At 60.6% G+C, this 57671-nt stretch carries 53 protein-coding genes, 2 tRNA genes, 1 other RNA gene and 1 pseudogene (1 of these 57 running past the window's edge); 33 read left to right on the plus strand and 24 right to left on the minus strand.

Annotated elements, in window-relative coordinates; genetic code table 11:
* Positions 1–169: 169 nt before the first annotated feature.
* Positions 170–799: a DMT family transporter gene (locus tag AB1E34_RS21865; RefSeq protein WP_372574433.1), complete on the minus strand. Its 630-nt coding sequence runs from the start codon at positions 797–799 to the stop codon at positions 170–172.
* 175 nt (positions 800–974) lie between these two features.
* Here AB1E34_RS21865 and AB1E34_RS21870 point away from each other — a divergent pair, with 175 nt between their 5' ends.
* The 10 genes from AB1E34_RS21870 (at position 975) to AB1E34_RS21915 (ending at position 9948) form a co-directional block, all read left to right on the plus strand.
* On the plus strand, positions 975–1268 hold the full coding sequence (locus AB1E34_RS21870; RefSeq protein ID WP_372574434.1) for a hypothetical protein: 294 nt from the start codon (positions 975–977) through the stop codon (positions 1266–1268).
* Between the two features lie 123 nt (positions 1269–1391).
* Positions 1392–1466 (plus strand) — tRNA-Asn (locus AB1E34_RS21875).
* 198 nt (positions 1467–1664) lie between these two features.
* On the plus strand, positions 1665–2162 hold the full coding sequence (locus AB1E34_RS21880) for a hypothetical protein (protein ID WP_372574435.1): 498 nt from the start codon (positions 1665–1667) through the stop codon (positions 2160–2162).
* A gap of 130 nt (positions 2163–2292) precedes the next feature.
* Entirely contained in the window at positions 2293–3324 is a 1032-nt protein-coding gene (locus tag AB1E34_RS21885) for an alcohol dehydrogenase catalytic domain-containing protein (RefSeq protein WP_372574436.1), read from the plus strand.
* A 46-nt stretch (positions 3325–3370) separates the two neighbouring features.
* Complete coding sequence (locus AB1E34_RS21890) at positions 3371–4246, plus strand: branched-chain amino acid ABC transporter permease (RefSeq protein WP_372574437.1); 876 nt, start codon at positions 3371–3373, stop codon at positions 4244–4246.
* Positions 4247–4251: 5 nt separating this feature from the next.
* Complete coding sequence (locus AB1E34_RS21895) at positions 4252–5349, plus strand: branched-chain amino acid ABC transporter permease (RefSeq protein WP_372574438.1); 1098 nt, start codon at positions 4252–4254, stop codon at positions 5347–5349.
* Positions 5346–6110, plus strand: a complete 765-nt coding sequence (locus AB1E34_RS21900; protein WP_372574439.1) for an ABC transporter ATP-binding protein — start codon at positions 5346–5348, stop codon at positions 6108–6110. The genes AB1E34_RS21895 and AB1E34_RS21900 overlap by 4 nt, the downstream gene beginning before the upstream one ends.
* Positions 6107–6880 (plus strand): ABC transporter ATP-binding protein, encoded by a 774-nt coding sequence (locus AB1E34_RS21905; RefSeq protein ID WP_372574440.1) that lies wholly within the window; start codon positions 6107–6109, stop codon positions 6878–6880. Before AB1E34_RS21900 ends, AB1E34_RS21905 begins: the two co-directional genes overlap by 4 nt.
* 5 nt (positions 6881–6885) lie before the next feature.
* Positions 6886–8772, plus strand: a complete 1887-nt coding sequence (locus AB1E34_RS21910; protein ID WP_372574441.1) for an AMP-dependent synthetase/ligase — start codon at positions 6886–6888, stop codon at positions 8770–8772.
* A gap of 21 nt (positions 8773–8793) precedes the next feature.
* Positions 8794–9948 (plus strand): ABC transporter substrate-binding protein, encoded by a 1155-nt coding sequence (locus tag AB1E34_RS21915; protein WP_372574442.1) that lies wholly within the window; start codon positions 8794–8796, stop codon positions 9946–9948.
* A gap of 55 nt (positions 9949–10003) precedes the next feature.
* Here the strand turns inward: AB1E34_RS21915 and pbfA are convergent, their stop codons facing one another.
* Positions 10004–11380, minus strand: coding sequence for a (R)-1-hydroxy-2-aminoethylphosphonate ammonia-lyase (gene pbfA, locus AB1E34_RS21920; protein WP_372574443.1), 1377 nt, complete (start codon positions 11378–11380; stop codon positions 10004–10006).
* A 721-nt stretch (positions 11381–12101) separates the two neighbouring features.
* On the opposite strand from pbfA, the gene AB1E34_RS21925 reads away from it, so the two are divergent.
* The 8 genes from AB1E34_RS21925 (at position 12102) to AB1E34_RS21960 (ending at position 23594) form a co-directional block, all read left to right on the plus strand.
* Complete coding sequence (locus AB1E34_RS21925; protein ID WP_372574444.1) at positions 12102–14138, plus strand: ABC transporter substrate-binding protein; 2037 nt, start codon at positions 12102–12104, stop codon at positions 14136–14138.
* Between the two features lie 117 nt (positions 14139–14255).
* Positions 14256–15260, plus strand: coding sequence for an ABC transporter permease (locus tag AB1E34_RS21930; protein ID WP_372574445.1), 1005 nt, complete (start codon positions 14256–14258; stop codon positions 15258–15260).
* Between the two features lie 5 nt (positions 15261–15265).
* Entirely contained in the window at positions 15266–16414 is a 1149-nt protein-coding gene (locus AB1E34_RS21935; protein ID WP_372574446.1) for an ABC transporter permease, read from the plus strand.
* Positions 16411–17412 carry an ABC transporter ATP-binding protein gene (locus AB1E34_RS21940; RefSeq protein ID WP_372574447.1) on the plus strand — a complete coding sequence of 334 codons (1002 nt, stop codon included), beginning with the start codon at positions 16411–16413 and terminating at the stop codon, positions 17410–17412. Before AB1E34_RS21935 ends, AB1E34_RS21940 begins: the two co-directional genes overlap by 4 nt.
* Complete coding sequence (locus tag AB1E34_RS21945; RefSeq protein WP_372574448.1) at positions 17409–18413, plus strand: ABC transporter ATP-binding protein; 1005 nt, start codon at positions 17409–17411, stop codon at positions 18411–18413. The genes AB1E34_RS21940 and AB1E34_RS21945 overlap by 4 nt, the downstream gene beginning before the upstream one ends.
* A gap of 138 nt (positions 18414–18551) precedes the next feature.
* Positions 18552–20444, plus strand: coding sequence for a PhoX family protein (locus AB1E34_RS21950; protein WP_372574449.1), 1893 nt, complete (start codon positions 18552–18554; stop codon positions 20442–20444).
* A 207-nt stretch (positions 20445–20651) separates the two neighbouring features.
* A complete protein-coding gene (gene mprF, locus AB1E34_RS21955) occupies positions 20652–23261 on the plus strand; it encodes a bifunctional lysylphosphatidylglycerol flippase/synthetase MprF (protein WP_372574450.1) in 2610 nt (869 codons plus the stop codon).
* Positions 23262–23273: 12 nt separating this feature from the next.
* Complete coding sequence (locus AB1E34_RS21960; protein WP_372574451.1) at positions 23274–23594, plus strand: DUF202 domain-containing protein; 321 nt, start codon at positions 23274–23276, stop codon at positions 23592–23594.
* Positions 23595–23750: 156 nt separating this feature from the next.
* Here AB1E34_RS21960 and AB1E34_RS21965 read toward each other — a convergent pair whose 3' ends face one another.
* Complete coding sequence (locus AB1E34_RS21965) at positions 23751–24080, minus strand: NHLP leader peptide family RiPP precursor (protein ID WP_372574452.1); 330 nt, start codon at positions 24078–24080, stop codon at positions 23751–23753.
* 403 nt (positions 24081–24483) lie between these two features.
* Between AB1E34_RS21965 and AB1E34_RS21970 the strand changes: the two genes are divergently transcribed.
* Positions 24484–24825 carry a hypothetical protein gene (locus tag AB1E34_RS21970; protein ID WP_372574453.1) on the plus strand — a complete coding sequence of 114 codons (342 nt, stop codon included), beginning with the start codon at positions 24484–24486 and terminating at the stop codon, positions 24823–24825.
* A gap of 297 nt (positions 24826–25122) precedes the next feature.
* On the plus strand, positions 25123–25452 hold the full coding sequence (locus AB1E34_RS21975; RefSeq protein ID WP_372574454.1) for a GYD domain-containing protein: 330 nt from the start codon (positions 25123–25125) through the stop codon (positions 25450–25452).
* A gap of 173 nt (positions 25453–25625) precedes the next feature.
* On the opposite strand, the gene AB1E34_RS21980 is transcribed toward AB1E34_RS21975, so the two are convergent.
* From AB1E34_RS21980 to AB1E34_RS22000, 5 genes are all read right to left on the minus strand, one after another.
* The gene (locus AB1E34_RS21980) at positions 25626–26705 is read right to left on the minus strand and encodes a class I SAM-dependent methyltransferase (RefSeq protein WP_372574455.1); all 1080 of its coding nucleotides are present in this window, start codon (positions 26703–26705) and stop codon (positions 25626–25628) included.
* Positions 26706–26719: 14 nt separating this feature from the next.
* The gene (locus AB1E34_RS21985; RefSeq protein ID WP_372574456.1) at positions 26720–28252 is read right to left on the minus strand and encodes an efflux transporter outer membrane subunit; all 1533 of its coding nucleotides are present in this window, start codon (positions 28250–28252) and stop codon (positions 26720–26722) included.
* Positions 28253–28315: 63 nt separating this feature from the next.
* Positions 28316–29461, minus strand: coding sequence for an HlyD family secretion protein (locus tag AB1E34_RS21990; protein ID WP_372574457.1), 1146 nt, complete (start codon positions 29459–29461; stop codon positions 28316–28318).
* A gap of 16 nt (positions 29462–29477) precedes the next feature.
* Positions 29478–29852 (minus strand): DUF3302 domain-containing protein, encoded by a 375-nt coding sequence (locus tag AB1E34_RS21995; protein WP_372574458.1) that lies wholly within the window; start codon positions 29850–29852, stop codon positions 29478–29480.
* Between the two features lie 256 nt (positions 29853–30108).
* Entirely contained in the window at positions 30109–31470 is a 1362-nt protein-coding gene (locus AB1E34_RS22000) for an MFS transporter (protein WP_372574459.1), read from the minus strand.
* 129 nt (positions 31471–31599) lie between these two features.
* Here AB1E34_RS22000 and AB1E34_RS22005 point away from each other — a divergent pair, with 129 nt between their 5' ends.
* From AB1E34_RS22005 to AB1E34_RS22025, 5 genes and pseudogenes are all read left to right on the plus strand, one after another.
* Positions 31600–32439, plus strand: coding sequence for a metalloregulator ArsR/SmtB family transcription factor (locus tag AB1E34_RS22005; RefSeq protein ID WP_372574460.1), 840 nt, complete (start codon positions 31600–31602; stop codon positions 32437–32439).
* Positions 32436–33434 carry an ArsJ-associated glyceraldehyde-3-phosphate dehydrogenase gene (locus tag AB1E34_RS22010; RefSeq protein ID WP_372574461.1) on the plus strand — a complete coding sequence of 333 codons (999 nt, stop codon included), beginning with the start codon at positions 32436–32438 and terminating at the stop codon, positions 33432–33434. The genes AB1E34_RS22005 and AB1E34_RS22010 overlap by 4 nt, the downstream gene beginning before the upstream one ends.
* Positions 33431–34705 (plus strand): organoarsenical effux MFS transporter ArsJ, encoded by a 1275-nt coding sequence (arsJ, locus tag AB1E34_RS22015; protein ID WP_372574462.1) that lies wholly within the window; start codon positions 33431–33433, stop codon positions 34703–34705. The genes AB1E34_RS22010 and arsJ overlap by 4 nt, the downstream gene beginning before the upstream one ends.
* Before the next feature lie 362 nt (positions 34706–35067).
* A pseudogene (locus AB1E34_RS22020) lies at positions 35068–35202 on the plus strand (SH3 domain-containing protein); the annotation flags it as partial.
* 277 nt (positions 35203–35479) lie between these two features.
* On the plus strand, positions 35480–35770 hold the full coding sequence (locus tag AB1E34_RS22025) for a hypothetical protein (protein WP_372574504.1): 291 nt from the start codon (positions 35480–35482) through the stop codon (positions 35768–35770).
* A gap of 234 nt (positions 35771–36004) precedes the next feature.
* On the opposite strand, the gene AB1E34_RS22030 is transcribed toward AB1E34_RS22025, so the two are convergent.
* From AB1E34_RS22030 to AB1E34_RS22075, 10 genes are all read right to left on the minus strand, one after another.
* Positions 36005–36094 (minus strand) — tRNA-Ser (locus AB1E34_RS22030).
* A 46-nt stretch (positions 36095–36140) separates the two neighbouring features.
* The gene (locus AB1E34_RS22035; RefSeq protein WP_372574463.1) at positions 36141–36968 is read right to left on the minus strand and encodes an endonuclease/exonuclease/phosphatase family protein; all 828 of its coding nucleotides are present in this window, start codon (positions 36966–36968) and stop codon (positions 36141–36143) included.
* Positions 36969–37056: 88 nt separating this feature from the next.
* Positions 37057–39480 (minus strand): DUF3772 domain-containing protein, encoded by a 2424-nt coding sequence (locus AB1E34_RS22040; RefSeq protein WP_372574464.1) that lies wholly within the window; start codon positions 39478–39480, stop codon positions 37057–37059.
* A gap of 1 nt (position 39481) precedes the next feature.
* A complete protein-coding gene (locus tag AB1E34_RS22045; RefSeq protein WP_372574465.1) occupies positions 39482–40516 on the minus strand; it encodes a cysteine synthase A in 1035 nt (344 codons plus the stop codon).
* A 294-nt stretch (positions 40517–40810) separates the two neighbouring features.
* Positions 40811–41515, minus strand: a complete 705-nt coding sequence (locus tag AB1E34_RS22050; RefSeq protein WP_372574466.1) for a class I SAM-dependent methyltransferase — start codon at positions 41513–41515, stop codon at positions 40811–40813.
* Between the two features lie 212 nt (positions 41516–41727).
* The gene (locus AB1E34_RS22055) at positions 41728–42837 is read right to left on the minus strand and encodes an NUDIX domain-containing protein (protein WP_372574467.1); all 1110 of its coding nucleotides are present in this window, start codon (positions 42835–42837) and stop codon (positions 41728–41730) included.
* 25 nt (positions 42838–42862) lie between these two features.
* Positions 42863–43303: a TrgA family protein gene (locus AB1E34_RS22060; protein WP_372574468.1), complete on the minus strand. Its 441-nt coding sequence runs from the start codon at positions 43301–43303 to the stop codon at positions 42863–42865.
* Between the two features lie 17 nt (positions 43304–43320).
* Entirely contained in the window at positions 43321–44529 is a 1209-nt protein-coding gene (locus tag AB1E34_RS22065; protein WP_372574469.1) for a class I SAM-dependent methyltransferase, read from the minus strand.
* A gap of 74 nt (positions 44530–44603) precedes the next feature.
* The gene (locus tag AB1E34_RS22070; RefSeq protein ID WP_372574470.1) at positions 44604–46028 is read right to left on the minus strand and encodes a cryptochrome/photolyase family protein; all 1425 of its coding nucleotides are present in this window, start codon (positions 46026–46028) and stop codon (positions 44604–44606) included.
* 49 nt (positions 46029–46077) lie between these two features.
* A complete protein-coding gene (locus AB1E34_RS22075; RefSeq protein ID WP_372574471.1) occupies positions 46078–47301 on the minus strand; it encodes an aminotransferase class V-fold PLP-dependent enzyme in 1224 nt (407 codons plus the stop codon).
* A gap of 131 nt (positions 47302–47432) precedes the next feature.
* Here AB1E34_RS22075 and AB1E34_RS22080 point away from each other — a divergent pair, with 131 nt between their 5' ends.
* The gene (locus AB1E34_RS22080) at positions 47433–47816 is read left to right on the plus strand and encodes a VOC family protein (protein WP_372574472.1); all 384 of its coding nucleotides are present in this window, start codon (positions 47433–47435) and stop codon (positions 47814–47816) included.
* Positions 47817–47829: 13 nt separating this feature from the next.
* Here the strand turns inward: AB1E34_RS22080 and acuI are convergent, their stop codons facing one another.
* The 5 genes from acuI to AB1E34_RS22105 form a co-directional block, all read right to left on the minus strand.
* Positions 47830–48825 (minus strand): acryloyl-CoA reductase, encoded by a 996-nt coding sequence (acuI, locus tag AB1E34_RS22085; RefSeq protein ID WP_372574473.1) that lies wholly within the window; start codon positions 48823–48825, stop codon positions 47830–47832.
* Positions 48826–48927: 102 nt separating this feature from the next.
* Complete coding sequence (locus AB1E34_RS22090) at positions 48928–50031, minus strand: dimethylsulfoniopropionate demethylase (RefSeq protein ID WP_372574474.1); 1104 nt, start codon at positions 50029–50031, stop codon at positions 48928–48930.
* Position 50032: 1 nt separating this feature from the next.
* On the minus strand, positions 50033–50539 hold the full coding sequence (locus AB1E34_RS22095) for a DinB family protein (RefSeq protein WP_372574475.1): 507 nt from the start codon (positions 50537–50539) through the stop codon (positions 50033–50035).
* Positions 50539–51243 carry a DUF1326 domain-containing protein gene (locus AB1E34_RS22100; RefSeq protein ID WP_372574476.1) on the minus strand — a complete coding sequence of 235 codons (705 nt, stop codon included), beginning with the start codon at positions 51241–51243 and terminating at the stop codon, positions 50539–50541. Before AB1E34_RS22100 ends, AB1E34_RS22095 begins: the two co-directional genes overlap by 1 nt.
* A gap of 4 nt (positions 51244–51247) precedes the next feature.
* Positions 51248–52039, minus strand: coding sequence for a DUF2182 domain-containing protein (locus AB1E34_RS22105; RefSeq protein WP_372574477.1), 792 nt, complete (start codon positions 52037–52039; stop codon positions 51248–51250).
* A gap of 79 nt (positions 52040–52118) precedes the next feature.
* On the opposite strand from AB1E34_RS22105, the gene AB1E34_RS22110 reads away from it, so the two are divergent.
* The 7 genes from AB1E34_RS22110 to AB1E34_RS22140 all read left to right on the plus strand — a co-directional run bounded on the left by AB1E34_RS22110 (position 52119) and on the right by AB1E34_RS22140 (position 57605).
* A complete protein-coding gene (locus tag AB1E34_RS22110) occupies positions 52119–52856 on the plus strand; it encodes a FadR/GntR family transcriptional regulator (RefSeq protein WP_372574478.1) in 738 nt (245 codons plus the stop codon).
* Between the two features lie 58 nt (positions 52857–52914).
* A complete protein-coding gene (locus AB1E34_RS22115) occupies positions 52915–53553 on the plus strand; it encodes a TenA family protein (protein ID WP_372574479.1) in 639 nt (212 codons plus the stop codon).
* A 422-nt stretch (positions 53554–53975) separates the two neighbouring features.
* Positions 53976–54324, plus strand: a transfer-messenger RNA (tmRNA) gene (ssrA, locus tag AB1E34_RS22120).
* Between the two features lie 97 nt (positions 54325–54421).
* Positions 54422–54853 carry an ester cyclase gene (locus AB1E34_RS22125; protein ID WP_372574480.1) on the plus strand — a complete coding sequence of 144 codons (432 nt, stop codon included), beginning with the start codon at positions 54422–54424 and terminating at the stop codon, positions 54851–54853.
* 132 nt (positions 54854–54985) lie between these two features.
* Positions 54986–55801 carry a chromate resistance protein ChrB domain-containing protein gene (locus tag AB1E34_RS22130; protein ID WP_372574481.1) on the plus strand — a complete coding sequence of 272 codons (816 nt, stop codon included), beginning with the start codon at positions 54986–54988 and terminating at the stop codon, positions 55799–55801.
* The gene (gene chrA, locus AB1E34_RS22135) at positions 55798–57048 is read left to right on the plus strand and encodes a chromate efflux transporter (protein ID WP_372574482.1); all 1251 of its coding nucleotides are present in this window, start codon (positions 55798–55800) and stop codon (positions 57046–57048) included. The genes AB1E34_RS22130 and chrA overlap by 4 nt, the downstream gene beginning before the upstream one ends.
* 77 nt (positions 57049–57125) lie before the next feature.
* Entirely contained in the window at positions 57126–57605 is a 480-nt protein-coding gene (locus tag AB1E34_RS22140) for an SspB family protein (protein ID WP_372574483.1), read from the plus strand.
* A gap of 12 nt (positions 57606–57617) precedes the next feature.
* On the opposite strand, the gene AB1E34_RS22145 is transcribed toward AB1E34_RS22140, so the two are convergent.
* Positions 57618–57671: the end of a hypothetical protein gene (locus tag AB1E34_RS22145; RefSeq protein ID WP_372574484.1), read on the minus strand. 501 nt of this gene lie beyond the right edge of the window; only the last 54 of its 555 coding nucleotides appear in the window; the start codon falls outside the window, past its right edge — the gene reads right to left on this strand; it ends in the stop codon at positions 57618–57620.

The following is a 57671-nucleotide window of genomic DNA, read 5'->3' on the forward strand; positions in this document are numbered from 1 at the left end:
GGGAAAACCCTCTGTCAATCGAGGCAAAATCACCTCGATCAACAGGAAACTCCCAACTCAACAAACCGCGAAACATATCCCGCGTAAGCACAACTCACGCCAAACAGAGCCCATATCGCGGAGCGATTTAGTGCTTGAGCCCAAGAGTCCACTGAAACGAACAATGGTTCTAGCGGATTTCCCGCCATGCAACAAAGAGCCCGGCACTGAGGATCATGACGATTCCGATCCATGAGATCGCATCCGGCAAGTCGCTCCAAAACAGAAAGCCCCAGATGACCGCCAGGGGAATGGCCACGTATTCGAAGGGCGCAGCGACGCTGGCTTCAGACAGGCGGTAGCCCTGCGAGATCAGATAACCGCCAAAAGCGTTCAAGACGCCGATAATGACGATGAGCATAAAGTCGAAGTTGCTCGGCCATACCCATGCGCGCAATAGAAACTCTCGGGACTTGTTGTCGCTTCCGGCAAACCGCCCATCCCCTGCGACAAAGAAGATTGCCAGGCTGGAGACGATGAACATCACTTGCAGATAGAACGCCATGACAGACGCTTTGTCTTGTGTCCCTAGCTTGCGGGTCATGATCGTCATCGAGGCATAGGCAAACGCGGCGATCAGCGGCAAGACCGCTGCGCCCTGAAAGGTTTCGCCGCCCGGGCGCATGACGATGATCGCGCCCAACAGTCCGCAGGAAACGGCCAGCAACCGCAAGAGCCCGACGCGTTCGCCGAGCAGCGGGATCGACAGCAGCGTAATGATCAGAGGAGCGGTAAAAAAAGATTGCGACGCCTTCAGCAATCTGGAGCGACGCCAGCCCGGCAAAGAAGGTCATATTGCCGATGACGAGCGCCAGACCTCTCAGCAAGTGTAGCGGAATGCGTTTGCTGATCAAAGTGCGATAGCTCCCTTCCAAAGGAATGAGTATCGCAAGAACAACAGCAATCGCGACCACGCCACGAATAAAGACGATCTGATGAAGCGGGTAGCGGTCACTCATCCACTTGAAGGTCAAATCCTGAAGGGAGAAAATGGTAACCGCACCGACCACGCAGGCAATCCCGACAAGCCTTCTATGTCGGGACCTGTCAACATCACTCGTCATTTGTTCGCCTTCTGCGGTCGGGCATTCGACCAATATTCACCACTCCCGAACAGAAAGCGAGTTTTGCGTCTGGCAGCATCGGTATTCACTCCTATGCGTCAAATCCTCACGGAAGCAGGCATTCAGCGAAAGGATGGCAACGTTGGCCAGGTCCCGTTTCGTTGACATCGGGCCACAGATGCGCACCGTCATACCGACCAGCGATACACTGCGCGCAAGCTGGGCGCAGTTTTTTTGGTTTTCTCCTCTGGACGGCCTGAATCGGGATTGCTATATGGCGCGAACCGTTCCGGCGTAGCTCAGCGGTAGAGCAGTTGACTGTTAATCAATTGGTCGTAGGTTCGATCCCTACCGCCGGAGCCAAAAGTTTCCCAAAAAAGACCTCGTGCGGTTGCATGGGGTCTTTTTTATTGCGCTGACCGGCATGTCCTTGCCTGCCTGCCCCCGCCGGTTTCGCAAGAACCAGCCAACCCCGCAACATATTGAAAACTCTGTCGTCATCCCGACATCTTGCGCTGATACTCGCCTTGCGACTCCACTTGGTTTTGAAAGGTGATCCACATGTCTAGATTGATTAGCGTTGTCGTACTGCTCGCCGCGCTGGCTGCGGTATACTATTTTGTTGTCTATCAGGAGCCGACCGCGACCGACCAGTTGGATAGCGCTGCGCAAGACGCGGGCGATGCGGTTCAGGATGCGGCCTCCGGCCTGGGTGAGGCGGTTTCCGAGTCGGCCCAGCCAGCGGCGGAACAGGGCGGGCAAGCGGTCGAAGACACAACCGGCGCCGTGACCGACGCGATCGACGACTCCACCACGGCCCTGAGCGATGGCGCGGCCAGCCTCCAGGAGCAGGGTCAGGCCTTGATCCAGCAATTGCAGGATGAGGGGCTGCTTAGCGAGGCGGGGTTCGACTACGACAAGGTCGTCAGTCAGGTCGAAGCCAGTCCGCTGGCGCAGGTGGTCAAGGAACAGGTCATTGTCATCCTTGGCGAAATCCGCGACACGCCGGCGCAATTCGATGCCGGAGTGGACAAGCTAAAGGCGCTCTTTGCCGGGTGAATGTCGCGCTCTGATTGACAGTCCCGGCACTGCATGTTGTCCTGATCTTCAAGCAACAATCTGCCGCAGCCCCGCCTCGCCACCAGGCTGCGGCGGTCGCCCTGAACGGGTGACTTTAAAGGAGAACAGGATGAGCGAACTTCCAAACACGATGCAGGCCGCGCTGCTGACCCATGATGGGTTTGCGCAGGAAGCCACTGGACTGGCCATCGACGATGCGGCGGACTGGCTGGAGGACGCAGAGATACCGGTGCCGCAACCCGACGCGGGTCAGGTTCTGATCCGCATGCGCGCCTCATCGGTCAACCCGTCGGATTTGCATTTCATCAAGGGCGAATACGGCCAGCCCCGCATCAAGGGCAGCCCCGCCGGTTTCGAAGGCTGCGGCGACGTGGTCGCGACCGGTGCCGGGGCTGAACACCTGGCCGGTCAGCGGGTGGCCTTTGTCGCCGCTGGTTCAGGCGCATGGGCTGAATATGCGCTGACACCGGCCATGATGTGCATACCGCTGCGCCCGGATATCTCGGATTTCGACGGGGCCGCACAGATCGTTAACCCGCTGACCGCGATGGCCATGGTCGATATCGCGAAACAGGCGGGCGATGCATTCATCATCTCTGCCGCGACCAGCCAGTTGGGCAAGCTTATGTGTGCCCTCGGTCGCGATCTTGGCCTGTCGCCCATCGCGCTTGTGCGTCGCGCGGATGCGGTGGAATTCCTGAAAGAGATCGGGGCTGCGGAGGTTCTGGTTACCGGCGAGGCCGATTTCGCCGACAGGCTGACCGATGTGATCAAGACACTGAAGCCGCGTGTTTTTCTGGATGCCGTCGCTGACCAGCAATGCGAAACTGTCTTTACCGCCATGCCCAACGGCGCGCGCTGGATCATCTATGGCAAGCTCAGCACTGAACCGCCTGCATTGACCCAGACCGGTCAGTTTATCTTCATGAGCAAGCAGATCGAGGGATTCTGGCTGAGCAAATGGATGAGCAGCACCCCGCCCGAAGACCAGATGCGCGTGGTGGGTGAGGTTCAGGCCCGCTTCGCCGATGGCCGCTGGAGCACGGATGTCGCGGCGACGATCCCGCTGCGCGATCTGGTCGGCACGCTTGCCGAGACGCTGAAGACCACTAAAGGCAAGATCATGATCGTTTCCGAGTGATCGCCGAACAAAACGAAAGACGTCACGGCAGCCTGGGGAGGAGCGCTTGGACAATCTGCAATTGGTGATCAGCGGGCTCGCAAATGGCTGTGTCTATGGCCTAATCGCGTTGGGTTTCGTTCTGATCTACAAGGCGACCGAGGCGGTCAATTTCGCCCAGGGCGACATGATGATGCTGGGTGCCTTCGTCACCATCGGGTTGACCAATGCCAACTATATGGGGCTGCCATTCTGGGTGGCGGTCCCGATCTCGCTGGGCTTGATGGCGGGGTTTGGTGTTCTGCTCGACCGGCTGCTGATCCGGCGGATGTTCGGGGAAAGCCAGACCTCGGTGGTGATCCTGACCATCGCTCTGGGCTTTGTGATCCGCTTTGTCGCCGGTCTGATATGGGGGCATGAGCCGCAAACGCTGCAGAACCCTTTGGCGGGCAAGGATATCCGCCTTGGCGGCCTCGTGCTGGGGCTGGAGGATGTGGCGGTGATCGTTGTCACCGTTTTGCTGACGCTTTCACTCTATCTGTTCTTTGCCCGCACCAAGCTGGGTCTGGCGATGCAGGCCGCCTCACAAAACCAGTTGGCGGCCTACTATATGGGCATCCCGGTCAAACGGGTGCAGGGGCTGATCTGGGGGCTGGCGGGCATGGTCGCCTGCGTGGCGGGTATCCTTTTTGCCGCCAAGGGCGCGGTTGATCCCAATTCCGGCCTGCTCGGGATCAAGGCCTTTGCGGCGGCGGTGATCGGCGGCTTCGGCAGCCTGCCCGGCGCGTTGGCGGGCGGGTTGATCGTGGGCGTGATCGAGCCCTTTGCCAGCCGCTATATCGCTGCAGGCTACAGTCAGATCGCGCCTTACGCGCTGGTGCTGCTGGTGCTGATCGTGCGGCCACACGGGCTGTTCTCGCAAATCCGCCTCAAGAAGGTCTGACGCCCATGCGGATTGTATTCAAAACCAACTATCTGCAGGATATCCGCCCCTGGAAGGATGGCTATCAGCTCTCGCTCTATCTGATCCTGTTGGCTTTCGCGCTGGCAGCACCGCTGCTGCTGGACGATTTCTATCTGGGCGAGCTGACCAATGTGCTGATCTGGGCCATCGCAGGCATGGGGCTGATGCTGCTGACGGGTCATACCGGTCAGGCCAGCCTGGGCCATGCCGCGTTTCTGGCGCTGGGCTGTTACGCCAATATCATCCTGCTGGAACAGGGCCTGCCCTTTCTGCTGGCCTTTCCGCTGGCCGGGCTGATCACCGGTGTTCTGGGCGTGATCATCGCCATCCCGGCCCTGCGCATGCATGGCATCTATCTGGCCATCGCCACGCTGGCGCTATCGGTGCTGATGGATGACATCATCGTCCTGAGCGAACCGCTGACCGGCGGGGTCGCTGGCAAGTTCGCCCCGCCGGTCAACGTCTTTGGCGTCGAGATCGATCGCTGGGGCACGCCGCGCGCCTTTTACTGGCTGGTGCTCGCGGTCGTGGTGATCGTGACGCTGGGCTATATCAACCTGCTGCGCGCGCCGCTGGGCCGCAGCTTCATCGCCGTGCGCGACAGCGAGGTTTCGGCCCAGGCGATGGGCGTGCATATCGCGCGGACCAAGGCGATGTCGTTTTTCCTGTCCTGCGCGGTGACGGGGCTCGCCGGGGCGCTGATGGGGCTGTTCGCAGGCGCGTTCAACAACGAGACGTTCAGCGTCGTGATATCGATCCTGCTTCTGATGATGATCGTGATCGGCGGGCTCGGCTCGATCCATGGCGCGTTTCTGGGGGCCATCGTCATTGGTTTCCTGCCGCAGTTCCTGTCGATCAGCAAGGAGTGGGTCGGCGCGCTCATCGGGGGGAACACGGTCGCAATTCCGGGTTTGGAAACAGGTGTTTTCGGCCTGATCCTCATCTTTTTCGTACTGTTCGAGCCGATGGGCATCTATGGCCGCTGGCTGAAAATCCGCACCTGGTTCGAGCTGTTCCCCTTCTATCGCCGCGACATGTTCAAACGTCAGAAATCCTACCTCAAGACGGAGCGTCTGCGATGAGCCTGTTGACGCTGGACAATGTCACGCTGCGCTTTGGTGGCCTGACGGCGGTGGATGCCCTGTCATTCTCGGTCGAACCGGGCGAGGTCTTTGCCATTGTCGGCCCCAACGGCGCAGGGAAATCCACCGTTTTCAACCTGATATCTCGGTTTTACAATCCGGCCTCCGGGTCGATCCGGCTGGAGAACGAAGATCTTCTGGCGCATAAATCCAGCGATATCGCCAATCTGGGCATCGCGCGGACCTTCCAGAATATCGAGCTGTTCGAACATGCCACTGTCTTGCAGAACCTGCTGGTTGGGCGGCACCGCCACCGCCGCAGTACCATGCTGTCGGAGCTGTTCTTCCTGCCCTCGGTCCGACGCGCCGAGATCGAGAACCGAAAGAAAGTCGAAGAGATCATCGATTTCCTCGACCTGCAGCCCTATCGCGACAAGATGATCGCCGGGCTGCCCTATGGCGTGCGCAAGGTGGTCGAGGTGGCCCGCGCGCTGGCCACCGACCCGCGCCTGCTGTTGCTGGACGAACCGGCCTCGGGCCTTTCGGTGGAGGAAACCAGCGACATGCGCTGGTGGATCAAGGATATCCGCCGCCAGATGGGGATCACTGTGCTGATGGTGGAACATGACATGGGGCTGGTCTCGGGCGTGTCCGACCGGGTGCTGGCCATGGCCGATGGCGCGAGGCTGGCGCTGGGAACACCATCCGAGGTGCAGGCGCACCCGGCGGTGATCGAGGCCTATTTGGGCCGCGCCTCATGAGCGCGCCAATCCTCTCGGTCCGCAATGTGGAAAGCTACTATGGCCCGATCATGGCGATACGGGGCGTGTCGATTGACGTCGCCCAAGGCCGGATCGTCACCATTCTGGGGGCCAATGGCGCAGGCAAGACTACCCTGATGAAGACGATCTCGGGCGTGATGGACCCCGAAAAGGGCGCGATCACCTTCGAGGGCGATGAAATCCAGGGCCGCGAGCCGCACAAGATCGTCGAGCGTGGCATCGTGCACGTGCCGGAAGGGCGCGAGGTCTTTCCCCTGCTCACGGTCGAGGAAAACCTGACCCTTGGCGCTTATACCCGCCACGACAAGGCACAGATCGATCGCGACCGCGATCTGGTCTTCTCCTATTTCCCCATTCTGGCGGAACGCCGCCAGGCAGAGGCAGGCACGCTGTCGGGCGGGCAACAGCAGATGCTGGCCATTGGCCGGGGCCTGATGGCCGGACCGCGCCTGATGCTGCTGGACGAACCCTCGCTCGGCCTCTCGCCCCGGCTGGTGCAGGAGATCTTCGACATCCTTGCGCGGCTGAACCGCGAGCAGGATATGACCATCGTTCTGGTCGAGCAGAACGCCGCCGCCGCGCTGGATCTGGCCGATGACGGCTATGTCATGGAAGTCGGCCGCATCGTGATGAGCGGCAGCGCGCAGGCGCTCGCCGCCTCGGATGATATCCAGAACTTCTATCTTGGCGTGCAGGAAGAAGGCGCGCGCGCGAACCGCCGTTGGAAGCGGCGCAAGACGTGGAGGTGAGCGGAATGGATGCCAGCACCCTGCCCCCTCAGATCGAGATCAACGGCATCAGCGTCAACACCGATCCCGGTCACCGCCCGGTGCTGGTGGATGGCAACCTGACCATTGTCAGCCTGTTTGCCAGCCGTTGCGCCGATCTTGGTCCCCGCACCGCCCATCGCGAAAAAGATATGGGCATCTGGAAATCCTATAGCTGGGCCGACTACTGGACCCATGCCAAATGGATCGGGCTTGCCTTGCGCAAACTCGGGCTGAAACGGGGCGAGGTCGTCTCGATCCTCAGCGAGGACCGCAAGGAGTGGGCCTGGTTCGATCTGGGCATTCAATGCGTGGGCGGCATTGCCTCGGGCGTCTACACCACCGATTCCGAAAAACAACTATCTTACCTGCTGCGCGACAGCGACAGCCGCTTTCTGATCGTCGAAAACGAAGAGCAACTCGACAAGTTCCTGCATATCCAGGGTGAGGTTCCCGATCTGCTGAACGTCATCATCCTCGAAGAGGAAGGGCTGCACGATCTGGACCACCCCAAATGTCTGATGATCGACGCGCTTTATGAAATCGGGCAGCAGGCCGAGGCCGAACAGCCCGGCATCTTCGAGGCAGAGATCGCCCTGGCCGAACCCGGCGATACCGCCCTGCTGATCTACACGTCCGGCACCACCGGCCCGCCCAAGGGCGCGATGCTGAGCCATGAGAATATCATGGCGACGATCACCGCCGGTCTGCACGGGCTGTCCGGCCACGAAGATGACGAGCAACTCTGTTTCCTGCCGCTTTGTCATATCCTTGAGCGTGATGTGTCGATCTATTACCCGCTCGCAACCAAATGCACGGTCAATTTCGCCGAAAGCCCCGAAACCGTGTTCACCAACCTGCAAGAGGTCTCGCCCGCGACCTTCACCGCCGTGCCGCGGGTCTGGGAGAAAATCCACAGCCAGGTCACCATCCTTGTCAACGAGGCCACACCGCTGGGTCGCGCGGCCTTTGCCGCCGCACTGTCCGCGGGGATGAAGCGTGCCGAATACCTGCTTGAAAACAAACCGGTTCCCACGGGCTTGGCCTTACGCTACAGGCTTTGGGACTTTCTGGTTCTGCGCAATCTGCGGCGGATGCTGGGCTTTGACCGCTTGCGGCGCGGCGGGTCCGGCGCGGCCCCGATCTCGCCTGAATTGCTGCGCTGGTACTGGGCGATCGGCGTGCCTCTGATCGAAGGCTTCGGCATGACGGAAACCGCAGGTATCGCCACGGTCAACACGGTAGAAGCCAACCGCATCGGCACCATCGGCCGCGTGGTGCCGGGGTCCGAGATCCGGATATCGGACGCGGGCGAGATCGAGACACGCGGGTTGAACATCTTCAAAGGCTATTGGCGCAACAACGAGAAAACTGCCGAAACCTTCACCGATGATGGCTGGCTGCGCACCGGCGATCTGGGCCGGATCGACGAAGATGGCTACGTAACGATCACCGGCCGGATGAAGGACATCCTGATCACCGCAGGCGGCAAGAACATCGCCCCCGCCGAGATTGAGAGCCGTCTGAAATTTTCGCATTTCATTTCGGACGCGGTGGTGATCGGGGATGCACGTAAACACCTGACCGCGCTGATCATGATCGATCAGGACAATGTCGAGAAATACGCGCAGGAACAGAAAGTGCCGTTCTCGGACTTCACCTCGCTTTGCGCTGCAGCAGAAGTGCGCGCGCTGATCGAAGGTGAGGTGAACACCGCCAACGGTGATTTCGCCCGTGCCGAGCAGATCAAGGATTTCCGCATCATCGACGTACTGCTGACCGCCGAGGATGAGGAACTGACCGCCACCATGAAGCTCAAACGCGGCCACATGGAAAAGAACCATGGCGCGCTGATCGAAGAGATGTACGATTAAGGACATATCAGGGAGGACAACATGAAACGCATTATCGGAGGCTTCGCCGCCAGCGCGCTTGCTTTTGCCAGCGGCGCATGGGCCGACACCCAGGGCGTCAGCGATACCGAGATTGTCATCGGTGCCGTCAACGACCTGAGCGGCATTTTTGCCGCCGTTGGGGTTCCGGCCACCAAGGGCGCCAATCTCTTTTTCGACAAGGTCAATGCCGAGGGCGGCGTGCATGGCCGGACCATTCGCTATGTGGTCGAAGACAATGGCTATCAGATGCCCCGCGCGATGCAGGGCTATAACAAGCTGCTCAATCGCGACAAGGTTTTTGCCATGCTGCAAAGCCTCGGCACACCAATGAATCTAGCGGGCTTCAAGCTGCTCGATCCAAAGGGCATCCCGAACGTGGCCCCGCTTTCGGCCGCGCGGCAGATGCTGCAGGAGCCCGTAGACAACAAGTTCGTGTCTTTCTCGACCTATTTCGATCAGGCGCGGGTGGGCGTGAAATATCTGGCGGAAAAGGATGGCGGCACCAAGGTCTGCAGCATGTATCTGCCCACCGATTTCGGCAAGGAAATCCTGGAGGGCACCATCGCGGGTGCCGAAGAGGCCGGGATCGAATTTGTGGCGGAAACGACGCATAAGCCCGACGAGACCGATTTCGTGGGCTCCCTCAGCAAGCTCAAGGAAGAAGGCTGCGACATCGTCTCGCTTGCGCTGGGGGTACGGCAGGTGATCACCGTTGTCGGCACCGCCAAGAAGATGGGGCTGGACGACATGGACTTCCTCGGCACCTCGGCCAGCTTCCTGACCGTGGTGGCAGCAGTTCCGGGTGGCGTGACCGACGGGTTCCATGTGGCGGCAAGCTGGCAGGACCTCTGGGCGCGCGCCGATGAGCCTGCGCCAAAAGCCTTCATCGAGGAATACAAGGCCGCTTATGGCGAGGACCCGGTGGGGTTTTCGATGCTGGGCTATTCCGCCGCCGACATGATGGTCCGCGCGCTTGAGGCCGCCGGACCGGATCTGACGCAGGAAGGATTCATCGCCGCAATGGAAAGCCTGGATTATACCGATGATCTGGTTGGCAACCATCTCGACTATAGCGCCGAGGACCATCAGGGAACCAACACGGTTTATGTCTCGGTGGTCGAGGGCGGCGCGTGGAAGAAGGTTCACGAGGAGTAACCGCAGCTACGGTGCGGCCAGCAAGGCCATTCTAATGGCCTAATGGCCTTGTGGGTCAATCGGGGCGATCGCTCCGCTCAGGCGCGCATGCCGTGATCGTGTTTTCAAGGATCGCAAGGGCGCGATCCAGCTCCGCCGCCTCAATGGTCAGCGGCGGCGACAGGGTCAGGACGTTTCCGGCGCTGATCTTGAAGGACAGCCCCTGATCCAGGCAGGCATAGAAAATCCGCTCGGCCAGTTCGGGGGCCGCCTGCCGCGCCGCGCGATCGGACACGATCTCGACCCCGAACATCAGGCCCCTGCCCCGGATATCCCCTACGATGGGACAATCGATCAGCGTCTCGCGCAAGCGATCCAGCGCGCGGGCGCCCAACTGCGCGGCGCGCGCGACCAGACCTTCCTCCTCGATGATCTGCAACGTGGTCAGCGCGGCGCGGGCGGTGACCGGGTTCTTTTCGTGGGTGTAATGCCCGATGGCGAACTCCCCCGCCACGTTCAGATCATCCCGCGCCAGCACCGCCGCAATCGGCAACACGCCCCCACCCAGAGCCTTGCCCAGCGTGACGATATCGGGGGTGATCCCGTCGTGCTCGAAGGCGAAGAACTGCCCCGTCTTGCCCAGCCCGGTGGGAATCTCATCCATGATCAGCAGCGCCCCGTGGCGATGGCAGGCCGCCTGCACCGCTTGCCAGTAGCCCGGCGGCGGCACCACGGGCACCGCGCGCATCGGCTCGGCGATGACAGCGGCGACATCGCCCTCGCGCTGCAACGCGAACTCGACCATGCGGGCGCAGGCAAGCGCGCAGGCCTCGGGCCCCGGATGCCCATAAGCGCAATGATAACAGTTGAAGGGCGCGACATGTTCGGCCCCCGGCAGCAGCGGACCGGCCACATGGCTGCGGAACGTAGCCTCGCCACCGACGCTTGAGGCGCCAAAACCCGCGCCGTGGAACGCATCCCAGAAGCTGATCGTCTTGAACCGACCGGTGGCCGCACGCGCCAGACGCAGCGCGACCTCGTTGGCGTCAGACCCGCCGGTGGTGAACAATACCCGCGACAGCGCGCCCGGCGCGATGCGGCCCAGCGTCTCGGCCAGTTCGACCGAGACCTCGTTGGTGAAGCGGCGCGGCGCAAAGGGCAGCGCATCCAACTGCGCCTTGATCGCGGCGATCAGGCGGGGATGGCCATAGCCTATGTGATGAACCGAATTGCCATGGAAATCCATATAGCGGCGACCTGCCAGATCCTCGATCCAGATGCCCTCGGCCTTTGCGATGGTGGACAGGCAGGGGGTCGATAGCGATTGATGCAGGAAGGCATCGCTATCCCGTTTCAGCAGAGCCACGCCAGGGCCATCCGCAACGCGCGCGCGCCACTCCCGCCCCGCCGCCGAGATATTGGACTCGCCTTCGGTGTGGCGTTGGACACTCATGATCTGGTCTCCGCTGATAGGGCGTGCCTGGCTGTCGGCGGATGCCCCACCCGCCGATTGAAAGCTGGCTGTTGGTGCAGGATGGCGGGCGACTAGCACTATGTAAAATCTATATATGCTATCAGGTGATAAGTCGGACCGATGTCCGCCTCATGCCCGCACTGTCTGCAGATGCGAATCAACTGGTTGACAATTTGGCATATTGCCCGAGCAAAAGCCCCAGATCTGATTTTATTCGGTCATTCCCCAACATAAATCCACAATCCTCCTCATATCACTTGCTCCGACTCAGGCGAGCGAATTTTCTCGAAATGTCGCTATCCGTGAAGGAACCAATGCGCCCGCCAATGGCCAGACCCATCGCAGACCCGCGCAAACGAAGGGAAAAACCTGCCCTCCCGGAAGACGTTGCGCGAATTGCGTCGCAAGCGCTAAGCTTTTCGACATCGGTGGCACTGACACAAAACTGTCGTACAGCCGTGAAAAAGAATGGGGAGTCTCGGAACGCGCGGGTGAACGCAACGCGGCGTCCTTTGAAACGAACGGAGCTGCTGGGGGGTGTTTTGTTCAGTCACGACAACGAATCTGCAGATCGCCGCTGGTCCGCCCATTCCGCGGTCGGGTCCAACCCCACGCTGGTTGCCTTGGGAAAACCAGACCAACCACAGGGCACAGTGCAAACTAAGAACAAGACAAACAACGTCCAACAACAGGAGATAACATGAAGAAGTTGCTACTTTCGGGCGCAGCGATCCTGCTGCCCGCTGCCGCCTACGCAAACTGTGCGGGCATCACCGTGGCCGACATGCAGGGTGTCGCGCCGGGTGCGTTTCCGCAGCAATACGAGCTGAGCGAGTTCGAAGCCGCCGCTGGTTGCACTATGGAGTTTTCGGCCAATCCCGAGATCGAGGCGCTGAACGCCCGCATTCAGGGCAATGGCGAACTGCCGCCTCTGGCGGATCGGCTGCCAAAAGAGCCGCTGGTGATCGTGCCATATGAAAGCGTCGGCAAGTATGGCGGCGAGCTGGACGCGCTGTCCAACGCGACCGAGGCCGGCACTTCGGATTTCCTGTCCACCCGCCACGTGAATCTGGTCCGCTATGCCGATGATCTACAGACCATCGTGCCCAATATCGCTAAAAGCTGGGAATGGAATGACGATTATACTCAGCTGACATTTCACCTGCGCGAAGGACATAAATGGTCCGACGGCGCGCCTTTCACCTCGGCGGATGTGAAATTCTGGTATGACAACCTGGCGCTTGATCCCAATGTGATCGAAAAGCCCAAGGACTATGTTCTGGTCGGTGGCGAGCGGATGACGGTGGACACGCCGGATGAGACCACCGTGGTCTTCAACCTGCCCTCACCCAAGCCGGGTCTGGTCAACCACTTTGCGATCTCGTTTGCGCAGGGCTTCCAGCCCAAGCATTTCATGGGTCAGTTCCACCCCGATATCGACGAAAACGCCGATGCCAACGCGCAGGCGCTGGGCTTCGAGAACGGCTATGACGCGATCAAGGCCTATTACGGCAATTCCGACTGGACGGACACGCCCAGCCCGATGCTATCGAACCCCGACAAAGTCGCGAACCTGCCCAAGGCAACCCATCCAACGCTGGAAAGCCATATCTACGTCACCGACACGACCGAGGGCCGTTACCTGGTCGCCAACCCCTATTTCCACATGGTGGACACGACCGGCCAGCAACTGCCCTATATCTCGGCGCAGGATGAGCTGTTTGCCAATGACAACGAGGTGCGCATCCTCAAGCTTGTCAATGGTGAGGCGGACTACAAATCGCAATCCCTAACCCTGGCCGCCGCCCCGCTGCTGCTGGAGAATGCGGAAAAGAATAACTATTCAGTTCAGCTCAAGCCGACCATCGCGATGCCGGCGTTTTCCTTCAACATGACCTCCGAAGACCCCGCCAAGCGCGAGGTGTTCGGCGATCTGAGGTTCCGTCAGGCGATGTCGGTGGCCATCAACCGCGACGAGTTGAACGAGGTGTCGTTCTTTGGTCAGGGCGAGCCGAAACAGTATATCGGCTTCTCGCCGACGCCTGACTTTGTCGATCCCGAATTGACAAAACACATGATCCAGTATGACCCGGATATGGCGAATGCGCTGCTGGACGAGATCGGCATGGTCGATACCGATGGCGACGGGTTCCGCGAATTGCCCAATGGCGACAAGCTGGTGCTGAACATGCAGTTCGCCACCCAAGGTATTGGCGGCGAAGTGGTACAGCTTGTCGGCCAGAACTGGGCCGATGTGGGCATTCAGACCACAGTGAAAGAGGTCACGCCGGACGAATACCGCTCGGCGCAATCCTCCAACCAACTGGATGTAGGAATGTGGGAAAAAGGCCAGCCGGTTGCCATCGTTCTAGGCAATAACGAACTCTTCGTGCCGCCTTTCGAGAACTATTTCGGTCACCGCACCGCGATGCTCTGGGCCGAATGGGTCGACAGCGACGGCGCCTCGGGTGTTGAGCCGCCGCAATGGGTCAAGGATATGGCCGCAGATGTGGACGCCTTCCAGGGCGCAGTTCCCGGTTCGCCAGAACAGGCCGAGATCGGCGCGCGGCTCGCCAAGTCAATGGCTGAAAATTTGCCCTTTATCGGGACAGTTCAGGCTCAAAACCTCATTTATCATCGCAATGCGCTGAAAAACGTGCCTGAATTCAAGACACAGTCCTACGAATACTACCGGACCTACCCGTATCTCGCCCCGCAATGGTGGCTGGACGAGTAAGACGGTCAGCTATGAAACAGCGGTGGGCGGAATACGCCCGCCGCAAGACCCAAACCGAACAAGAGACGCCCACCCGCCTGTAACGCGGACAAACGGGCGCAAGGACAGGGAATAGGTATGCTGGGCTTTATGCGGTTCGTGGCCACCCGTGCAGCGATGGCGCTGGTGACACTGGTGATCGTGTCGCTGGTCGTGTTCTCGCTGATGGAACTGGTGCCCGGCGATTGCGCCGAGCGGTACCTGGCCTTCAAGAACACCCAAGGCTCGGGCATCTCGGTCGCCGATATCGAAGCCGAGCGCGTCCGGCTGGGTCTGGATCGCCCGTTTCTGGAACGCTGGACAAGCTGGCTATTCAACGCCTTTCGCGGCGATTTCGGCGATAGCTGCATCCTGCGGCTCAATATATCGCAGCTTCTGGGCGACAAGTTCTGGCTGAGCCTGTCGATCTGTCTGGCCTCACTGGTACTTGCCTATGCGATCGCCCTGCCTGTCGGCATCATCGCCGCCGCCTCGCAGAATGCAGTGCTGAACAATGTGCTGCGCTTTGTCAGCTATCTGGGTCTGGCGATGCCGAATTTTCTGCTGGCGCTGATCATCATGCTGATCTCGACGGTCTATTTCGGCGATACGTTGACGGGTCTGTTTTCCGACCAGTATCGCGACGCACCGTGGAGCTGGGCGAAGTTCGTCGACATGCTGGGTCATGCCTGGCTGCCGATCTTCATTCTGGGCTGGTCGGCCACGGCCTTTGCGCTGCAGACGGTGCGCGCGCTGATGTCGGATGAGATCGGCAAGCTTTATGTTACCGCCGCCTCGGCGCGCGGGGTGCATGGTCGCAAACTGCTGTGGCGATACCCGGCACGGCACGCGCTGGGGCCGATCATCAACTCGCTGGGCTTCGATCTGAACCGCATCTTCAATGAATTACCCATCGTGGCGCTGATCCTGACGCTGACCGAAGCCGGGTCGTTGCTGATCGAGGCACTGGCCCGGTCCAACGACCAGCAGCTTGCGGGCGCCATCATCTTCATGCTGACCGCCTCGATTGTCACGCTGAATTTCGCAACAGACGTGCTGCTCGCGGTACTCGACCCGCGCGTCCGCAAGAGCATCATCCGGTGAGCGACATGACATCAGAAACCACAAACCCCGCCACCGAGACCGACCAGAAGGCCAAAGAGGCCTATTTCACCGCCTCACAAGGCCAGTTGATCTGGGCGCGGTTCAAGAAACAACGCAGCGCAATGATCGCCGCCTGGGTTCTGATCGGGCTGCTGCTGTCGGGGCTGTTCGCCTCGTTCCTGTCGCCCTATGATCCGACAGTTGCCGGGCGCGACAAGGATTACCTGAACGGCGCGCCGCAACTGCCGCAATTCTGCGACGGCAATGGCTGTTCGCTGCGGCCCTTCATCCATCCGGTAGAACGCGAGCGCTCGCTGGCGACCAATTTCCGCTGGGTGACCAAGGTGAACGAGGACAAGCGGGTCTATTTCACCTTCCTGCCCAAGGGCTGGGACTATAATCTTTTCGGCCTGATCCCGATGGACCGGCATCTGTTTGGGGTCGAAGAGGGCTATGTGCATCTGTTCGGCACCGATGCCACCGGCAAGGACATCTTCTCGCGAACGCTGCATGCGATCTGGACCTCGATGCAGGTGGGCACGATCGGCGTGGTGATTGCCTTTGTGCTGGCGCTGATCATTGGCGGCATATCAGGCTATTACGGCGGCTGGATCGACAGTTTCATACAGATGATCACCGACGCGGTGCGAACGGTGCCCGCAATCCCGCTCTTCATGGCCATTGCTGCCTTCATTCCGCAGGAATGGTCGGCCGAGACACGGTTCTTCATCATATCGATGATCCTCGGCCTGATCGGCTGGCCCACATTGGCGCGCCGCGTCCGAACCCATCTGCTGACCGAACGCAATCAGGAATACGTGCTGGCCGCCCAGCTTTGCGGCGCTTCGCCGGGCCACGTGATCCGGCGCCACCTGCTGCCCAGCTTCACCAGCTATATTATCGTCGATCTGGTGATCTCATTTCCCTACATGGTGCTCAGCGAGACCGCGCTCAGCTTTATCGGGCTGGGCTTGAAAGACCCGGTCAACTCGTTGGGCGTCATGCTGCAAAGCGTGACGTCGGCGGATGTGCTGCTGAATTACCAATGGTACTTCATTCCCGTCATCTTCTTCATCGCGCTGGTGATGGCCTTCGTCTTTGTGGGCGACGGGCTGCGCGATGCCGCCGACCCTTATTCGGATAGCCACAAATGAGTTCCCTGATCGACGTTGAAAACCTGACGCTGCAATTCCGCACCGATGAGGGGCTGGTCACGGCGGTGGATGATGTGAGCTTTTCGCTGGCCAAGGGCGAGGTGATCGGGCTGGTGGGCGAAAGCGGGTCCGGCAAGTCGGTCACCGCCAAGTCGCTTATGCACCTGAACGCCCGCAACGCCGTCTATGCGCCACAAAGCAAGATCACGCTGCACACCGATACGGGCGAGGTCGACGTGCTGTCGCTGCGCACCGCGCGCGAGTTGAACGTGGTGCGCGGCGGTGCGATCAGCATGATCTTTCAGGAACCGATGGCCTCGTTCGCGCCGGCCATCACGATCGGCAGCCAGATGATCGAACAGCTGCAGCTGCATGGCGACATGTCCAAGGCCCGGGCCAAGGAGATCTCGGTCGAGATGCTGGACCGCGTCGGCATCTCGGACCCGCATAAGCGCATCGACCAGTTTGCCTTTGAACTTTCGGGCGGTATGCGCCAGCGCGCCATGATCGCCATGGCGCTGTCGACGCAGCCCAAACTGCTGATCGCGGATGAGCCGACAACGGCGCTGGATGTGACCATCCAGGCTCAGGTGATCGACCTGATGAAGGATCTGGTCAACGAGTTTCACATGGGCATCATCTTCATCACCCATGATCTGGGCGTGGTGGCGCAGACCGCCGACAAGGTTTGCGTCATGTATCTGGGCCGCATGGTCGAGGAAGGCCCGGTGCGCGAGGTGATCCGCCACCCAAAACACCCCTACACGCGCGGCCTGATCCACGCCCTGCCCCGGCTTGACGATCTGGAAGCGCCGCTGACACCGGTGCCCGGCGATATCCCGTCGCCACTGGAGCGGCCTCCGGGTTGCGTATTTCACACCCGCTGTCAGGAAATCCTGGGCGATATCTGCAAAACCAAGCTGCCCCATGACACGCAGTTAGACGCAACACATCGGGTGGCCTGCCACCTGCATGACACCAAAGAGGTCGGCGCATGAGCGATGATATCCTGATCTCGGCCGACCAACTGACCGTTGGCTACCCGCTTGGCAGCAGCCTCCTGCGCAGATCGGTACTCAAGGCCGTGAACGAGGTCTCGGTCCATATCGAACGCGGCTCGTTCTTCGGTCTGGTCGGCGAAAGCGGGTCGGGCAAAACCACGCTGGGCCGCGCGCTGCTCAAGGCGGCGCCGATCACGGACGGGCGCGCGATCTATCGCGATGACGAGGTCCAGTATGACCTGTCCACGCTCGACGGGGCCGAGCTGAAAGATTACCGCAAGCGCGCGCAACTCATCTTTCAGGACCCTTATGCCGCCCTGTCGCCGCGCATGACGGTGCGCGATATCATCGCCGAACCGCTTGAGGTCATGGGCCTGACCGCCTCGCGCCAGGAAACTGACGAGCGGGTGCGAGAGATCGCGGCGAAATGCCGGCTGAACCTGGAACATCTGCGCCGCTTTCCGCACGCCTTTTCGGGCGGGCAGCGGCAACGGATCTCGATCGCGCGGGCGCTGGTCTCGGGGCCGAAATTCGTGGTGGCCGATGAAAGCGTCGCGGCGCTGGACGTGTCTATTCAGGCCGATGTGCTGAACCTGCTGAAACAGCTTCAATCCGAACTGGGGCTGACCTTTATGTTCATCAGCCACGACCTGTCGGTGGTTGCCCATACCTGCGACCATGTGGCGGTGATGTATCTGGGCCGCCTGGTGGAATCCGCGCCAACACGCAAATTATTCGCGATGCCCCGGCATCCTTATACCCGCGCGCTGTTTTCCGCGATCCCATCGCTTGACCCCGATGATCGCGGCAAGGCGCAAAAGCTTGAGGGCGAGATTCCCTCGCCTCTGAATCAGCCGCCGGGTTGCAAGTTTCATACCCGCTGCCCCAACGCCATCGACCGCTGCAAAAGCGAAGAACCCCGGCTGGAAGACCCCGGCGACGGGCATGAAGTGTCCTGCCACCGCTGGCGCGAGTTGCTTGAGGCGACTCGCGCATAAGCGGCATCTTGCCCATCAATGCAACCCTGACCTCGTCTTCGAAACTTTTTCGTTGCCAGATCGGGGATTTGGCTAATCTTCAACTGCCTGTCACATGAACCTCGTAAAGGTGCGGGCATTCAAGCTATGGAGCCAGAAATGACCAAGATCGACCCCATCGAGTTGTCCCCCGACGACTGGGATGAACTGAACTTCCCCCGCCCTGAAGAAAACGAGTTTGACCGTGTGGTTGAACGCGCGATCTCGCGCCGCGGTTTCCTGGGTGGCGTGCTGGCCTTTGGCTCGGGTGCGGCGGCAATGGGGGCTGGTCTGATGTCCTCGACTTCAGCGCAGGCACAAAACGCATCGCGCTTTGCCTTCACCCCGATCGCGGCACAAACCGATAACACCGTGCATGTGCCCGAAGGCTATAACTGGAAGGTTCTTGCGCGTTGGGGCGATCCGCTGTTCTCGGATGCCGACGGATATGACATCACCGGCGGTGGCCCGGTCGAAAAGTCCGACCGCGTTTTTGGCGAAAATACTGATGGCATGTTCACCTTCGATCACAATGGTCACCAACTGATCGCTATCAACCATGAATACCCGAACCGAAAAATCAACTTGCCGAAGCTGCGCGCAGGCAATCCCGGCAGCGCCGACGAGGTAAAGAAACTTCAGAACATCCAGGGCGTTACCGTGATGGAAATCACCGAGACCCCCGAGGGCTGGACCGTGGTCAAAGACAGCCCCTTCAACCGTCGTATTCACCACAACACCCCTATGAAAATCGTCGGCCCTGCCGCCGGTCACGACCTGCTCAAGACCGAGGCTGACCCGACCGGCACCACCTCGCTGGGCACGATGAACAACTGTGGTGCAGGTAAAACGCCCTGGGGCACCTACTTGACCTGCGAAGAGAACTTCAACGGCTATTTCGGCTCGACCGATGAGGCGGCCAGCTATGACCAGAAGGTCGCGGATGGCTTCGCTCGCTATGGGGTGCAGGCCGAAAGCTGGAACGGGTACGAAGGTTACGATCCGCGCTTTGACACCTCCAAGACCCCAAACGAGCCGCACCGCGTCGGCTGGATCGTCGAGATTGACCCAACCGATCCCGAAAGCACCCCGGTCAAACATACCGGGCTGGGTCGATTCAAGCATGAGAACGCAGCGGTGGCCATCGCGCCGGATGGTCGTGTCGTGGTCTATATGGGCGATGATGAGCGGGGCGAATACCTGTACAAGTTTGTCTCGAATGGCGTCTATCAACCGGGCGGCCAGACCGAAGGTTTGCTCAATGACGGAACGCTTTACGCGGCGAAGTTCAACGAGGACCAGACCGGTGAATGGCTGGCGCTGACGTCTGAAACCACCGGGATGGAACCCGCCGATATCGCTATCTTCACCCGGATGGCGGCCTCAGCAGTTGGCGGCACCACAATGGACCGTCCCGAATGGGTCGCCACCAGTCCGGTTGCGGTCGAAGCCTATTGCTGCCTGACCAACAACAAGAACCGTGGCGTAAAGCCCAACGCGGGTGGTGACGATACCTCGGCCAATCCTGCCAACCCACGCGACACCAACCATTACGGTCAGATCGTGCGCTGGCGTCCTGCGAATGATGACCATGCCGCAGACGGGTTCGAGTGGGACCTCTATGTGATGGCGGGCAACCCGACCGTGCATAGCGACGCTTATGCCGGATCAGCCAATATGAACGAAGGCAATCTGTTCAACTCGCCCGACGGCATGGCCATCGATTCGACCGGTCTGGTCTGGATTCAGACCGATGGCGATGACGACAACGAAGGGGACTTCGCGGGCAACGGCAACAACCAGATGCTGGTTGGTGACCCGGTGACAGGTGAGATCGTCCGCTTCCTGACCGGCCCAAGCGGTTGCGAGGTGACCGGCCTGACCTGGTCGGACGACCTGCGCACCATGTTCGTGGGTATCCAGCACCCTGGCGGCACCTGGCCCGATGGCGAGGGCCTGCCGCGCTCATCGATCATCGCGATCAAGCGTGACGATAACGGCATCCTCGGCTGATCCAGCCCCGAAAATTTCTGCAGCGCCGCCTTTTGAGGCGGCGTTTTGCGTTTGGCTGACAGGCACGGGCGCCAAAGCCGTTCCTGCGTATCCACTTGGTGGAACTTTGTCTTTGCGTTGCCCGTCAGACATGTATGCTCGGGCCGAGCAGAACCGGGCGGTGCAAACGCGTTCCGGACATAGAAACGACCCACCGGAACAGGGATCATGGCCGCAGAACAGGACACTTCCAACCCAGAACACGCCGCACCGGCCGAGTTCCTGACCAGATTGCTGCATCATCCGCTGACCAAAGTGGTGCTTCCGATCCTGGTCACGGGCATCGCGCTTTTTGCCCTGCATGATCTGTCCGCACGGGTAAGCTGGTCGGATGTGAAGTCCGATATCAGCGACACCCCCTGGCGTATTTTCATCGCCGCCATCGGCTGGACGGCGGTCAGCTATTTTAGCCTGTCCTTCTATGACATTTTCGCCGTGCGCAGCGTGGCCGATGGCAAGGTCCCGGCGCATATCGCGGGCATGGCCGGGGCCAGCGGCTACGCGGTGTCGAATTTCCTGGGCTTTTCCTATGTCACCGGCACCGCCGTGCGCTATCGCATCTATGCCTCGCTGGGGCTGGATCTGGAGCGGGTGGCTGGTGTCATCGCCACCTCCTGGGTGGCGTTCTGGATGGGGCTGACGCTGGTCTTGGGCATACTCATGGCGTTGCATCCACAGGGCCTGTCCTCGGTGATCCCGCTGAACGACACCGCGGAGACGCTGATCGGCGCGGTGCTGCTCTGTGGTCTGCTGTCACTGTTTGCATGGCTGGCACTGGGCGCGCGGAGGCTGGCTATCGGCGGCTTCGGCTTTGATCTGCCCGGCTTCCGTCTGGCGCTGTTGCTGACGCTGGCGGCCATCGGTGACCTGCTGGGTGTGACCATGACATTATATGTGCTGATGCCCAGCGATTTGGCGGTTGGCTTTCCCTACTTCTTCACCGTCGTCATTGCCGCCATTGCGCTGGGCGTGCTAAGCCACGCCCCCGGCGGGCTTGGCGTCTTTGAGGCAACGGTAATTGCAGGGCTGGGCGCAGCTGGCCGGTCAGATGTGTTGGCCGCGCTTGTGCTGTATCGGCTGATCTACACGCTGCTGCCCTTTGCCATCGCCTGTTGCGGCATCGCGGTGGTCTGGACCGTGGCACGGCGGCGCGCAGTCGGCTCGGCCGCAACCGTCGCCTATCGCATCGTCAAACCCATCGTTCCCATCGCTGCCGCTGCCGTGACCATGTTCGCGGGCATCATCCTGCTGGTTTCGGGCACCCTGCCCGCCGACAATGAAAGCATGCGCATCCTGCGCGCCGTGCTGCCGCTGTCGCTGGTTGAGGCCTCGCATCTGATCGGCAGCATCACCGGGCTGCTCTTGATCCTGATTTCGCGCGGGCTTTATCGTAAGCTCTACCGGGCCTGGGTGGTGGCGATGATCCTGATGGGCGTGGGCTTTGTCGCCTCGCTCAGCAAGGGGCTGGACGTGCGCGAGGCGCTCAGCATGCTGCTGACCATCGGCTTTCTCGGCCTCTTTCGCGGGGCCTTTTACCGCGTGGCCGGGGCCTCGATCTTCCGGCTGAACGTGCCGTGGTTTGTCAGCATCGTGGCGCTGCTGGCGGCGGTGTTTTGGCTGGGGCTCTTTGCCTATTCCCATGTCGAATACCAAAGCGATCTGTGGTGGGACTTCGCCTGGAACGCCGATGCCTCGCGCTTCCTGCGCTCCAGCCTTGTGGTGGCGCTAATCCTGGCCGCTATCGCGCTGAACTCGCTGCTCAGCCAGCGGGTACCCGATCAACGCAACTTCGAGGTGCCGCAGGTGGTGCATGATCTGGCGATGGCCAGCGAGGATACCGAGGCGCTGATTTGCCTGACCGGCGACAAGCAATTCCTGATCGCCGAGGATGAGAACGCCTTTCTGGCTTATGCCGATACCGGTAGCTCGCTCATCAGCAAGGGCGAGCCGGTGGGCGATGAGGACGCGGGCAAGCAACTGATCTGGCAGTTGCGCGAAAAGGCCGACAAGGAGGGCAAACGCTGCGCCTTCTACAGCGTCTCGCCCCGCTACCTGCCCACCTTCCTCGATCTGGGCCTCTCGATCCTGAAAATCGGCGAGGTGGCGCGTGCCGACCTGACCGGCTTCACGCTGGACGGCAAACCCCGCAAAGGCTTCCGCCAGGCCCGGAACCGCGCCGAGCGCGAAGGCTATATGTTCGAAATCATCCCCAAGGATGAGCTGCAACCCGCCCTGCCCGAGCTGAAAGAGGTCTCGGACAAATGGCTGACCAACAAACAGGGCGAAGAGAAAGGCTTCTCACTGGGTGGCTTCAGCGAGGCGTATTTGCTGAATTTCGACCATGCCGTGCTGCGCGATGGTGAGAGCGGCAAGATCGTGGCCTTTGCCAACCTGTTTCAGGGCGCGAACAAAAGCGAATTGTCGCTGGACCTGATGCGCTATGACCCCGAGAGCCCCAGTTTCATCATGGATGCGCTGTTCGCTGAAATGATGCTGTGGGGCGCGGAACAGGGCTTTCACTGGTTCTCGTTGGGCGCCGCGCCCTTTTCTGGGATTGAAAACCGCCAGTTGGCCTCGCTCTGGAACCGGATCGGTGGCTTTGTCTATGAACATGGCGAGCAGTTCTATCACTTCGAGGGGCTGCGGTCCTTCAAGCAGAAATTCGACCCGGTCTGGAGCCCGAACTATCTGGCCAGCCCCGGCGGTCTGGCAGCCCCCCGCATCCTTTATGAGATCAACGTGCTGGTCTCGGGCGGGCTGCGGGGCCTGACGAAGTAGGAGCATGCGCCGATGATCGACAGTTACCGCGAACATGCCGCAAACGAGCGGACCTTTCTGGCCTGGGTCCGTACGGTCATCGCGATTGTGGGCTTCGGCCTTGTGGCGACGCGGATGAATGACGAACCGGTGACGATCTGGACCGAAACGCTGATGATGGTGGCGGGCGCACTGGTGCTGCTGCTGGCTTATGTGCGGATGCGGCGCATGCATCACCGGATCAGAAGTGACAAGGCCACGGACGACTACGAAGACACCGCCGACATCATGCTGTTGGTGCTCGTCGGGTCACTTTTTGCGCTGCTCGGGGCATTTGTGCTGCACGTCTCCTGATAGCGGTTTGCGCCCAGACGCGTCGTGCGCGACGAAAAACGCAAAACCGTCACCTACAAAGCGCCGCGCAACAGATCAATGCGAGGGTTTTCGCTCAGCTTTCGGCGGGCGCCCCAGCGCCCGCCTGTTCAGATGCTAGGGATCAGAAGCCGTCCGTTAGATCGGGTCATCGATCGGGCATGTCATCGAAGAAGGCAGCGGAAATGTTACCGTTACACAGAAAAAGGTTGTGCCGCCCTGCGCAGTACACAGCTCGGCGTCAGAGATTTCACGCTGTTTGGGGGCTGCCGGAATATGAAGATACTTCGTATCGGCGGTATCCTGCACCACCTTGATCTCGATATCAGCGGGCAGTTCACCGACGACATCCTCGATCGCCGCTCTTGGATCGGTTTTCAGACGGGCATTGAACGCCTCGTCAGCCCAGGCGCGCTCATAGATGGCGCTAAGTTGGTCTGCGCCTCTCCGTTTGTGCGCGATGGTCATAGCTTTGCTCCTCTCCTTATACCCCGCGCGGGAGAAGCCCCGCTTGAGACGCCGCTAGGCTCATTGAGCTAGGAGCGGAAGCTGCACCCCGGATGAGCAGACCGTTAAGAATGGCTCATGCCGCCGGAACACTCGAAAATGCGTGCCTGCTGAGCATTGCGATTCAGAACTGGCCGCTTGCCCCCAAGGCCCGGAACTTGACCGGTTCTGACTGGCACGCGGCGCCGCGCCTTTTGAGGGCGACCCCGATCTGCGCCGCAACCGCCCGCAACGCCGGGATCAGAACTTTAGCTTTCTTAACCAACGCTTCATCAACGACGCAGCTTGCCAGCCTAGCTTTATATCAGAAAGCCGATTTCCCGGGGCAGATCCCGGCGCGGCCCAATCTGAGAGGAAGGCACGGATGACTGACACACATCAGAAAAGTAGCGAGAAACTCGCCGCGATTTATGAGCGCGCCTGGACTGACAAAGCCTTCAGCGCGCGCCTTGAGAGCGACCCGAAGGCGGCGATTGAGGAAATTGTCGGCGAACTGCCCCAGAACATGGAGTTCAAGGTGGTGCGAGACACGGCGGACAGGAAATACCTGCACATCCCAGCGGCACCCACGCAGGGTGAGGTCTCTGACAATGATCTGGTTGGTGCGACGGGCGGCAGTACGCAATTCTGCCAAACCCAGTCCATCAGCGGGCTGACCTGCACGGTCACGCTCCCACCCAATATTACGATCACATTTGTCCCCTAACGCGGTGGATGTGTAAAGGCTGGCGTCTTGAACGCCCAAACACACGAAGATAGACTGCTCGACTTCGTCGCCTACATCGCGAATGGCTAGTCTGCTCGTCGCGTGGGAGCGGAATAACTTCCGCTCACAGCTCGGGCTCAATGCGGCCAACCGGTGATGTCTCCCCGAGAACGGTCAGAAGGTCTCTGTGTTTCCCTCCTTCATCCGTACGGATGCGGATCGCAAAAAATATGCCGTGGATTCGAGAGAATACGCTAGTATTGCAATATTTTTAATCAAGTTTGGTGGGAGGAACACATGGCTACTTATATTGTTACCGGAAATTATACCGCTCAGGCGATCCAAGGCATGATGGCGAATCCATCTGATCGGGCTGCCGCTGTTAAGCCCTTGGTTGAGGCGGTTGGCGGTAAGGTGATTGCCTACTATGCCACGACAGGTGAAACTGATTTCCTAATGATCTGCGAAGCGGCAGATGGGGAAGATATAGTGCCCGCACTAATGGTCGCGGGGGCGACTGGCACCGTGTCCAACATGAAAACGGTTCGCGGATATTCCAGCGAAGAGTTCATGGAAGCGCAGAGAAAGGCAGGAGGGCTCGCCGCCAAGTTCAAACCGGCCGGCTAAGGCCCTCATCAGGCTTGAAAATGCCGTGATCGGGCGGAGCCCGTCGGGTCTTTGCGTGTCGCGGTTCACGCTGTGGAAACCCCGCTTCATTGCCCGTATCGAGTCAGGGCGGTGGCAGGGTGGCCTGAGCCGAGTTTCCGGCGATGTTTGACCGACAGCTTCGCCGGAACAGTCTATTCCTTCCGGGTCAGCAACACCGCCATGGCGATGTAGTTGAACGGGTAGCGCTCGGGCGTCTCGCAGACGCGCTGTTCGGCGCGGGCGTAGATATAGCGCAAAAGGCCTTCCAGATCCGCGCTGTCAGCAAGGTTCAAACGTAGCGACGTCTCGGTGAAGGCGCGGAAGAAATCGGTATAGGCCTTTGCATAGGTCGCCACATCGCCGTTTTGTTGGAAAGCGTCGACAAAAGAAACAGGGATCTCGTAGAGTTCGGATCGCTCCCGCATGAACAGGGTGTTCAGATCCGAATTGCTGTCCTCAAACGGGGCAAGGACCTCGTCGAGCCTGCGCATATAGACCGGCTGGTAATAGCGCGCGTAAGCCTCCTGCGTCAGCATCCCGGCCTTCAGCGCGTCCAGCACCGCGTCGTTGAGCACATCATAGATGCCGTCACAGGTGCGCAAGGTTTCGCCCGCACCAAACACCTCGATCAACAGTTTGCCGCCCGGAACAAGTTCAGCTGCGCGGGCGCGGGCAAAGCTGCGCAGATCGGCATCAGCCTGCTGCGCAAAGGCGGCCCGCTCTGCCGTGCTGACATGACCGACGGGGTTCAGGGCGCTGGGGCCGTTGGCCAGAATGTATCCCGGCAGGCGGTCGAGCGGCCTGCGGCTGAGAAACCCGATGGCGTTGAATGTCATCGCCATCTGCACCGAGGCGGGTGGCAGCAACTGCCGGAACATGGTGCCCGCCACGGCCGAGGAATAGACATGGTCATCCGCAAAGGCGCTGCCAGCCTCCGGGTTCAGCAGGGCAAACAGGTCTGTGAAGTCATTGGTCGGCAGATCGCTGTGAATGGTCCGGATCGGCCGCTCGCTGCGGGTCCTGAGCGCCGTCACCAGGTGCTGCATCACCGCGACGGAATTGCGGCCCTCGGAACAGCCGAAATCGGCCAGCGTGATCACCCCGCGATCGGGCAGGTCCAGCGCGGCGGCAGCCTCTTCCAGCCAAGGCAGCACATGCGCCGTGGCCTCCCATTGCGGGGCGGAATGGCCGTCATAAAAGCCGTGCCCGACCATCCCCTTGGTGACTTGCATGCGCGCGCGCTCCGTTACCGAATGCTGGCCCCTTCCGGATCCTGGCTCAGCAGATCGCCCCAATCGGTGCGATAGGACATCTCGGCCAGCACGTCTGAGGGCAGGAATTCGCGCCCCTGCCGGATTTGCCATCCGCCGCCCAGCCCCTTGTAGATCGCGACCAGATTGTTCGACACCGCCGCCCGCGCCTGGATCAGATCGGCATCGGCGCGCAAGGCCGCTGACAGCGCATCGATCACGCGGGAATAATCCTGCGTCCCGCCCTGATACTGATCGATGGCGATCTCGACCGAGCGGTCCGAGGCCTTGACGCTCTGGTCATAAAAGCCCACCTGTTTGCGTGCCTGCGTATAGCCGACCATCGCATTCTCGACCTCGGAATACGCTGTGACCACGGTGTTCTGGTAATTCGCGATCAGTTCCTGATAGGCGGCGTCCTGGGCGCGGACATTGTCCTTGATCCGGCCATAGTTCAGCACGTTCCAGACCACGCCCGCACTGGCCAGACTGGTGGTGCCGGAACTGTTGAACAGGTTCTGATTTGCCGAGGCCTGCAGCCCGATCGAGCCCGACAGGATGAACTGCGGATAGAGATCGGCCATGGCGATCCCGACCTGTGCGGATTGCGCGGCGGCCTCAAGCTCGGCGGCGCGGATATCGGGACGGCGGCGCAGCAATTCGGCCGGAACACCGACGGAAACAATGTTCGAACGCGCCGCCGGGATGCGCCCGGTGCCCAGCAGCGAGGTCATTTTCGACGGGGTCGTGCCCAGCAGTACGGCCAACGCATTCTTGGCCTGCTGCAGATCGCTTTCCACCTGCGGCACCAGCGCCTTGGTGTTGTTGAGCAGCGTCAGCGATTCCTGCACGTCCAACTCGGTCGTCACCCCGTTATTGAACCGGATCTGGGCGATATCGGCCGCCTCTTGCTGCAGCTTGATATTGGTCTGCGCGACGCGGAGCGTTTCCTGCAGGGCGCGGATGTTGATATAGACCGCGGCAACGTCCCCGGTCAGTGTCACCAGAGCGTCGTCATAATTGGCAACCTGCGCGGCGAGGTTGGCCTTGCCCGATTGCACGCCACGCCGTTGCGCACCCCAGACATCGGCCTCCCATGTTGCATCGAACCCGATCTGGTTGGTGGTGAAATCCGTATCAAACGGCACCACCTCACGAATTTCACGGATCGGATCGAGGTTCTCGCTGATCACCCGGCGCGAGGCCGATCCGCCCACCGCCTGCGATTGCGGAAACAGCTCGCCATAGGCGATACCGAGCTGCGCGCGCGCTTGCAGCACGCGTGCGCCTGCGATCTGCAACGAAAGGTTCTGGGCGTAAGCTTGGCGAATCAACTTGTTCAGGGTCGGGTCATTGAAGTTCTTCCACCACTCCACAACCGGTTCGCTGCGCGCGGTCAGGCCCGAGCTTTGGCTGGCGCTGGGGCTGTTGGCCTCGATCCATTGATTCATCACGGGCGAGTTCGGGCGCACAAAATCAGGACCAAGCGGCGCGCAGGCGGCCAACGCACCCGCCGCACAGAGCGTCATCAATCTGCCGATACTCTTTCTGCCCCTGCCTGTCATGCCCTGCCCGCCTTGTCTTTTTTGGCCTTAGATGTTGAGCGGCCTGATGAAGTTCGCGAAGGAATAAATCCGCATGTTGATACGTCGGAGAAACTCGAAACTCTGCCCCTTGCCGGTATAGATCGCCACTGCCGCGTGTCCGCCTGCCGGAAAGGTATGCCCCTCGGGCACATCCACCTTGATCTGCACCGCGATATGGCCGGGCGCCTTGGGCAGCACAAAGCCGGGCAAGCGGCCCGAAGGCAGGTATTGCCCCTGCCGGGTGGCCCACCAGACCGCTTCGACCTCACCGTTCAGGATCTCACCGGGGTAAATATCCAGCGCCACCTCGACCGGCTGGCCCGGCTCGACGAATTTCAGGTTCTGCTGGCGATAAGAGGCGAGAATATATGGGGCTTCATCCAGGACAAAGCTGGCAATCGCGCCCAGGCGAATCTCACCCACCACAAGGCCAGGCTTTGCCTGTTGCGAGACGATCATGCCGTCGGCGGGCGCGTAGATCGTGGTGTTGTCCATAAAATACTGGGCCTCGGCCAGTTGCGCGCGCGCTTCGGCCACCCCGGTATTGACGCCGTCGATTTGCGAGCCTTGCCCCAGCTTGGCCTTGACCAGATTGGCTTCGGCTTCGTGAACACTTGCGGTATCCTCGATCACCTGCTCGTTCCAGCGGTCTAGTTCTTCCTGACGGGCACCGCCCTGCGGCACAAGGTTCTGATAGCGGGCCTGCTGGGTCTGGGCATAGCTGAGCTGCGCCTTGGCGCGCACCACCGCTTCGCTGGCGGCGATCACGTCCTGCTCCAGCACTTTGGCGTTCTGTTCGGCGGCGGCCAGTTGCGCCTGTGCCAAAGCCAGTTGCTGCGAAAAAATTGTATCGTCGAATTTATAAAGCGGCTCGCCCTTCTTGACCGGCTGGTTCGGGGTGACCAAAACCTCAGACAGCAATGTCGGTTGGGTCAGGCGCGGCACAATCTGGATGGTCGAACGCACCACATGGCTGTCGATCGACATCGGTTGGAAAAAGCGCAGCGCCACCAGAAAGATCAGCAGCAGATGTGCACCGACCCAGAAGGAAACGATGCCCCAGGCGATATTGAACTTCAGCCATTGCGCCTTGAAGAAGACGAACCAGACGAAAATGATGTAAAAGAGCGTGATGCAGAGTGCGACGAACATATCCGGTTAGCTTTCCCTAGCTCTTTGCACTGTCATCCGGCGCGGCATGATTGTCGCCTGCCTCGCTGTATTCTTCACTAACCTCGCCGCCCAATCTCTTGATTTCCTTTCGGATATTCTTTTTCTCATCTTCGGGCATCCGGCGCAGATCAACCGTTACCCCATCATGGAAGGCCCACATGAAGGCATGAACCCAGGGCACAACGGCCAAAAATCCCATCCAGCCCATGATCTTGACCGCTTCGGCATGGGGATGGTTGCGCTTGATCGCGATGCGGCCCGGCAGGCCCATCAGGAACAGGAACAGCCCCATCACCGCTGCCAGGATCAGGATCAGCGCTAAAAAAGTCAGGTAATCGTAGCGTTCAAGCGGTGCGCCAAGCAGCCCCATGGCATCCCTCCGGTTTTGCAGCGGCGCGGGTCAGCTGCCGCTTTCCAGTTCGTTCAGCAGGTTTCGTTCTGCCGGCAGAACAACCCAAGACATCCTGCGACGTTGTCACCGGCACATCTATTGACAAAGAAGTTATCATGCCCTCGATCAACCTCCTGCGTGGCTTGTATGCCATCGTCTTTTGCAGAACTGTGTCACCCGAGGGTTGTCTTGGCAAGCGTGGCGACCGGCTTTCGGTCATTTCCGTTGTACCAGATCAATGGGTTTTGGGCTCGGGCTCTGCCTCCTGTGGCGCGTTCTCAGTTGCACTTACAGGGATTATCCAAAAGCTGAGGAGTGCAGCCAGAAGGCTGACCAGCGTGATAAAGACTATCGCCCAGGCCACCTCTGCCGAATGGGCGACTGCGGCCAGCGCGGCGGAAATGGCGACAATTGCGATCCGGGCCAGGCTGGTAGAAACCGCCTTCGCCGCAACGCGCTGTTCTTTCGGGGCCACCTCCATGAAATAGAGCGAACGGGCACCACCCAGCCCCGTCACCGCGATTGTCACCAGAAACAGTGAAACCGCATGCACATGGATGTCATGGTCTATGCCCGCGTAGTGCAGCGCCACCAAGGCGCAACCGGTCACTGCAACCATCAGCGCCGCCACCGCCATCACCAGCTTCAGCGAAAAACCGTTCAGCACCCGCCAGAGCGGTGTCGCCACAAGAACGGCCGCTGCGGAAGAGATGATCAGAGCAGTCAGACCCTTGGCCGAGCTGTGATGCGCCTCGGCCGCGATCAGCGCAAAAAACGGCACTGACAGGCCGACCACCACAAAAGACAGCCGGATGACCATGAACCGGCGAAACCAGGGCTCGACAAACAAGTCGCACGCACGGATCAGAAAGCCGGTTGGCGCCCACGGTTTGCGATCACCCGGCGTAGGCGCAGCCCCTGCAGAGATCGCAGTTTCCCGAAAAGCCAACATTGAGACCGCCGAAAGGACAAAACACAGCACCCCGAGGATCACCACGGTGGAATGCCGTGACAGCGCGGGCGCGTCCTGCATCAGTTGATGGACCAGCAGAACCAGCGCAATGGTTCCTGCCCCGCCGATCGCCTTCTGCACATAGCTGACCTGCATGCGGCTCCGCCTGTCCATATTGTCGCTGACGAAATCGACGATCAGCATCGCCTTGATTTCCTCAAGCACGCCGATCATGAAAATCGCGATGACAAAGGCGGCGATCGTGGCCGTGCGGTCGCCCTGCAAAGTGACGACAACAACAAGCAGGAAGCAGACCGCCACCGCGATATCCATACAGATGATCGCGCCCTTCTTCCTGGATAGCCGCGCGATGCTGTCTGAGGCAAAGATATCGGCCAGTGTGCCGGCCCCGTGCCTGATCGTCACCAGAAGCCCGGCCAGAAACATCGGCAGATCAAGCGAGATCGCCAGAAAGGCCAGCACGATCGAGGGGCTGGCCATCGACCAGGCCATCATGTTGAACGCGCCCTGCCCCGCAAGGATCGGCACGTTCCGACGCGCAACCGCCGCGCTGTTTTTCTGGGTGGTGTCCTGCTGGGTGGTCATCGGCTGCGCTTGGCTTTCGGGGCGGGGTTGAGCGAGCATAAAAACAAGGCCCCGCAAAGGGCAACGCAATTTCGGCCCGATGCGCACGGAGCGCGCGCATAAGCGGTATTCCGTCCACAACTGTAATTGGGGATTTGCTTCACCTTTAATTTTATATATTCATGAATTATGGAATCAATGCTACTCAATCGCCTCTCTGCCCTGAGTCATCCGCAGCGGATGGCCATCTTTCGGCTGCTGGTCCGCCGCTGTCCGGATGAGGTGCCAGCCGGAGAGATTGCGCGTGTTTTGGGCCTGAAAGCCAGCACAGCCTCGGTGTATCTCTCGGCGCTCAGCCAATGCGGGCTGATCCGGCAAAGCCGCCGTGGCACCTCGGTCCTCTATCGGATGAACCTCGATGCGGCGCAAAGCGTTGTGTCGGACCTTTTTCAGGATTGTTGCAGGGGTCGCCCCGACCTCTGCCCGCCCAGTTTCACCGACCCAGTTGCAAGGAGTCAGACCATGCGTGACAAGACCTTCAATGTCCTTTTCATCTGCACTGGAAACTCCGCCAGATCGGTCTTTGCCGAGGCGATCCTGCGGCACGAGGCCGGCGACAGGTTCACCGCCTATTCGGCAGGGACACAGCCCCGTTCGGAACTGAACCTATATGCGATCGAGATGCTGAAAAGCCGGGGTATCGACACCTCTGCCCTGCGCGCCAAAAATATCGCCGAGTTCCAGGGGCCCGATGCACCGCCGCTCGATTTTGTCTTCACGGTCTGCGATCTGGCCGCAAACGAGGACTGCCCGGCCTGGACCGGTCAGCCGATCTCGGCCCATTGGGGTCTGCCCGACCCGGTGAAAGCCACCGGGACCGAGGCCGAAAAACGGCTTGCGTTCCAGCAGACCTATGGCGCGATGCATAACCGGATCAAAGCCTTTGCAGCGCTGCCTCTGGGCACGCTCGACCGCGCGTCGCTGCAAAGACATGTCGATGACATTGGAAGGACATCGGAAACCGTATGACAACTTACGCACTTAATGGCCTGGGCCGGATGGGAAAATTGGCGCTGCGCCCGTTGCTGGAACGTGGCGCAAAGATCGCTTTCGTGAATGATGCGGTGGGCGATCCGCATATGCATGCCCATCTGCTGGAATTCGACACCGTCCATGGCCGCTGGCCTGCCGCGTTTTCGGCCACTGATAACAGCATCACCATTGACGGCACGACCATCCCGGCGCTCTCCACGCGAAAGCTGGAGGATCTGCCGCTGGACGGGGTCGATGTGGTGATCGACTGCACCGGGGCTTTCAAAAGTGAGGCCGCGCTCGCCCCCTATTTCGCAGCAGGCGTGCAGAAGGTCGTCGTCTCCGCCCCGGTCAAGGACGAGGGCGTTGCCAATATCGTCTATGGCGTGAACCATGACATCTACGACCCGCAGGCGCACCGGATCGTCACGGCGGCAAGCTGCACCACCAATTGCCTCGCGCCGGTGGTGAAGGTCATCCATGAGGGGCTGGGCATCAAACATGGCTCGATCACCACGATCCATGACGTGACCAACACCCAGACCATCGTGGACCGGCCCGCCAAGGACCTGCGCCGCGCGCGCTCGGCGCTGAACGCGCTGATCCCGACCACAACCGGGTCGGCCACCGCGATCACGCTGATCTATCCCGAACTGACCGGCAAGCTGAACGGCCATGCGGTGCGGGTGCCCCTGCTGAATGCCTCGCTCACCGATTGTGTGTTCGAAGTGGCCCGCGAAACCAGCGCTGACGAGGTCAACGCGCTGTTCAAAGCGGCCGCCGAAGGCCCGCTAAACGGCATCCTGGGCTATGAAACCCGCCCGCTGGTTTCGACCGACTACACCAATGATCCACGCTCCTCGATCATCGATGCACCCTCGACCATGGTGGTGAACGGCACGCAGGTGAAAGTCTATGCCTGGTATGACAATGAATGGGGCTATGCGAACCGGCTGGTGGATGTGGCGCTCATGGTGGGTAAATCCTTATGAGCAAGCCTGAAGGCATGGCGGCTTATATCGCCGTGACAGCGGCCTATTGGGCCTTCATGCTAACCGATGGCGCCTTGCGGATGTTGGTGCTGCTGCATTTCAACACACTGGGCTTTTCGCCGATCCAGCTGGCTTATCTGTTCGTGCTCTATGAGATCGCGGGCGTGGTCACCAACCTGTCTGCAGGCTGGATCGCGGCGCGGTTCGGGCTGACCAGCACGCTCTATGCCGGTCTTGCCCTGCAGGTGGTGGCGCTGCTGGCGCTGTCGATGCTCGACCCGGCCTGGACAGTCGCCGCCTCGGTGGTGTTTGTGATGCTGGTGCAGGGGCTGTCCGGCGTGGCCAAGGACCTCGCCAAGATGAGTTCCAAAAGCGCGGTGAAGCTGCTGGCCCCGACCGAGGGGGCGGGCCTGTTTCGCTGGGTGGCGCTGCTGACAGGATCAAAGAACGCGGTGAAAGGTCTCGGCTTCCTGCTGGGGGCTGGCGCCCTCGGGCTGATCGGCTTTGTCCCGTCGGTGCTGAGCATGGCGGCTATTCTGGCCGTGATCCTGGTGGTTTTGCTGTTCCGGATGCCCTCGGGCCTGCCAACCGGCAGGAAAGGTGCGAAGTTCAAAGAGGTCTTTTCCAAGAACCGCAATGTGAACTGGCTAAGCCTAGCGCGGGTCTTCCTGTTTGGCGCGCGCGATGTCTGGTTCGTGGTGGGCATCCCGATCTATTTCTACGCGGTGCTCTCGGACGGCACGCCCGAGGGCAACCGCGCGGCGTTCTTCATGGTCGGCACGTTCATGGCGCTCTGGATCATCCTCTACGGCGCTGTGCAGGCCAGCGCGCCAAAGCTGCTGCGCGCGCGCGACCGCAGCGAGGCAGAGATCGTCGCCGGGGCCCGGTTCTGGGTCGGACTCTTGTTCTTCGTGCCGCTCCTGCTGGCCGCTCTGGCTTGGCTCGCCGCAACACCCGCCCTGTGGCTGACCATCTGCCTCATTCTCGGTTTGCTGGCCTTCGGCGCGCTTTTTGCGCTGAATTCCTCGCTGCATTCCTACCTGATCCTCGCCTTCACCAGTTCCGAGCGCGTGACGATGGATGTGGGGTTCTATTACATGGCAAATGCAGCTGGTCGATTGCTGGGCACGGTTCTGTCCGGGCTGAGCTACCAGTTCGGCGGATTACCGTTGTGTTTGGGAATCGCGGCGCTGATGATTGCACTAACCTGGCTGAGCTTGGGCAACCTGTCGATGCAAGGCAATTCGAGAGACCTGCCCTCAGCGTATTAGAACTGACCCGTGCTATTGCGGTATCTCGCAAAATGAGAGTGCCATTGCGACCAAGAATAAGGGTTTGTGAAGGTATTGCAGCAACGGGTTTAAACAATGGCAAGATGAGCGCCACGCTCCAAACAACTCCTCTCTGAACGCAACCCCGTATTCTGAAGAACAGAGTAACCCCAGATTAAGTTGCTCAGGCGGTGCATTGACTGAAACAGTTCATGGCTATGTAGTAGTTTGAGTGACCTAGCCATAAGCGGGGAATTGTTATGAAACGACTATCTATCGCCATAATGGCAGTGCTTGTTTTTCCGCTGCTAGCTAACTTAGCACACGCGAAAACGCAGGGTTTTACCACAACCTCGGCCCACATGCGGGCTGGGCCAGGGATCAGTTACCCGGTTGTCGCGACGTTGCCTCAGGATGCAACGATCGAAATCTACGGGTGTCAAACGGGTTATAGCTGGTGTGATGTGTCGTGGAACGCTGCACGTGGTTGGATTTCATCCAACTACATTCTGACAGACAGAGACGGCAAGAAATCAGTTCTGACACCAGTACTCGCCGCAGAAATCGGTATTGCGATCATCGAATTCAATCAGGCCTACTGGAATAACCACTACGAGCGGTACCCGTGGTATGCCGATTGGAACCGCTACTACCACCCCTACCATCCGGCTCCTGGGCCCTATTGTTACCATGCACCGCAGGATCCGGCTTGCCACTATGCTTACCACAACGCCACTCACCCACTGTATCATCCTGCTCCACACTATCACTCACATGATCACAGCGCTCCGTACCACCAGCCTCATGGTGCCTATGGTCATCACCATTATCATTCGCATCCCGGATCACACCAAGTCGGCGCTCCACATGGCGGGCATGGCGCTCCACATGGCGGGCATGGCGGTTCGCATGGCGGGCACGGCGGTTCGCATGGCGGGCACGGCGGTTCGCATGGCGGGCACGGTTCGCATCACTGACAAAATTGTCGAGGCGATCTACCGATCAGATCCAAACGGTGCACCTCTTGCAGTGTTAACACCTTATCCTGCAGGGTATTGTGGATAGTACCTTCTGACTTCGATCGCTTGCTCGCTATTCCAATCCTCCGAGTTCCTAGTCGTATCGATGGACCACCTCAAAGATGAGGATCGGCATTATAGGCGAAACCACCTGCAAGTCGGATCGTCGATCTGAGGTTTTCAGTACGGTTGGCGACCTGTCAAAAAAAGGGATTTCAGCCCCCAAATTGTACCCTGTCATTCAGAGCATCAGGTCTTGATATACCACAACAATGTTTGATGGCGGAGAGACAGGGATTCGAACCCTGGAGACGGTTTCCCGCCTACACACTTTCCAGGCGTGCGCCTTCGACCACTCGGCCACCTCTCCGGTAGGCGTGACTTATGCGAATTCGATCGGGGAACGCAAGAGCCAATCAGAAAATGCGAAAGCTCGCGACAAAAGGGAGATGGTCCGAGACCTCGTCCTTGAATGCCTCGCGCCCCATATTCATGGTCCAGTGCATCGGAAACAGCCGCAAACTGCCCCGCACATAGTCGGTGGCGAAGGTGCGCGAGACCGCAAAACCGTCCAGTAGATTGGCCCGGCCCTTGCTCAGAATATGCGAAAACCGGTCCTGCAAATCCCAGCACGAGACAAAATCCATCAGGTCATCCCCACCCAGATGGTGGAAATTGCTGACATCCTGGCCGGGGATCATATTGAAATCCCCCATCAGCAGGATCGTGCGCTGCGTCAGTCCGGGCGTTTGTCGAATGCGGGCGATCTCTGCCCCGATGATCCTGCACTGGCTGTCGCGAATCTGCTGCTCGGGACGGTCCCGGCCCGATTTCAGATGCACGGCGATCAGCTTGGCCTTGAAACGGCCCACCGAGACATCGACAACCACCGCCTGACGCCCGCCGGGGTCATCGCCCTCGGAGCCATCGATCAGCTGCGGATCGGAAACCTCCAGCTCGGGTTTGTGCAGAAATCCGATATGGATATTGCCGTTGGGCTGGGCGATGATCTTTTTCTCGTAGGTCAGGCCGAACTCCGCCAGCGCCACTGCAAGTCGGTCGATATGCTCAATCGGGCTGACCTCGACCAGGGTGATCAGCTCTGCGTCCAACAGCGCCAATCCTTCTGCCTGCTTTTGAACGCGCTCACTACTCGCCGGGATACCAAGGGCCTGATTGAACGGGTTGAACCCCGCGAGGTTCCAGACCGCGATCCTGGCCAAGCTGTGTTGAAATGACGCCACGGGCGATCCTCCCTTGCTCCGATCCAAGCTTAGCAGAGAATTGTGACGATTGCGCTGTCGCCAGTGCGGCTGTCCGATCGGGACCAGATCAGTAGTCCCCGTCGGGATCGCCATCCATGTCTGCTTCGGTCAGGCCTGCCGGTTTTGTCGAAGCTGGCGTTGCAGGTGCTGCGGCTGCTGGCGTTGGGCGCGCCTGCCCCTGCAGCGTCTCGGGGTTGCGCAGCCAGACATCGCGCTGTGCGAACGGGATCTCGATCTCTTCTTCGGTGAAGCGGCGGTTGATCTCGTGATTCATGTCGGATTTCACCGACAGCACCCAGTTCACATCCCTCAGAATCGCGCGGATTTCGAAATCCAGAGAATCCGCGCCAAAGCCCTGGAACACGATGCTGGGCGCGGGGTTGGCCAGCACCATCGGATGGGCATTGGCGATCTCGCCCAGAATGGTCTCGACCTTGCGGGTATCTGTGCCATAGGCCACGCCCACCGGCACGATCACCCTGCCCACGGTGTTGCCGCGCGTATAGTTGGTGACCGACTGGCTGATCAGGTCCGAGTTCGGCACGATCACATCGGTGCGGTCGAAGGTTTCGATCCGTGTCGAGCGCACCGAGATGTCGCGCACATAACCCATCTGTCCGTTCACATCGATCCAATCGCCCTTGCTGATCGGACGTTCGATCAGCAGGATAATGCCGGACACGAAATTCGACACGATGGTCTGCAGGCCGAAACCGATACCGACCGACAAGGCACCAGCCACGATGGCCAGAGAGGACAGGTTGATTCCGGCGCTGGTCACCGCGATCACCGCCGCCAATGCGATCCCGATATAGCCGGTGCCCGCGACGATAGCGTTCTGCGCGCCGGGGTCGAACTTGGTCTTGGGCAAAAGCGAGTTGCGTAACCCGCCCTGCAACAGCCGCGTGATCGTGTAGCCCGCGACAAACACCGCAGCGAAGGTGATGAAGGTGCCCGGCGAAACCTCGATACCACCCAGGCTTACGCCCTGCTTCGCACGGCTCCAGAACTCCAGCAGATCAGTCTCGCGCGCGCCCCAGAACAGCGCCAGAAGGGGTAGCGAACAGATCACAAGGACAAAGCCCGCGATGACCGAGAACAGCGAATCCCGCCCTGCCTCGCCCTTTCCGGTCAGCCAGCCATAAAGGTTGCCCAGAAACCGCTGCAAGATCACGATAATCGACAGCAGCGCCAGGGTCTTGATCGCCGGAAAGATGATCGACTCGGCAGCCGTCACATAGCCCAGGGCGGCGGCCACCGCCGACAACACACCCAGTATCATCAAGAGCCGCCGGACCTGACGCGCGAACTTCGAGAACCCGGCGCGGCGCGGGCTCTCTTCCTGTTCGGAATCTGCATCATCCGCGCGCAGAGGACCGGTCCGATACAGCCTGAGCAGCACAAGCGCGGACAGGACGATGACCGGGAACGTGACCACCGCCCGCGTAGAATCGGGGACATTCTCGATCCGCTGGAACAGCTGTACCAGGTCAAAGAGGATCAACATGACGGCCAGCAGATCGATCACGATCCGCAATTCAGCCATGCGTACCCGGCTGAGAAGCGGCTTCTTGTCTTCTTCGCGGATCACGAAAAGCTGTCGGCCAATCCAGTCGAAACAGAAGAAGATCGCGGCCCAGTTGGGAACCTGATCCAGCAACAACTGCCCCCTGACCCCAACGATACCACTGGTTGAAGCGGCAGAAGCCAGCAGGACAACACCCAGCCAGGGCAGGAAAATCCGCGACAGAGACACCAGAAAGGACCAGACACCGCTGCCGTTGCCACCGAAGGTTCGCAGGTAATCCCCCAGCCGCTCGGACCATCTGCGTCCGCGCGCGATCAGGATCAACCCGAACCCGGTCAGCAGGACGATTGTGGGCAATTGCTGGCGGATCTCGGTGCGCACCACATCCGTCTTCAGATTCGAGATAATCTCGTTCCCGAGGCTGCGCAGCGCCTGATCCACATCCGCACCCGCCGCTGGCCAAAGCTCGGGGTTGAGTGGAGACGGACCGCGCGTCGCAAATTCCTTGGTCTGACGCTGACGAATAAGTCGGTCGATCTCGGAGATCAGGCCATTGGCACGGTTATAGGCTTCCTCGGAAATGATCCGCGGCACCCGCAACGCATCAAGTTGGTCCTGAAGATGTTCGCGCAGCGTGGCGATATCCTCGGGCTCGTCAGTGCCTTCCTCGGGCTTGGCGCCAAGCGCCTCCAGCTGGCTTTGCAGGGTCTTGATACGATCCGAATTGCTGCCCCGCACTTCGTTGAAGATAGAGCGATAAGAATCCAGCTCGGTGCGCAGGTTCTCCAGCGCGGCATCAGACGCGCGGCCTGCGTTCACCGCATCCTCGGCCCTGTCGGCGGTCTTGAGCCAGTCCTGATAATATTGCTTCTGCTCAATGGAAAGCTGCGCCGACGCAGCGCCCGCTGCGACGAGCAGCAAAACCGCCAGCCCCGCAGCAAGAAACCATTGCAGGGCTCTCATGTCAGACGTCCTCGAAGACGCCTGGGATCGAGCGCGGAGCCTCCGTCATCCAGCCCGGCACCGGCAGGTCCTTGCTGCGCAGGAAATCGGGATTGAAGAGCTTGGACTGATACCGCGTCCCGTAATCGCAGAGCACCGTGACAATCGTGTGCCCCGGCCCAAGGTCGCGCGCCAGACGCATGGCGCCGGCCACATTGATGCCGGTCGAGCCGCCCAGACACAGCCCTTCATGTTCCAGCAGGTCAAAGACGATCGGCAAGGCCTCGGAATCGGGAATCTTGTAGGACATGTCCGGCTTGAACCCCTGCAGGTTCGCCGTCTCGCGCCCCTGCCCGATCCCTTCGGTGATCGAACCGCCCTCCGACGAAAACTCGCCCGTCGTGTAAAAGCTGTGAATGGCCGAGCCTTCGGGATCTGCCAGCGCGACCTTCACGCCTTTGGGCTGCAGCGCCATGCCGACACCGGCCAATGTCCCGCCAGAGCCCACCGCGCAAGCAAAGCCGTCAACCTTGCCGCCGGTCTGCTCCCAGATCTCGGGGCCCGTCGTTTCCAGATGCGCCTGCCGGTTGGCCACATTGTCGAACTGGTTGGCCCAGATCGCGCCATTGGGTTCGGTCTTGGCCAATTCCTTGGCCAGACGCTCGGAATAGCGCACATAATTGTTAGGGTTGCGATAGGGCGCGGCGGGCACCTGCACCAGTTCCGCGCCAGCCAGACGCAGCATGTCCTTTTTTTCTTCGGACTGGGTTTCCGGGATCACGATCACCGTCTTGAACCCCATCGAGGCCCCCACCAGCGCCAGACCGATTCCGGTATTGCCCGCCGTCCCCTCGACAATGGTGCCGCCGGGCTTGAGATCGCCGCGCGCGATGGCATCGCGGATGATATAGAGCGCGGCGCGGTCCTTGACCGACTGGCCGGGGTTCAGAAACTCGGCCTTGCCGAGGATTTCACATCCGGTTTCCTCGCTGACACGGCGCAGCCGGATCAGGGGAGTGTTTCCAACAGCATCAGCCAGATCACGTGCGGTGCGCATGGTGCCCTCAATTCTTCGGTTTCACCCATGTGGTGTACCCTCGCCCCCCGCCGACCTCAAGCAGAGTCACACGGGTCGGGAAGCGCGTGGGAAAAAGCCCATCTGCACAATCCTGATAAACGCGATCAGACGTGGTAGATTTGCAAGACGCGCGCCGCGCACGGTTCATCGTTCAGCAAGTGCTAGAGAAAAACACTTGTCTGGTATGCGAATGAGGCACCATTTCGTAGCGCTTGCGCAAAGGCACGCTTCAGCAGACCTCTCGATTGAGGCAAGCAAGGTCCCCAAGGTCTACTAGCGTGCCCGCCATTCCATGATCAGTTGGTAGGGAGCGTTGTTGTAGGCCACTTCCTTGGGATCAGTCGGATGTTGAACCGCGGGCTCATCGAAGAATTTAAGCGCCATGCCGCGCTCCAAAAGCTGCGTGATGTAGAATGACAAGGGCCGATGCCAGTTGGTTACGGCAATCCCTTTCCATTCCGCGACAACCGTGTGGGGCTCCAAATAACGGCGCACAACGATCTCGCGACTGCCGTCAGGCAAGATACGCCAGCCGCCCCCTTTGATATCTGCGGCGGTCGCGAATCCTGTCAGGTTCGCGATCAAAAAGTGCCCGCCAGGGCGTAAAACGCGGACAACCTCGTCGAGCGCGGCTTCGATGCCCTCAATGTCCAGTAGGCTGAGGTAACTCACCACCATGTCGAAGGTATTTGACTCGAAAGGCAGGTCCTCCGCGCGACCGCGAACGAAGCGCGCCTCACCTAGTTCAGAGGCTTTAGCGAGCAGCGCTGAAGAAGGGTCCAACCCGACGAGGGTCTCCACATCTTTTGCGAGCAGGCGGCAGAAACGACCTTCACCGCAACCTAGATCGAGAAGCCGTTGGGGACTGAATGCATGTACGCGTGCCAGCATCGGCGCGTCCAGGACACGCCGACGGCTGAAGTCGCCGTGCACGCCTTGCGCCTCAATCCAAGCGTTTGCGGAACCTTCCCAATCCATCACGCTAGACCCATAACACGGCGATGGCGGTGAAGCGACGTATCATCGGAGCGCTCATATGCGTTATGGCCGCAGAAAACGCAGCCCCAAAACAGGTGATTTCAGTGATCCATAAGAGGCACAGCATTCGCGACTTTGGTATCGATGCTCTCGCTCTTCCGAAGACGCGATGTTGCGAGATTAGGGCGGCGCGCGACCAACTCTCGTCGTCGTCAACTCTCTTCGCGCAGCCGGTTGCGGTGGCGGGCCAGCCAGTGGGCGATGGATAGCAGGGGCAGGTCCTTGAGCTCATGCGCGTCCACCTTTGCCATCAGCTCGTCAAAAGACAGGATCGCGCTGCGGATATCCTCGCCCTCACCATCAAGCCCGCCATTTTCGGTGGTTTCGGTCAGATCGGCGAGGCCGACATAAAGGTGCAGAAACTCGGTCGACGACCCGCTGGAGGAATAGGCCCGCCCGGCGCATTCAAGCGCGCGCAACTGGATATGCGCCTCTTCCCGCGCCTCGCGATGGGCGGCCTGCTCGGGGGTTTCGCCGGGATCAACCATGCCAGCCACAGGTTCCCACATCCAGGGCGCCGGGTCGCCGATCATATAGACCGGCGCGCGGAACTGTTCGACCAGCAACACGCAATCGCGCTGCGGATCATAGGGCAACACCACTGCCGCCGCGCCCTGCATGAGCGCGCTGCGCCCCAGCATAGGTGTCATGCCGCCCTCGTAGCGTTGGTGCTGAACCTGCATTTCATCCACCGCAAAATACCCCTGATAGGCGCGATGATAGCTGTGGACGACCACCTCACGCGTTTGCGGGGCGGACCGGGTTTCGGCGGCGATCCGGGCGGCGGCGCGCATGCGAACCGCGGGAAAGCTGCGCGCCACGTCCTCGGCGCTGCGGCGGCCATAAAACGCCATCACTTCCAGCGCGGCATATTCCGAAAGCTGTCCCCATTCCGAAACCCAACCTTGCAACGACCAGAGCGCGCCGGGTTGCCAGAGATCGGGATCGGGAAAGAAGAGTTCTGCCGCCGCGCTTGACCCGTCTTCACAAATCACCTGGCGGACCGACAGGGCGTAATCGAACCCGCCCTCGTAAAATTCTATCCGGTTCAGGTCTTCGACCGATAATCCTCGCACAAGCAGGCCCGGCGCGGATTGACCGGCGGCTGGCAGGATCATCGGAAAGGGTTGCCCCGTGACTGCATGGACGGCGTGATCGGGCAGATGGGCCGGAACCAGATCAATCTGCTCCGTGGAACACCCCAGAACGATTTCAAGCAGGGGGCGATGCCGCAGCGTGCCGTAAAAGAACAGGTTTTTCACAACAGGAGGACCGTTCAATAGGGGTTCAGCGCCATCTGCGCCATGCGAACTCGGTTGCCAGACCGGCGAGGACACCGCCGATCAGGAGCGTCATGATAACGTTCGGTACTGCGATCGTGTAAGCATAGTCGATCCCGATCCGAAAAATCGCCCCGATGGCCTCGAAGGGCCCACCATAGCGGTTGCGCATCGCCTGTTGGAACATCTCGTAGCAGCCCTGAACAAAAAGCCCCCAGAAGACCAGAACGACGATTCCGGTAACGCCGTTATTGATCGCATTGGTGATGCCCCTGCCCGCGCGTTTGCCCATCGTGATCCAGCCGACGAGTATACCAAGACCAATGTTCACATAAGTGAAATAGCCGAAATCCAACCCCTCGGGCATCAGCGGAATGATCTGCCCCGATACGATGAACGCAATCAGCGCCAGACAAGTGGCGGCGACGAGTCGGGCGGCGTCGGGCATATTGTCCTGGGTCCTGCTCAGCTTGGTCTTGCTAGGGTAATCTGTGTCACATCGCAGGTGCCGGTGTCAAAGGCCGCCCCGCAAGAGGTCAGATAATAATTCCACATGCGGCGGAACCGTTCATCAAAGCCCATGGCGGCGATCTGTTCCCATTTCTCGTTGAAGGTTTCGTGCCAGCGCCGCAGGGTCAGGTCATAGCTCTTGCCGAACTCTTTCGAACTGACGAAGTTCAGCCCCGCCATATCCACCTGCTGACGCAGGATTTTCGGAGCCGGAAGCATGCCGCCGGGAAAGATGTATTTCTGGATGAAATCAACGCCGTTTCGGTAGATTTCCCAGCGCTTGTCCGCCACGGTAATGATCTGCAAGGTCGCCTGTGCGCCGGGCTTGAGCCGGTCGCGCACCGTGTTGAAATAGACCGGCCAGTATTTCTCGCCCACCGCTTCGAACATCTCGATCGAGGCGATGCCGTCATAGCTGCCGCGCTCGTCGCGATAGTCTTGCAGTTTGAACTCCACGTGATCGGATAGACCCGCCTTTTCAATGCGTTGTGATGCGTATTTCAACTGCTCCTGACTCAGGGTCAGGCCGGTAACCCGCAAACCACGTTCTTTCGCGGCATATTCGGCAAACCCGCCCCAACCGCAGCCGATCTCAAGGATATGATCGCCGGGTTTCGCGCCCATCTCATCTACCAGACTGGCATATTTTGCGATCTGCGCCTTTTCCAGGCTTTCCTGTCCGGTCTCGAAGATGGCGCTGGAATAGGTCATCGTGTCATCCAGCCATGCCGCGTAGAAGTCATTACCCAGATCATAGTGGTACGAGATGTTCTTCTTTGCCTGTTCGCGGTGATTGCGCTGCAACCAGAACCGCAACCGTTCATAAGCGCGGGCCAGGAACTGTCCGGTGAACCCGTCATAGACGGTCTCGTTGCCCAGATGCACCAAATCCATGAAGGCGCGCAGATCAGGGGTGCTCCAGTCGCCTTCCAGATAGGCATCGGAAAAGCCCAGATCGCCCTCACGGACCAGCCTGGCAAAGATGTCCGGGTCATGCACATCGATCTGCGCGACCGGGCCGGGCAATTTGCCCTCGGACCGGAACACCCGACCGTCCGGCAGCACGATATCGAGACGCCCGGAATTCATATGTTCGAGCATCTTCATGACTTGCGTAAAATATCTGGGCAGGTTTTTTTGCCCATGGGTCGATGTCAGGATCATCCGCTCTCCCTATCGCGGTGCGTTACAAGGCTAATTCGAGTTGGTTTTTCAGGCAAGCGTTTGTTTTAACACGATTACACTCCTTTTAGTTGATAGGCGGCAAGAGCCCGCTTGCGCCCTACATCCAGTGGCACGACCGGGCCGGGATAGGGATCACCGGGGGCAAGGCTCCATAGGCGCGGTGCCGCCCGAAAAAAGCTGAGCGCGGTATCCGGCGGATCGGGCTGCGTTTCAGCCAGCCACCGCGCCACGTAAACCCCGTCAGTGTCAAACTTTTTCTGCTGAAGCTCGGGGTTGAACACACGAAAATACGGCGCGGCGTCCGGTCCGGTACCCGCAACCCATTGCCAGCCCATCGCGTTCGAGGCCGGATCCCAGTCCGCAAGGGTATCGGCAAACCAGTCCATTCCGATTTTCCAATGTGTCATCAGATGCTTGGTCAGAAAACTTGCCACGATCATCCGCGCGCGGTTGTGCATGCGTCCGGTGACGTAAAGCTCGCGCATCGCCGCATCAACAAATGGTATACCGGTACGTCCCTGTTTCCAGGCCAGAACCTCGGGCGCATCCGCATCTGTGCGCCAGGGAAAGCTGTCCCAGCCCTCCTTCCAGTTGCCACTCAGCAGATGCGGCGCGTGGTACATCAGGTGATAGGCGAATTCGCGCCAAACCACCTCCTTGAGGAAGTGTTCGGCGCCGTTTTGGTGTTCCGCCCTTGCCCGCTGCCCTGCCAGCCAAAGCAGTCGGGGGCTGATCTCGCCAAGGCTCAGGTAGTCAGACAGGCCGGAGGTTGCGTCGATCGCCGGATAGTCCCGCTGCGTCTTGTAGCCGTCGATGGAGGTCTCGACAAAGGCATCCAGCCGCGCCCGCGCCGACGCCTCGCCGGGTGTTACATGGGCGCCGACCACCGCAGCGCCCCGGTTCATTGCAGCCTCGAGATGCCAGGTTTCAAGCTGTTCCGACCACGGCCACGCAGCAGGTGCCGGGATACGGGCAGGTTCCGGCAGGGCGGCGGCGACCTCCCGGCCCTGCACGGCGCGCCACAGGGCGGAATAGACCTTGAAATATCCACCGGTCTTGGTGCTGACGGTCCAGGGTTCGAACAGAAGATGCCCCTCGAACGAACGCGCATCGATGCCCTGCGCTTTCAGATCGGCTTTGATCGCGCTGTCTCGTGCCTGCGCCTTGGGATCATAAAGGCGGCTCCACCAGACCGCCCCTGCGCCGGTTTCCTGCAGCAGATCGCGCAACACCTGCGCGGCCTCGCCTCGGCGCAGGATCAACCGGCTGCCGCGCGCGTCCAGAGCCTGCGTAAAGCTCTCAAGACCCAGCCCAAGCCGCCATTTCGGCGCCGCGCCCAGATCTGACACCGCGTCATCCGCGATGAATACAGGCAGAACCGGCCGGCCGCTGCGGCAAGCCTCATGAAACCCCGGATGATCCGCCAGCCGCAGATCGCGCCTGAACCAGAAAATGATAGGTGAACGCTGACCGCCCATCTTGCCCCCGCCTCTTTATCTCTAGATACGGCGGCGACGGGAGGCCGGATCACAAAACGCGGTCAAGTGCCTCGATCAGCAGGTCAATTTCAGCTTTCGAGGTGTAATGCGTGAAGCTCATGCGAAAGACGCCGCGTGCCGGATCGACGCCCATCCCCGCCAGCGGGCGCACCGCATAAAAATCGCCACCATCCGCCATGATCCCGTATTGCGCCAATTCGGCGGCGACCGGCTGGGCAGGACGGTCCAGCGACAGTGCAACAGTCGGTGCGCGCAGCTCTGCCCGGTCGGGACCCAACAAGCGCACAGAGTTGCGCTCTTTCACCGCGTCGAGCAGCGGTTGCAGCAGCGCAGTCTCCTGCTCCCGCATCAGATCATGCACAAAGGCACCGCGCGCCGCCGCACCATCGACCGGCCCACCATGATGATCGCACAGGGCGTCCACATAATCCGCCATCCCGGCACATGCCGCGATCTGCGCGTGATCCGGTCCCGCTGGGGTGAAGCGTTTGTACAGAACGTCACCGTTGAAATAATGCCCCTGATTGGGAAGCATCTCGCCCAGGGCGCGCCGGATCACCATGCAGCCCTGATGCGGGCCATAGGTCTTGTAGCTTGAAAACAGATAGATATCCGGCCCCAGCGCGCCCACATCGGAAAACCCATGCGGCGCATAAGAAACACCGTCAACGCAGACAAAGGCCCCCGCCGCATGGGCAATCGCGGTGATCTCGGTCACCGGGTTGATCTCGCCCACCACATTCGAGCAATGCGGGAAACAGACCAGCCGCACCTTCTCGTCCAGCAGGTTTTCCAATTGCTCGGGGTCCAGATGACCGCTCTCGGGATCAATCCGCCATTCGCGAATCTCGATCCCGTCCTCGGCCAGCCGCCGCCACGGACCGCTATTGGCCTCATGATCCTGATCGGTGACCACAATCGCCTCACCCGGCTGCATCCATTTGCGCACGGCCTGCGCCAGCACATAGGTATTCTGCGTGGTCGAGGGACCAAAGCTCAACTCATCCGTCTCAACCCCCAGCAAGGCCGCCATGCGCACCCGCGCCTCGTCCATCTCTTCACCGCCCAGACGGCTGGCGTCATAGCTGGCATAGGGCTGCACCTTGCGCTGGGTATAAAACCGCGTCAGCCGGTCAATCACCTGACGGCAGGTATAAGACCCGCCCGCATTCTCGAAAAACGCTTGTCCCTGCAGGGACGGCTCTGCAAAAGCGGGGAATTGCGCGCGCACGAAATCGATATCTAGGGCCATGTCTGCTCCGGGCTTTGTTTGGAAAATGGATGCAGATCGCGGGCTGCGGGGTCAAGGGCGATCCTGATGACAGTTTCTGACATTGGCTCATGACACTCTGCTGCCATTCCACACATACAGGAGCATGTGAGATGAGCTTTCAACCCAAGGATTTTCTGGTCTGGGGCGAAGTACCGGTCAGTGACCTCGACAAGGCGGTTGCCTTCTACAGCCGGGTGACCGGTGCCGATCTTTCGATCGACGAAACCGGCCCCAATCCAGTGGCCATGTTCCAGCCCAAAGATCCCAAGACCGGTATCGCGCTGCACCTCTATCCCGGCACCCCGGCCAGCGACGGGCGCGGCCCGACGTTGCACCTGACTGCCGAAGGCACGCTGCAAGAGGTCATGGACCGCGTCTTCGAAGCCGGAGGCCGCGTGACATCTGAAATCATTGAGATTCCGCCGGGTCGTTTCTTCTACGCCACCGATCCCGACGGCAATTCTCTGGGCTTCTTCAAGGCCAATTCCGACTGAGCCGGTCGGCCCGTCAGGCGTTCACATCCACCACAACGCGGCCCTGAACCTGTCCGGCCAGGATATCGGCCCCCAATTGCGGCAGATCGCTCAGGGTCGCGGGCCGCACCATCGCTTCCAGCTTGTCCATGGGCAGGTCGGTGGCGATGCGCTGCCAGGCCCGCAGCCGGTTGTCATAGGGCTGCATGACAGATTCGATGCCCAGCAGGTTCACCCCGCGCAGCAGGAACGGAATGACCGAGGCGGGCAGGTTCGCCCCACCGGCCAGACCGACCGCCGCAACCGAGGCACCGTATTTCATCTGCCCCAGCACGCGGGCCAGCATGGCACCACCCACGGCATCGACACAGCCTGCCCAGCTCTCGCTTTCCAGCGGACGTTTGACCGTTTCGTTCAACTCTTCGCGCGCCACAATCTGGGTCGCTCCAAGCGACGTGAGGTAGTCCGCGCTCTCGGGCCGACCGGTTACCGCCGCGACCTCATATCCCAGATGCGCCAGAATCGCCGTCGTGACCGAACCGACACCACCTGCCGCCCCGGTAACCAGAACCGGACCATGCCCGGGTTCCAGCCCGTGATCCTCCAGCGCCATCACCGACAGCATCGCGGTCAGCCCGGCAGTTCCCACCGCCATCGCCTGACGGGAACTCAGCCCGTCCGGCAAAGGCACCAGCCAGTCGGCGCGCATATTGGCCTTCTGCGCGTAGCCGCCCCAATGCGCCTCGCCTACGCGCCAACCGGTCTGCACTACCTTGTCACCGGGCTTGTAGCGCTCATCCGAGGACGCCTCGACGGTGCCGGAAAAATCCACGCCCGGCACATGCGGGTATTTCCGCACCAAACCGCCGCCATGCGAGCTCAGGCACAGCCCATCCTTGTAGTTCACGGTGGAGTATTCCACCGCAACCGTCACCTCACCCTCGGGCAGGTCGCTTTCGGACAGTTGCTTCAGAACGGCGCTCGCCTTGCCGCTCTCCTCGTCTTTTTCCATCACCAATGCGTTGAACATCTCAGCAGTCCTTTCTTATCCAATCCAACCAGATCCGCTCTTCATCTGGCTGAAAATATCCCGGGGGGAGCCGCGACGCGACAGGGGCAGAGCCCCCACCCCCTATATCCAGAAGCGATCCCGCACGATTGCGGGCCGCATGCCCTGAGGCGTTTCAATTTCCAGCGCAGTACCTGGGTCCCAATGGCTCAGATGCAGCATGCCGATCGAGACATTGGTGTCAAAATCCGGCGACCAGGCGGCAGAGGTCACCTGCCCCACCCGCTTGCCGCCGACATAGGCTGGCCAGGCGCGCTCGCAGGGCGGCACCGGATCACCCTCGATGGCAATAGGCCGTATCTGCTGTACCGGCCCCTCCTTGGCCACACGCAGCAGCGCATCCCGACCGATACAGCCAATCGCAGTATGGGTGTTGCAGAACCGGCCCAGACCACATTCATGCGGCGTGTTGTCGTCGGTCATGTCATTCCCATAAGACAGCAGCCCACCCTCGATCCGCTCAATCAGGTTCGGGCATCCCGCGCGCACCTGCAGATCCTCACCGGCAGCAAACAGCGCGTTCCAGAGCGGCATGCCGATATTGGCGCCCTCCACATAGATCTCGAACCCGCCCTGTTTGGAATAGCCCGACCGCGCCACGGCCAGATCGCGGCCTTCGAACTGGAACATGTCGAACCTGAAGAACCGGATATCGCGTACCCGGTCTCCGAAGAGACGCGCCATCAAGTCATCCGCCTTCGGCCCCTGCACGGCGAGTGGCGAGACATCCGGCTCATCCACCAGTACGTCCAGACGATAGCCATTTGCCAGCCCCTTGACCCACAGCAGCAGATCGCTGTCGGCAATGGAAATCCACCAGCGATCCTCAGACAGTTTCACCGCCACCGGGTCATTCAGCATCCCGCCCGTCTCATCGACGATCGGCACATAATAGCATTGGCCGGGCAGCATGCCGCGCAGATCGCGCGGTGTCAGCATCTGCATCAGCCGCGCCGCATCCGGGCCGCGCAGCTCCACCTGACGCTCACAAGACACGTCCCAGACCTGAACATGACTTTTGAGATGGCGGTAATCGGCCTCGACACTCTCGAACACCGTTGGCAACCGCATCCGGTTATAGACAGTGTAGGCTTTGGCGCCCGCAGCCTCGACCCCGTCCGAGAAAGGGGTGCGCCGCAAGCGGCGTGACAGGGAAATCTGCGCCATGTCAGTCCTCCTCGGGCATGAAGACCAGGTCGCTGACCGGCGCTGCCGAGCCTGTCTCGGTCAGCATCTGGTGCAACTGGCCCCGGTGATGGGTCTGATGATTGAACATATGGATCACACATTGCGCATAAGGCTTCACGACATCGGCTTCCTTGGCCGCCGAAAACCACGAAAACGCGCCGGTCAGCGGGCCATCCTCAAGCCCGGCTGCCCAGTCGGAAATACGCGCGTCGATCTTGTCGCGCAGAGGCAGCCAGGCATCCAGATCGGCGCAGAGGGAAACGCTTTCGGGAATGCCCCCGCCCGGCCCTTCGCCCTTGTCGAACCGCGAGATCCAGATCCAGTCACCCCAGAGCAGGTGGTTCGCCGTGCCCATGATCGAGCCAAAGAACGCCCCGCGGTCCCGCGTCAATTCCTTTTGCGGCAGGGCGCGCAGAAACCCCGAAAGCTGGGTGTTCTGCCAATGACCGTACCGCGCCATGTGGCGGGCATAATCACCGGTGATCATCACTTTGGCCCGTGCCAGTCGATGGGGCAGATTTCGGCCGATTTGCCGCCGAAATCCCAGACCCGACCATAATCGCGCACTTTGGATTTGGTGCCTTTGGCGACGATGATGTCCGGCCCCATCCAGTATTTCGAGTTGGTGACCATCACCGGATGCTCGGCATCCTTGCCCGCCAGCATCTCGATCTCGCCTTGAATCTTGCGCCCGATCATGATCCGCCGCTTGGTGCCATCACGCTCGATCTCGACGGGCGCGCGTTCGGCACCGATGATTTCAGAGACCAGCATGGTGAAGAGGCCGGTGGTGCCGCCCGCCTGACCGCTGAAAATCTGCAGGATGCCGTTATAGGCCTTGCCGCTGGCGCGCTCATCCACATAGGCCGCAACCTTCCACTGGCCTTCGCCCATGCGACCGGGAATATCGACCAGCAGGCCGACATTGAGCCCCGACAGATCCTCTCCCTCGTAATGGCCCTCATCGATGATGATCCCCATCCAGGCGTGGCAATGGCCCTCTGTCGGCGGGTGCGCGCCCAGCGAGACCACGCAGGGACAGAACAGGTCGCAGGAACAGTTCAGGATCAACTCGCCTTTGATGGCCCAATCGGTCGGCGACATCTCGCGCCGTTTCGGATTCGGCATGCGGCTGTCGATGCGTTGGCTGATCGGCAGACGATCGGCATCCGGTTTTCTGTTTTTTGCCATAAGGTTATCCTCCGAACATGACGGGATAGATGAGAAGTGTGAGACCGCCCGCGATCAGCGCGAAGCCCATGGGGCGCGTGATCACATGGCCGATCTGCGGCAGTTTTTCGAGCACCATGAACAGCGTCGCGAGCCCCATCCACAACAGGCTCATGACCCCGCCAACAAAACCAAGCGCCATGAAGCCCCAGCAGCAGCCCACACAGAACGCGCCGAGGCCCAGCCCCATGCGCAGCCCGCCGCCAAAGCCGGTGCGCCAGTGGCCCAGAAAATACATCATCGGCGCGTGGCAGACGCCATGGCAGACCTCTTTGGCGCGGGTGAACTGGAACGCGCCTACGACGATCAGCAGGCCGCCCGCGACCAGTGGTGATTTGGCAATGCCCAGCATGTCGACCACGCCGCCAAAGAGCAGCGCCAGCTGCACGCCGGTGATCAGCGCGGCAAAGCCAACCCAGACGAGGAGATACCCGCTCACCACACCCAGCCAGCCGACCCGCGTGCCATCCGCGCTGACCATCAGGTCCTCATAGCTGCGCAGCGTCGGCACCAGCGTAGGCAGCATCATCGCCGCCATCATCACCGCCCACATCCAAAAGAGCGGGCCGAACTCGGCCATGGGCATCACCATGTCCATGCGCGGATCCATCGCGGCCATCGCCTGCCCCATCGGTCCGGGTCGCCCGATCAGGTCCAGATCCATCTCGACGCTCATGGAATACAGCACCCACCACGCCCACAGGATCAGGCCGTAAAAGCCAAGCCACAAAATGCTGCGTAACGATCCTGCCGACACGTGTCCCTCCCCGACTCGGTCCTTGCAAATCAAATGTCAGACTTTTAAATGTCAGACAAATAAAATCTGAGCTTGTCCCGTGAAAATCGACCCCAAGAAACCCGCCGACCTTTCCGCCCAGATCGCGGGCGCGATCCGCGATGCCATCATCGGTGGCGATCTGATCGTGGATGAGCGCCTGCCATCCGAGGCCGAACTGGCCGATCATTTCAACGTCTCGCGCCCTACCGTACGTGAGGCGCTGAAACGGCTGGCCGCGCAATCGCTGATCCGCACCCAACGCGGCGCCAGCGGCGGGGCCTTCGTCAATCGGCTGAGCTTCGAGGATGCCTATGCCCAGCAGATCACCACCTCGACGCTCCTGCTCAGTATGAACGCGGTCAGCTTTGATACGGCGTGTGAGGCGCGGTTTGCGCTGGAACGGGCCTGCGCACCGCTCTCGGCGCAGCGCCGCAGCGCCGATCATCTGGCGACGATGCGGGCCGAGATTCACCGCCAGCAACAACCCGGCCTGACCGATGAGGCCTTCTGCGCCTCGGACGTGGCGGTGCACCGGGCGCTGGTCGATGGCGCGGGCAACCCGGTGCTGTCCTATCAACTGGCGGGCGCGGTCGAGGCGATGCAGCCGCTGATGAACATGATCACCTTCAGCGCCCGCTCGCGCGAAGAGATCGTCGCCATGCATACCGAGCTGACCGACGCGATCGAGGCGGGCGACGGACCGACCGCCGATACGGTTCTGGTTCGGCTCGAAGACTATACCCGCACTCTCGCGCGAAATGTGATGGCCGCGCGCGCCGCCAAGGCATCCTCTTGAACCCGCGCTGAAAATCCGCTTTGTCTCGCCGCAAGTAACACGCAGGCGGAGACAGAACATGCGCCCCACCGATCAGTTGAAACAGGCCGTGGCCGAGGACTGGCAGGCCGCCACGACCCATGCCTTTTGCCGCGAACTGTCTGACGGCACGCTGCCGCTGGACAAGATGCGCTGGTATCTGCAGCAGGACTACCAATTCGTGGACGGGTTCGTGCGCCTGCTGGCCAGCGCCATCGCCCATGCCCCCAGCCTGGCTGATTCGATTCCGGCGGCGCAGTTCCTGGCCGTCATCACGGGCCCCGAGAACACCTATTTCCTGCGCAGCCTTGAGGCATTGGATAGCGCCCCCGGCACGGACCCCGCCCCGGTAACCCGCGCCTTTCAGGACCTGATGGCCGAAGCCGCAGCGTCGGGCCGGTACGAAAACATGCTGGCAGTGCTGGTCGTGGCCGAATGGATCTATCTGGACTGGGCCACGCCGGAAAACCCGCCATCGGACGATCTGCCTTTCTGGTTCGCCGAATGGATCACCCTGCATGCAGGCGATGGGTTCGAGGCGGTCGTGGCCTATCTACGCGATCAATTGGACAAGGTCTGGCCCGATCTGACCCCCGAGGCACAGGCAGAGGTCACCCGACTCTTCAACCGTGCCGTCGAGCTGGAGCGTGCTTTCTTCGACAGCGCCTATGCCGCCTAGCCCGGCGCAAGAGTTCGAATGGTCGCAACATCCGGGTGTTAGTTCAGCGCCGGCACCCAAGAGGGGCAAAAGGCGACCTGCGCGGCAAAGCCAGCGCAGGTCTGGTCTCTACTTAGATTTGCTGGTTAGGACTGCGCCGCCGTGCCAACTTACGGCACGGCAAGACCATGGACCTCGTCCCCCTTAGACTTACCAGCCACAGGACAATAACCGTTAATGGGGCCTCGAAAAAGAGCGCTTAGGTTGAGCGGGCGGGTTTGGCCGTAATTTGGTGACATCTCAGCAACAATCCATCTTGAGTTGATCTCATTGTCTTTGAAACCGGGCTCAATTGGTCTCGATTCGCCGTTTCGGAGCAGGTTTCACAAAATCGAGAGCCACGCCGCTTCATGCCTGGATTTTCAGCGTGTCCCGTCATCTCAGGGGTTTGCATCCGCAGGGCATGCGCTTATATTCGGTCTGTTCCCTCGGGAACTATGGACATAAACGCGCTCGTAATAAACGGATCGGACCCGGGGGCGGTACCCGGCGACTCCACCAAACATCCTTCATTTGGGGATCATGGGGTCGAAACAGGATCGACGGACGTCTAAAGGGGTTAGCTTTGTCTCGGCGGGGTGCCACCGTATCGGCCCGAACAGTACAATTGCAAATGACAATCGTGCTCCGGTTGCCGTTGCTGCGTAAGCAGTAACCAAACCGAAACTTAAGCCCTTGCGCCTAGCCGCGTAAGGCGGGGTTCGCAGGTACCTGGCAACAGAAACCTGCATTTCCTCATACATATCGCAGATTTTGCGCAAAAACTGCGGCGCATATTCAGGATTTGTTCACCACTTGGCTTCACAGTGACGACGCGCTGGAGGTGAACATGACAAAATCAGATATCTTGAAGCAATGGTATGACCGGGTCTGGGTGCAGGGCGATCTGGATGCGATAGATCAGTTTTTTGCCCCTGAAACCGCGGCTGAGGGGATCATTCCCGAGATGCAGGTGGGCGCGGATGATTTTCGCGATCTGGTCACCGCGTTCCGCTTTCATGTTGGGGACATCCGCGTCGATATGCCCAAAACCATCGAAAACGGTGATTGGGTGGCCGCGATCCTGCATGTGAACACCTCGCGGGCCGATAATGGCGCGCCGATCGAGGTCACAGGTCAGGTGATGGCGCGGTTCAAGGACGATAAGGTGGTCGAGGCCTATAACCAGTTCGACTTCGTCTCACTGTTCGAACAATTGGGACAGTTCCCCGCCGATACGCTGCCGGTCTGCATGACAGGCCAACAGCTCGACTGGGCCTGAGGCGGGGGCAGCGGGCGGATCGCTTGACAAGGATGGGCCAATTGCCTTTTGCTATGCGCAGGGGGCCAGCGAACGCCCCGTGAGGCGCCAGCTCAAGTTTCGCATGTTTCCAGAACCGCAAGGATTCATGCCATGGCTGCACCCAATGAAATCACCGTCCCGCAACTGCTGCGCCTGATCGGTACGCCGCAGGCCCCGGTTGTTATAGATATCCGTATCGACCCCGATTTCGAGGCCGATCCGTTCCTGATCCCCGGCGCCATCCGCCATCCCCATGACGATATCGAAGGGCTGAAACACCGCCTGAACGGGCGCGCCTGCGTCATCCTCTGCCAGAAGGGTCTCAAGCTCAGCCAGGGGTTGGCGGCGTGGCTGCGCAATGACGGGTTGGCTGCAGAATACCTCAAGGGCGGCATGTTTGCCTGGCGCGACCATGAGGGCGCGCCGCGTATCCCGGCGGGCAAACGCCCCGACCCGGTGGCGGGCAGCACGCTCTGGGTGACCCGCCACCGGCCCAAGATCGACCGCGTCGCCTGCCCCTGGCTGATCCGCCGCTTCGTCGACCCCGAAGCGCGGTTCCTGTTCGTTGCACCCGCCGAGGTCGCTGGTGTAGCGGAACGCTTTGGCGCAACGCCCTTCGATATGGAGGATGTGTTCTGGAGCCATCGCGGCCCCAACTGCACCTTCGACACGATGCTGGACGAATTCCAGCTTCGCACCGAGGCGCTTGATCGCCTTGCAACCGTCGTGCGCGGAGCCGATACAAACCGCCATGACCTCGCGCCCGAGGCAGCGGGGTTGCTGGCGCTGTCGGTGGGTCTGTCGCGCCAGTACCGCGACGACCACCAGCAGCTCAACGCGGGCATGGCGCTTTATGACGCGCTCTATCGCTGGGCGCGGGATGGTCAGGGCGAAAGCCATGACTGGCCTGCGGACCGCCGCCCATGACAGTGCCCACATACGCGGAAATGGTCCGGGTGTTTGGCCGGATCGGGTTGCTGTCCTTCGGCGGCCCCGCAGCACAGATCGCGCTGATGGAACGCGAGTTGGTCGAGGAACGCCCCTGGCTGGAAGAGCGCAGTTTCTTGCGCGCGCTTTCGCTCTGCATGCTACTGCCGGGGCCGGAAGCAATGCAGCTTGCCACCTATTGCGGCTGGCGGCTGCGTGGCGTGCCGGGCGGGCTGCTGGCCGGGTTGCTGTTCGTGTTGCCCGGTGCGGCGATCATCGCCTGTCTGGTCGGGCTTTACGCGACCTATGGCGAGTTGCCGCTGGTGCAGTCTGTCTTTCTGGGCGTGAAAGCGGCGGTGGTGGTTATCGTGCTGCAAGCGCTGCGCAATCTGGCGCGGCGGGCGCTGTCAGGTACGACAGATTACGTGATCGCCGGGCTGGGCTTTCTGGCGCTCTTTGCGCTCAACCTGCCCTTCCCGCTTGTCATCGCTGCGGCCGCGCTCTGGGGGCTGCTGAGCGCACAGCCCGGGCCGCAGCCCGACCGACCGCCCAAGCAGGCAGCGCGCCCGCTGCAAACGCTTTGCCTCTGGTCCGCGATCTGGCTTCTGCCCCTCATCGCGCTCAGCTTCAGCGGTCAAACCCTGCTGGCTGAGATCGGCTGGTTCTTTGCGAAACTCGCGGTGGTCACCTTTGGCGGCGCCTATGCGGTGTTGGCCTATATGACCCAGGCCGTGGTGCAGGAGTTTAACTGGATTTCAACCGCGCAGATGATCGATGCGCTGGGACTGGCGGAGACCACCCCCGGCCCGCTGATCCTGGTCACTCAGTTCGTGGCCATGCTGACCGGGCAGCTACAGGGCGGTGCGGGTCTGGCGCTGCTGGCGGGTCTGGTGGCGCTCTGGGCCACTTTTGCGCCCTGCTTCCTGTGGATATTCCTCGCCGCCCCCTATCTGGACCGGATCGCCGCGCAGCCGCGTCTGGCCGCTGCGCTGCGCGCCATCAGCGCGGCGGTGGTGGGCGTGATCCTGAACCTGTCGATCTGGTTTGCGCTGCATGTCCTGTTCGGGAGTGTCAACAAGGATGCCACGGCGCTGATCAGCCTGCCCCTGCCCGATCCCGCCACGTTCAATCCGCACGCGGCGGTGATGATCCTTGCTGCAATGGCCATCATGTGGGGATTGAAACAGGGATTGGGCCGCACCCTGTCCCTGCTCGCGCTGGCCGGGGCCGCAAGCCACTATATTTGATGGCGCAACACCGCGCCTGCTCTTTTGTTTCCCTCCGAATCCCGTATGTTGGGCTTAACACCAGTCGGGAATGAAACATGTCGCAAACCATTGACTATGGGAACCTGATGCACACCGCCATGCGCGGCCTCATCAAATCGGTGCTGCAGGATGTGGCCGAGCGCGGCCTGCCCGGCGCGCATCACTTCTTCATCACGTTCGACACCACCCATCCCGACGCGCAGCTGGCCGACTGGCTCAGCGACCGCTACCCGGGTGAAATGACCGTTGTCATGCAGCATTGGTATGAAAACCTGCTGGTGGGAGATGAGGGGTTCGGCGTGACGCTGAATTTCGGCGACTCGCCCGAACCGCTCTATATCCCCTATGACGCCATCAAGACCTTCGTTGATCCCTCGGTGGAGTTTGGCCTGCGCTTCGAATCGCCCTCCGACGAGGAAGACGAAGAGCATGACGCAGAGATCGTCCTCACCGCTGATGAGGTGGAGGAGGCTGACGCGCCCGAGGAGGTCAAGCCCGATGCCGAGATCGTCTCGCTGGACAGTTTCCGCAAGTAACGACGTCCGGCGCTATCTCTTTTCCAGCATGGTGTTGATCGACCGCTCGGGCACCCCGTCGCGCAC

Origin of the sequence: Ruegeria jejuensis (genome assembly GCF_041537905.1) — a bacterium.
GTDB lineage: Bacteria > Pseudomonadota > Alphaproteobacteria > Rhodobacterales > Rhodobacteraceae > Ruegeria_C.

Excerpts from the sequence above, each read along its gene's own strand:
- AB1E34_RS22125 (WP_372574480.1), top strand. The coding sequence starts at position 54,422 with ATGACAAAATCAGATATCTTGAAGCAATGGTATGACCGGGTCTGGGTG.
- chrA (WP_372574482.1), top strand. The coding sequence starts at position 55,798 with ATGACAGTGCCCACATACGCGGAAATGGTCCGGGTGTTTGGCCGGATC.
- AB1E34_RS22010 (WP_372574461.1), top strand. The coding sequence starts at position 32,436 with ATGACAACTTACGCACTTAATGGCCTGGGCCGGATGGGAAAATTGGCG.
- AB1E34_RS21975 (WP_372574454.1), top strand. The coding sequence starts at position 25,123 with ATGGCTACTTATATTGTTACCGGAAATTATACCGCTCAGGCGATCCAA.
- mprF (WP_372574450.1), top strand. The coding sequence starts at position 20,652 with ATGGCCGCAGAACAGGACACTTCCAACCCAGAACACGCCGCACCGGCC.
- AB1E34_RS22130 (WP_372574481.1), top strand. The coding sequence starts at position 54,986 with ATGGCTGCACCCAATGAAATCACCGTCCCGCAACTGCTGCGCCTGATC.
- AB1E34_RS21945 (WP_372574448.1), top strand. The coding sequence starts at position 17,409 with ATGAGCGATGATATCCTGATCTCGGCCGACCAACTGACCGTTGGCTAC.
- AB1E34_RS21970 (WP_372574453.1), top strand. The coding sequence starts at position 24,484 with ATGACTGACACACATCAGAAAAGTAGCGAGAAACTCGCCGCGATTTAT.
- AB1E34_RS21940 (WP_372574447.1), top strand. The coding sequence starts at position 16,411 with ATGAGTTCCCTGATCGACGTTGAAAACCTGACGCTGCAATTCCGCACC.
- AB1E34_RS21905 (WP_372574440.1), top strand. The coding sequence starts at position 6,107 with ATGAGCGCGCCAATCCTCTCGGTCCGCAATGTGGAAAGCTACTATGGC.
- AB1E34_RS21930 (WP_372574445.1), top strand. The coding sequence starts at position 14,256 with ATGCTGGGCTTTATGCGGTTCGTGGCCACCCGTGCAGCGATGGCGCTG.
- AB1E34_RS21995 (WP_372574458.1), bottom strand. The coding sequence starts at position 29,852 with ATGGGGCTGCTTGGCGCACCGCTTGAACGCTACGATTACCTGACTTTT.
- AB1E34_RS21935 (WP_372574446.1), top strand. The coding sequence starts at position 15,266 with ATGACATCAGAAACCACAAACCCCGCCACCGAGACCGACCAGAAGGCC.
- acuI (WP_372574473.1), bottom strand. The coding sequence starts at position 48,825 with ATGTTCAACGCATTGGTGATGGAAAAAGACGAGGAGAGCGGCAAGGCG.
- AB1E34_RS22040 (WP_372574464.1), bottom strand. The coding sequence starts at position 39,480 with ATGAGAGCCCTGCAATGGTTTCTTGCTGCGGGGCTGGCGGTTTTGCTG.
- AB1E34_RS21910 (WP_372574441.1), top strand. The coding sequence starts at position 6,886 with ATGGATGCCAGCACCCTGCCCCCTCAGATCGAGATCAACGGCATCAGC.
- AB1E34_RS22140 (WP_372574483.1), top strand. The coding sequence starts at position 57,126 with ATGTCGCAAACCATTGACTATGGGAACCTGATGCACACCGCCATGCGC.
- AB1E34_RS22025 (WP_372574504.1), top strand. The coding sequence starts at position 35,480 with ATGATCACAGCGCTCCGTACCACCAGCCTCATGGTGCCTATGGTCATC.
- AB1E34_RS21880 (WP_372574435.1), top strand. The coding sequence starts at position 1,665 with ATGTCTAGATTGATTAGCGTTGTCGTACTGCTCGCCGCGCTGGCTGCG.
- AB1E34_RS21870 (WP_372574434.1), top strand. The coding sequence starts at position 975 with ATGAAGCGGGTAGCGGTCACTCATCCACTTGAAGGTCAAATCCTGAAG.
- AB1E34_RS21985 (WP_372574456.1), bottom strand. The coding sequence starts at position 28,252 with ATGACGCTCTGTGCGGCGGGTGCGTTGGCCGCCTGCGCGCCGCTTGGT.
- AB1E34_RS21990 (WP_372574457.1), bottom strand. The coding sequence starts at position 29,461 with ATGTTCGTCGCACTCTGCATCACGCTCTTTTACATCATTTTCGTCTGG.
- AB1E34_RS22095 (WP_372574475.1), bottom strand. The coding sequence starts at position 50,539 with ATGATCACCGGTGATTATGCCCGCCACATGGCGCGGTACGGTCATTGG.
- AB1E34_RS22090 (WP_372574474.1), bottom strand. The coding sequence starts at position 50,031 with ATGGCGCAGATTTCCCTGTCACGCCGCTTGCGGCGCACCCCTTTCTCG.
- AB1E34_RS21885 (WP_372574436.1), top strand. The coding sequence starts at position 2,293 with ATGAGCGAACTTCCAAACACGATGCAGGCCGCGCTGCTGACCCATGAT.
- AB1E34_RS21895 (WP_372574438.1), top strand. The coding sequence starts at position 4,252 with ATGCGGATTGTATTCAAAACCAACTATCTGCAGGATATCCGCCCCTGG.
- AB1E34_RS22070 (WP_372574470.1), bottom strand. The coding sequence starts at position 46,028 with ATGGGCGGTCAGCGTTCACCTATCATTTTCTGGTTCAGGCGCGATCTG.
- AB1E34_RS21915 (WP_372574442.1), top strand. The coding sequence starts at position 8,794 with ATGAAACGCATTATCGGAGGCTTCGCCGCCAGCGCGCTTGCTTTTGCC.
- arsJ (WP_372574462.1), top strand. The coding sequence starts at position 33,431 with ATGAGCAAGCCTGAAGGCATGGCGGCTTATATCGCCGTGACAGCGGCC.
- AB1E34_RS22075 (WP_372574471.1), bottom strand. The coding sequence starts at position 47,301 with ATGGCCCTAGATATCGATTTCGTGCGCGCGCAATTCCCCGCTTTTGCA.
- AB1E34_RS21980 (WP_372574455.1), bottom strand. The coding sequence starts at position 26,705 with ATGCAAGTCACCAAGGGGATGGTCGGGCACGGCTTTTATGACGGCCAT.
- AB1E34_RS21900 (WP_372574439.1), top strand. The coding sequence starts at position 5,346 with ATGAGCCTGTTGACGCTGGACAATGTCACGCTGCGCTTTGGTGGCCTG.
- AB1E34_RS22050 (WP_372574466.1), bottom strand. The coding sequence starts at position 41,515 with ATGGATTGGGAAGGTTCCGCAAACGCTTGGATTGAGGCGCAAGGCGTG.
- pbfA (WP_372574443.1), bottom strand. The coding sequence starts at position 11,380 with ATGAGTGTCCAACGCCACACCGAAGGCGAGTCCAATATCTCGGCGGCG.
- AB1E34_RS22000 (WP_372574459.1), bottom strand. The coding sequence starts at position 31,470 with ATGCTCGCTCAACCCCGCCCCGAAAGCCAAGCGCAGCCGATGACCACC.
- AB1E34_RS22115 (WP_372574479.1), top strand. The coding sequence starts at position 52,915 with ATGCGCCCCACCGATCAGTTGAAACAGGCCGTGGCCGAGGACTGGCAG.
- AB1E34_RS22100 (WP_372574476.1), bottom strand. The coding sequence starts at position 51,243 with ATGGCAAAAAACAGAAAACCGGATGCCGATCGTCTGCCGATCAGCCAA.
- AB1E34_RS21960 (WP_372574451.1), top strand. The coding sequence starts at position 23,274 with ATGATCGACAGTTACCGCGAACATGCCGCAAACGAGCGGACCTTTCTG.
- AB1E34_RS21965 (WP_372574452.1), bottom strand. The coding sequence starts at position 24,080 with ATGACCATCGCGCACAAACGGAGAGGCGCAGACCAACTTAGCGCCATC.
- AB1E34_RS22080 (WP_372574472.1), top strand. The coding sequence starts at position 47,433 with ATGAGCTTTCAACCCAAGGATTTTCTGGTCTGGGGCGAAGTACCGGTC.
- AB1E34_RS22060 (WP_372574468.1), bottom strand. The coding sequence starts at position 43,303 with ATGCCCGACGCCGCCCGACTCGTCGCCGCCACTTGTCTGGCGCTGATT.
- AB1E34_RS22065 (WP_372574469.1), bottom strand. The coding sequence starts at position 44,529 with ATGATCCTGACATCGACCCATGGGCAAAAAAACCTGCCCAGATATTTT.
- AB1E34_RS22045 (WP_372574465.1), bottom strand. The coding sequence starts at position 40,516 with ATGCGCACCGCACGTGATCTGGCTGATGCTGTTGGAAACACTCCCCTG.
- AB1E34_RS21925 (WP_372574444.1), top strand. The coding sequence starts at position 12,102 with ATGAAGAAGTTGCTACTTTCGGGCGCAGCGATCCTGCTGCCCGCTGCC.
- AB1E34_RS22005 (WP_372574460.1), top strand. The coding sequence starts at position 31,600 with ATGGAATCAATGCTACTCAATCGCCTCTCTGCCCTGAGTCATCCGCAG.
- AB1E34_RS21950 (WP_372574449.1), top strand. The coding sequence starts at position 18,552 with ATGACCAAGATCGACCCCATCGAGTTGTCCCCCGACGACTGGGATGAA.